Source organism: Paramesorhizobium endophyticum (assembly GCF_014640615.1).
In the GTDB taxonomy this organism is placed as follows: domain Bacteria; phylum Pseudomonadota; class Alphaproteobacteria; order Rhizobiales; family Rhizobiaceae; genus Paramesorhizobium; species Paramesorhizobium endophyticum.
The window spans coordinates 171,960-219,690 of record NZ_BMHH01000008.1 but is presented as its reverse complement, the minus strand read 5'-3'; the positions used below and the strand labels follow the sequence as shown (position 1 = coordinate 219,690).

The 47,731-nt window shown below is 61.2% G+C and carries 45 protein-coding genes and 1 pseudogene (1 of these 46 running past the window's edge); 31 read left to right on the top strand and 15 right to left on the bottom strand.

Translation table 11 applies throughout. The features are described from left to right. Window positions 1-142: 142 nt before the first annotated feature. From IEX53_RS12235 to IEX53_RS12215, 5 genes are all read right to left on the bottom strand, one after another. A complete protein-coding gene (locus tag IEX53_RS12235) occupies window positions 143-1,522 on the bottom strand; it encodes a flagellar biosynthesis protein FlgA (protein ID WP_188824432.1) in 1,380 nt (459 codons plus the stop codon). A gap of 40 nt (window positions 1,523-1,562) precedes the next feature. Beyond that, a complete protein-coding gene (locus IEX53_RS12230; RefSeq protein WP_188824431.1) occupies window positions 1,563-3,086 on the bottom strand; it encodes a tripartite tricarboxylate transporter permease in 1,524 nt (507 codons plus the stop codon). A gap of 82 nt (window positions 3,087-3,168) precedes the next feature. Continuing rightward, window positions 3,169-3,669 (bottom strand): tripartite tricarboxylate transporter TctB family protein, encoded by a 501-nt coding sequence (locus tag IEX53_RS12225; RefSeq protein ID WP_188824430.1) that lies wholly within the window; start codon window positions 3,667-3,669, stop codon window positions 3,169-3,171. A 71-nt stretch (window positions 3,670-3,740) separates the two neighbouring features. Then, complete coding sequence (locus tag IEX53_RS12220) at window positions 3,741-4,724, bottom strand: tripartite tricarboxylate transporter substrate binding protein (RefSeq protein ID WP_188824429.1); 984 nt, start codon at window positions 4,722-4,724, stop codon at window positions 3,741-3,743. 126 nt (window positions 4,725-4,850) lie between these two features. Then, entirely contained in the window at window positions 4,851-5,903 is a 1,053-nt protein-coding gene (locus tag IEX53_RS12215) for a 4-hydroxythreonine-4-phosphate dehydrogenase PdxA (protein WP_188824428.1), read from the bottom strand. A 181-nt stretch (window positions 5,904-6,084) separates the two neighbouring features. On the opposite strand from IEX53_RS12215, the gene IEX53_RS12210 reads away from it, so the two are divergent. Continuing rightward, window positions 6,085-6,768, top strand: a complete 684-nt coding sequence (locus IEX53_RS12210; protein WP_188824427.1) for a GntR family transcriptional regulator — start codon at window positions 6,085-6,087, stop codon at window positions 6,766-6,768. A 34-nt stretch (window positions 6,769-6,802) separates the two neighbouring features. Here IEX53_RS12210 and otnC read toward each other — a convergent pair whose 3' ends face one another. The 3 genes from otnC to IEX53_RS12195 are packed head-to-tail and all read right to left on the bottom strand — an operon-like array spanning window position 6,803 to window position 9,738. Further along, window positions 6,803-7,438: a 3-oxo-tetronate 4-phosphate decarboxylase gene (gene otnC / locus IEX53_RS12205; RefSeq protein WP_188824426.1), complete on the bottom strand. Its 636-nt coding sequence runs from the start codon at window positions 7,436-7,438 to the stop codon at window positions 6,803-6,805. After that, window positions 7,435-8,700: a 3-oxo-tetronate kinase gene (gene otnK, locus IEX53_RS12200; RefSeq protein WP_188824425.1), complete on the bottom strand. Its 1,266-nt coding sequence runs from the start codon at window positions 8,698-8,700 to the stop codon at window positions 7,435-7,437. The genes otnC and otnK overlap by 4 nt, the downstream gene beginning before the upstream one ends. A 27-nt stretch (window positions 8,701-8,727) precedes the next feature. Then, complete coding sequence (locus IEX53_RS12195; RefSeq protein WP_444542149.1) at window positions 8,728-9,738, bottom strand: LacI family DNA-binding transcriptional regulator; 1,011 nt, start codon at window positions 9,736-9,738, stop codon at window positions 8,728-8,730. 190 nt (window positions 9,739-9,928) lie between these two features. On the opposite strand from IEX53_RS12195, the gene otnI reads away from it, so the two are divergent. The 3 genes and pseudogenes from otnI to IEX53_RS12180 form a co-directional block, all read left to right on the top strand. Next, window positions 9,929-10,726 (top strand): 2-oxo-tetronate isomerase, encoded by a 798-nt coding sequence (gene otnI, locus IEX53_RS12190; protein WP_188824423.1) that lies wholly within the window; start codon window positions 9,929-9,931, stop codon window positions 10,724-10,726. 1 nt (window position 10,727) lies between these two features. Further along, on the top strand, window positions 10,728-11,504 hold the full coding sequence (locus IEX53_RS12185) for an SDR family oxidoreductase (protein WP_188824422.1): 777 nt from the start codon (window positions 10,728-10,730) through the stop codon (window positions 11,502-11,504). A gap of 28 nt (window positions 11,505-11,532) precedes the next feature. Further along, window positions 11,533-11,877 (top strand): annotated as a pseudogene (locus IEX53_RS12180) (FAD-dependent oxidoreductase); the annotation flags it as partial. Here the strand turns inward: IEX53_RS12180 and IEX53_RS12175 are convergent. Further along, window positions 11,814-12,281, bottom strand: coding sequence for an Lrp/AsnC family transcriptional regulator (locus IEX53_RS12175; RefSeq protein WP_188824421.1), 468 nt, complete (start codon window positions 12,279-12,281; stop codon window positions 11,814-11,816). The pseudogene IEX53_RS12180 and the gene IEX53_RS12175 overlap by 64 nt on opposite strands. A gap of 121 nt (window positions 12,282-12,402) precedes the next feature. On the opposite strand from IEX53_RS12175, the gene IEX53_RS12170 reads away from it, so the two are divergent. The 19 genes from IEX53_RS12170 to IEX53_RS12080 all read left to right on the top strand — a co-directional run bounded on the left by IEX53_RS12170 (window position 12,403) and on the right by IEX53_RS12080 (window position 30,770). Beyond that, window positions 12,403-13,881 carry an NAD-dependent succinate-semialdehyde dehydrogenase gene (locus IEX53_RS12170; protein WP_188824420.1) on the top strand — a complete coding sequence of 493 codons (1,479 nt, stop codon included), beginning with the start codon at window positions 12,403-12,405 and terminating at the stop codon, window positions 13,879-13,881. Between the two features lie 14 nt (window positions 13,882-13,895). After that, window positions 13,896-15,299: an aspartate aminotransferase family protein gene (locus IEX53_RS12165; RefSeq protein ID WP_188824419.1), complete on the top strand. Its 1,404-nt coding sequence runs from the start codon at window positions 13,896-13,898 to the stop codon at window positions 15,297-15,299. A 176-nt stretch (window positions 15,300-15,475) separates the two neighbouring features. Continuing rightward, entirely contained in the window at window positions 15,476-16,924 is a 1,449-nt protein-coding gene (ehuR, locus tag IEX53_RS12160) for a MocR-like ectoine utilization transcription factor EhuR (RefSeq protein ID WP_188824418.1), read from the top strand. A 68-nt stretch (window positions 16,925-16,992) separates the two neighbouring features. Beyond that, window positions 16,993-18,012 (top strand): hydroxyectoine utilization dehydratase EutB, encoded by a 1,020-nt coding sequence (gene eutB / locus IEX53_RS12155; protein WP_188824417.1) that lies wholly within the window; start codon window positions 16,993-16,995, stop codon window positions 18,010-18,012. Further along, complete coding sequence (gene eutC, locus IEX53_RS12150) at window positions 18,009-19,022, top strand: ectoine utilization protein EutC (protein ID WP_188824416.1); 1,014 nt, start codon at window positions 18,009-18,011, stop codon at window positions 19,020-19,022. Before eutB ends, eutC begins: the two co-directional genes overlap by 4 nt. Next, window positions 19,019-20,197, top strand: coding sequence for an ectoine hydrolase DoeA (doeA, locus tag IEX53_RS12145; protein ID WP_188824415.1), 1,179 nt, complete (start codon window positions 19,019-19,021; stop codon window positions 20,195-20,197). The genes eutC and doeA overlap by 4 nt, the downstream gene beginning before the upstream one ends. A 4-nt stretch (window positions 20,198-20,201) precedes the next feature. Continuing rightward, on the top strand, window positions 20,202-21,221 hold the full coding sequence (gene doeB / locus IEX53_RS12140; protein ID WP_188824414.1) for a N(2)-acetyl-L-2,4-diaminobutanoate deacetylase DoeB: 1,020 nt from the start codon (window positions 20,202-20,204) through the stop codon (window positions 21,219-21,221). A gap of 112 nt (window positions 21,222-21,333) precedes the next feature. Continuing rightward, window positions 21,334-22,185 carry an ectoine/hydroxyectoine ABC transporter substrate-binding protein EhuB gene (gene ehuB / locus IEX53_RS12135; RefSeq protein WP_188824413.1) on the top strand — a complete coding sequence of 284 codons (852 nt, stop codon included), beginning with the start codon at window positions 21,334-21,336 and terminating at the stop codon, window positions 22,183-22,185. Window positions 22,186-22,245: 60 nt separating this feature from the next. Beyond that, entirely contained in the window at window positions 22,246-22,911 is a 666-nt protein-coding gene (gene ehuC, locus IEX53_RS12130) for an ectoine/hydroxyectoine ABC transporter permease subunit EhuC (RefSeq protein ID WP_188824412.1), read from the top strand. A gap of 13 nt (window positions 22,912-22,924) precedes the next feature. Beyond that, entirely contained in the window at window positions 22,925-23,617 is a 693-nt protein-coding gene (gene ehuD / locus IEX53_RS12125; protein WP_188824411.1) for an ectoine/hydroxyectoine ABC transporter permease subunit EhuD, read from the top strand. Further along, a complete protein-coding gene (ehuA, locus tag IEX53_RS12120; protein ID WP_188824410.1) occupies window positions 23,614-24,393 on the top strand; it encodes an ectoine/hydroxyectoine ABC transporter ATP-binding protein EhuA in 780 nt (259 codons plus the stop codon). The genes ehuD and ehuA overlap by 4 nt, the downstream gene beginning before the upstream one ends. Window positions 24,394-24,747: 354 nt before the next feature. After that, window positions 24,748-25,782 carry a LacI family DNA-binding transcriptional regulator gene (locus tag IEX53_RS12115; protein WP_188824409.1) on the top strand — a complete coding sequence of 345 codons (1,035 nt, stop codon included), beginning with the start codon at window positions 24,748-24,750 and terminating at the stop codon, window positions 25,780-25,782. A 104-nt stretch (window positions 25,783-25,886) separates the two neighbouring features. Continuing rightward, window positions 25,887-26,555, top strand: coding sequence for an amino acid ABC transporter permease (locus IEX53_RS12110; protein ID WP_188824408.1), 669 nt, complete (start codon window positions 25,887-25,889; stop codon window positions 26,553-26,555). Window positions 26,556-26,564: 9 nt separating this feature from the next. Further along, a complete protein-coding gene (locus tag IEX53_RS12105; protein WP_188824407.1) occupies window positions 26,565-27,221 on the top strand; it encodes an amino acid ABC transporter permease in 657 nt (218 codons plus the stop codon). A gap of 106 nt (window positions 27,222-27,327) precedes the next feature. Then, the gene (locus IEX53_RS12100; protein WP_188824406.1) at window positions 27,328-28,128 is read left to right on the top strand and encodes a transporter substrate-binding domain-containing protein; all 801 of its coding nucleotides are present in this window, start codon (window positions 27,328-27,330) and stop codon (window positions 28,126-28,128) included. A 26-nt stretch (window positions 28,129-28,154) separates the two neighbouring features. Next, window positions 28,155-28,934 carry an amino acid ABC transporter ATP-binding protein gene (locus tag IEX53_RS12095; RefSeq protein ID WP_188824405.1) on the top strand — a complete coding sequence of 260 codons (780 nt, stop codon included), beginning with the start codon at window positions 28,155-28,157 and terminating at the stop codon, window positions 28,932-28,934. A gap of 31 nt (window positions 28,935-28,965) precedes the next feature. Continuing rightward, on the top strand, window positions 28,966-29,904 hold the full coding sequence (locus tag IEX53_RS12090) for a 2-hydroxyacid dehydrogenase (protein ID WP_373288634.1): 939 nt from the start codon (window positions 28,966-28,968) through the stop codon (window positions 29,902-29,904). A gap of 14 nt (window positions 29,905-29,918) precedes the next feature. Next, entirely contained in the window at window positions 29,919-30,242 is a 324-nt protein-coding gene (locus tag IEX53_RS12085; protein WP_188824403.1) for a hypothetical protein, read from the top strand. A gap of 117 nt (window positions 30,243-30,359) precedes the next feature. Continuing rightward, window positions 30,360-30,770, top strand: coding sequence for a hypothetical protein (locus IEX53_RS12080; RefSeq protein WP_188824402.1), 411 nt, complete (start codon window positions 30,360-30,362; stop codon window positions 30,768-30,770). On the opposite strand, the gene rtcR is transcribed toward IEX53_RS12080, so the two are convergent. Then, window positions 30,753-32,396: an RNA repair transcriptional activator RtcR gene (rtcR, locus tag IEX53_RS12075; RefSeq protein WP_188824401.1), complete on the bottom strand. Its 1,644-nt coding sequence runs from the start codon at window positions 32,394-32,396 to the stop codon at window positions 30,753-30,755. The genes IEX53_RS12080 and rtcR overlap by 18 nt on opposite strands. Before the next feature lie 208 nt (window positions 32,397-32,604). Between rtcR and IEX53_RS12070 the strand changes: the two genes are divergently transcribed. Together IEX53_RS12070 and IEX53_RS12065 are read left to right on the top strand one after the other, a co-directional pair. Further along, window positions 32,605-34,158: an RNA-binding protein gene (locus IEX53_RS12070; protein WP_188824400.1), complete on the top strand. Its 1,554-nt coding sequence runs from the start codon at window positions 32,605-32,607 to the stop codon at window positions 34,156-34,158. A gap of 543 nt (window positions 34,159-34,701) precedes the next feature. Continuing rightward, window positions 34,702-36,138, top strand: a complete 1,437-nt coding sequence (locus IEX53_RS12065; RefSeq protein WP_188824399.1) for an RtcB family protein — start codon at window positions 34,702-34,704, stop codon at window positions 36,136-36,138. A gap of 161 nt (window positions 36,139-36,299) precedes the next feature. Here IEX53_RS12065 and IEX53_RS12060 read toward each other — a convergent pair whose 3' ends face one another. The 4 genes from IEX53_RS12060 to IEX53_RS12045 form a co-directional block, all read right to left on the bottom strand. Then, entirely contained in the window at window positions 36,300-37,274 is a 975-nt protein-coding gene (locus tag IEX53_RS12060) for an aliphatic sulfonate ABC transporter substrate-binding protein (RefSeq protein WP_373288636.1), read from the bottom strand. 40 nt (window positions 37,275-37,314) lie between these two features. Further along, window positions 37,315-38,082 carry an ABC transporter ATP-binding protein gene (locus IEX53_RS12055; RefSeq protein WP_188824397.1) on the bottom strand — a complete coding sequence of 256 codons (768 nt, stop codon included), beginning with the start codon at window positions 38,080-38,082 and terminating at the stop codon, window positions 37,315-37,317. Beyond that, complete coding sequence (locus tag IEX53_RS12050) at window positions 38,079-38,819, bottom strand: ABC transporter permease (RefSeq protein WP_236016173.1); 741 nt, start codon at window positions 38,817-38,819, stop codon at window positions 38,079-38,081. The genes IEX53_RS12055 and IEX53_RS12050 overlap by 4 nt, the downstream gene beginning before the upstream one ends. 110 nt (window positions 38,820-38,929) lie before the next feature. Continuing rightward, entirely contained in the window at window positions 38,930-40,366 is a 1,437-nt protein-coding gene (locus IEX53_RS12045) for a sulfatase family protein (RefSeq protein WP_188824395.1), read from the bottom strand. 214 nt (window positions 40,367-40,580) lie between these two features. Here IEX53_RS12045 and IEX53_RS12040 point away from each other — a divergent pair, with 214 nt between their 5' ends. Next, on the top strand, window positions 40,581-41,612 hold the full coding sequence (locus tag IEX53_RS12040; RefSeq protein WP_236016169.1) for a LacI family DNA-binding transcriptional regulator: 1,032 nt from the start codon (window positions 40,581-40,583) through the stop codon (window positions 41,610-41,612). 159 nt (window positions 41,613-41,771) lie between these two features. Next, entirely contained in the window at window positions 41,772-43,562 is a 1,791-nt protein-coding gene (locus IEX53_RS12035) for a chloride channel protein (protein WP_188824394.1), read from the top strand. A 10-nt stretch (window positions 43,563-43,572) separates the two neighbouring features. On the opposite strand, the gene IEX53_RS12030 is transcribed toward IEX53_RS12035, so the two are convergent. Next, window positions 43,573-44,475 carry a LysR family transcriptional regulator gene (locus IEX53_RS12030; RefSeq protein WP_188824393.1) on the bottom strand — a complete coding sequence of 301 codons (903 nt, stop codon included), beginning with the start codon at window positions 44,473-44,475 and terminating at the stop codon, window positions 43,573-43,575. Window positions 44,476-44,583: 108 nt separating this feature from the next. On the opposite strand from IEX53_RS12030, the gene IEX53_RS12025 reads away from it, so the two are divergent. From IEX53_RS12025 to IEX53_RS12010, 4 genes are all read left to right on the top strand, one after another. Further along, complete coding sequence (locus IEX53_RS12025; protein ID WP_188824392.1) at window positions 44,584-45,666, top strand: 4-oxalomesaconate tautomerase; 1,083 nt, start codon at window positions 44,584-44,586, stop codon at window positions 45,664-45,666. 67 nt (window positions 45,667-45,733) lie between these two features. Next, on the top strand, window positions 45,734-46,735 hold the full coding sequence (locus IEX53_RS12020) for an ABC transporter substrate-binding protein (protein ID WP_188824391.1): 1,002 nt from the start codon (window positions 45,734-45,736) through the stop codon (window positions 46,733-46,735). A gap of 11 nt (window positions 46,736-46,746) precedes the next feature. Beyond that, window positions 46,747-47,580 carry an ABC transporter ATP-binding protein gene (locus tag IEX53_RS12015; protein ID WP_188824390.1) on the top strand — a complete coding sequence of 278 codons (834 nt, stop codon included), beginning with the start codon at window positions 46,747-46,749 and terminating at the stop codon, window positions 47,578-47,580. Next, window positions 47,564-47,731, top strand: the beginning of a protein-coding gene (locus tag IEX53_RS12010) for an ABC transporter permease (RefSeq protein ID WP_188824389.1). 606 nt of this gene lie beyond the right edge of the window; 168 of the gene's 774 nt are visible here — the first part of the coding sequence; it begins with the start codon at window positions 47,564-47,566; its stop codon lies beyond the right edge, outside the window. Before IEX53_RS12015 ends, IEX53_RS12010 begins: the two co-directional genes overlap by 17 nt.

Below are 47,731 nucleotides of genomic sequence, written 5' to 3'. Positions count from 1 at the left end.
GCGCGCGCCGAAAGTGGCCGACTTTTGCTCCGCCCCGTGGCCGGTTTTTACTCCGCCGTTGACACAATGTCGCCGCAAACGGCCCGTGACAAATAGACTTATTCGATGCTGCCATCGCAAAATAAGATGGCAGCCTGCGCGTTCATCGTTCGAAGAAGAAAGCGTCCTGCTGCTGGCGCAAATCCAGAAGGCGTGAGCCCTCCACGGCGATATCACCGAGGCGGATCGCATTGCCAGCCTTGACCGGGCGGATCAGCTTGCGGTTGGCGGCGAGATAGAAGGGCGCCGGTCGCTCCTCCTGGACCGGGCTCGCCGGAACCAGCGCCGCTGAAACATTCTCAATGGCGTGGTGATGGCCGCCGGCTGCCAGCAATGTTCCCGCTTCGAGGTCTGCCTCGGCGACGGCGATCAGATCGAAGCGCGGGCGGGGATGCCGCGAGCCGCTGGAAAGCCCTTTCAGTCCGGCTTCCAGCACGCTGGTAGCCGCCTCAAGGCCAAGAAGATGGCGCGGCAGATAGACCATGGCCGTCGCGCCGTCGCGGCTCAAGATATGCCCCTTTCCGGCAAGCAGTTCCCAACTGGCCGCGTCGCGGCAGCGGATGACGACGAATACCCCGCCCGCGAAGCTAATTTCGCCGGGAAGCCGCAGGCAATGAAAGACATCCATCCGCCGCTCGCCCTCAAGAAGCCCGCCATCTTCCCGCGTTGAAAAGAAGGTGGGCACCTCCGATATCCGTGCGATGGGACAATGAAGCTCGGGCCTGTCAGGCGCGAGATCCACAGAATGGGAAACGACGGCAAGTTCGCAGAGGTCAGGCACGGCGCGCTGCGGCAGCTTCCTCGCCGCTCTCGCCCGCGCTGCCGCCACTTCCACGGCGCCGCGCTCGCCAAGGTCGAGCAGATCGCTAAAATCCGCGGCATCGATGGTGACGCCGTTGCTGGTCAGCGTCCGGGTCTCGGGATCGAAGACGAAATCATATTCGCTCGACTTGCCAGCGCAGACGATCTCGAAGCCGAGTACTTCCGCCCAGGTGACGAGGCCGATCAGCAGGCTCGGCTGGTCGCCATCGACAGGCGTGACCACCTTGCCCGATCTCGCGGCACGCGTGGCAAGGCCGGGGCCGACGACGCTATCAACCTCCTTGGAAACCAGCGCGACATGCTTGCCCGCCTCGATCGCCAGTTCCGCATGGCGTGCGCCGGCTTCGGGATGGCCAGTCGCCTCGACCAGCACGTCGAACGGCAAATGGACGACATGCGCGAGATTACCCGCTGCGATGGCGGCGCCTTCGGCCCAGGCGCGGCTCGCATCCTCTGGGCTGTGGCATTGGGCAACCCTGCCGGCGCCCACGGATTCCAGGGCCGCCGCGGCGCTGGCGCTGTCGACATCGACCGCGATGCGCACATTCATCTGGGGAACGCGCCGGCCCTGCGCCAGGAAGCTGCGGCCGAACCCGCCCGTGCCGACGATGCAGGCTTCGACAGGCCGCGTCGCGCCGGCGAAATAATCGTGGAAGTTCATACGGAAACGTCCTTTTCACACGAAGGCAATGAGGGAGGCGTCACACCTTGGCGGGATGCTTTGCCGCCCGGCGTCGCAAGCCGGGAAGCCCTGCCGCCCTGGCGATCAGTGGCCAGAAAAGCATCAACAGACCAAGGGCCATGATCGTAGAGACAAGCGGGTTCGACCAGAAGATCGTCAGCGACCCGTTCGACATCAGCATGGACTGGCGGAAGGCGTCCTCCGCCTTGTCGCCAAGCACCATGGCCAGCACCAGCGGCGCGATGGGATAGTCCAGCTTCTTGAAGAGATAGCCGAGAAGGCCGAAGCCGAGCACCAGCCACATATCGAAAGTCGAATTGGCCACCTGATAGGCGCCGGAGAAGATGATGGCGACAATCACCGGCCCGACGATCGCAAAAGGCACGCGCAGGATCGAGGCGTAGAGCGGTACCGTGGTGAGCACCAGCAGAACCGCGACGACATTTCCCAGATACATCGAGGCGATGAGCCCCCAGACGAAATCCGGCCTGTCGATGAAAAGCATCGGTCCCGGCGTCAGCCCCCAGATCATCAGTCCGCCCATCATTACCGCCGCTGTCGCCGAGCCGGGAACGCCAAGCGCCAGCATCGGCAGAAGGGCCGACGTGCCCGCCGAATGGTCGGCTGTCTCCGGCGATACGATGCCGCGCGGATCACCCTCGCCGAACTGCGACTTGTCCCTGGCGAAGCGCCGGGCGAGGCCGTAGCTCATGAAGGAGGCTGCGGTGGGGCCAGCGGGCGTGATGCCCATCCAGATGCCGATGACCGTTGAACGCAGGATCGACCAGCCATAGCGCGGCATCTCCTTCAGCGCTTTCAGCACATCGATGGCCCTGACGCGCGCCTTGATGCCGTCGAAGCGCAATCCCTCCTCCGTCGTCAGCAGCAATTCGCCGATGCCGAACAGGCCCATGACCGCGACGAGGAAGGAAACGCCCTTGATGAGTTCAGGAATGCCGAAGGTGAGGCGCAGGCCTCCCGAGATCGTATCCATGCCGACGGTCGCGAAGGCGAAGCCCAGCATCATCGTCACCAGTGTCTTGGCGGGCGCATTGGCGCTCATCCCTATGAAACTGGCGAAAGCGAGGAAATAGACGGCGAAGAATTCGGGCGAAGAGAACTGCAGGGCAAAACGCGCCACCCAGCCGGAAAGCAGCGTAATCATGACGACGCCGGCAAGCGCCCCGATGCCGGCCGACATGAAGGCGAGTGTCAAAGCCCGCGTCGCCTGGCCGTTCTTCGCCATGGGATAGCCGTCGAAGGTCGTCGCCACCGAAGAAGGCTCGCCGGGAATGTTGAAGAGGATCGAGGTGGTCGATCCGCCGAAGAGCGCGCCCCAATACATGCAGGACAGAAGAATGATGGCCGAGATCGGGTCCATCGTGAAGGTGAGCGGCAGGAGGAGCGAGACGCCGTTTGGCGCGCCGAGCCCGGGCAGCACGCCAACCAGAATGCCGAGCATGACCCCGATCACCATGATCATGAGGTGGTGTGCGGTGATGATGGTGGCGAAACCGTCCATCAGATAGCCAAAATTGCCCATCGCCTGTTTCCTCCCAAAAGCAAGTCCAGGAAAAGCGGGGACCGGTTTCCGTCAGGGCTTGCGTAAAACTGAAGAAGCCGGATCAGTAGATGCCGAGCCAGTTCTCGATCGGTCCTTTCAGCAGCGGGACCTGGAAGCCGATCTCGAAGACGAGGTAGAAGAGACCGGTAACGGCCACCGCCGCGAGCGCGCTAACCCACCAGCGATAGCCGCCCTGCCACATCATCGCGCCGCAGATATAAAGCGCCGTGCCGACATAAAGGCCGAGCAGCAGCGATACGACCATGAAGGCGACGAGTGGCAGCAGGAAACCGAGAACCGGGCGGGCCTTCTCCATGGTCAGGAAGATCTCACCCTCGCGCCGGTAGAAGAACACCGTCCGCAACAGCGTCACGAGACTGCCGAGGATAATCAGGTTGCCGACATAGAACGGGAAATAACCCGCTTCCGGCCCGGTCTCGGCCCAGCCGATGCCGCTCTGCCACGCTCCGCAGCAGATGGCGAGACCCACCCCGCCGGTCAGGAGCGCTGTGACGATTTCCATCGTCTTGCGTGATACGGATGTCTTTTCGGTTTGAGCCATTCCTGCCTCCCCAGGCTTTGCCGGATCGGGGACGCCCTCCGGAACGTCCCCGAATTCGCTCGTCTACCGGCTCACTTGACCAGCCAGCCCTCGCGCTCCAGCACCTTGACCACATTGTCCCGGTCTTTCGCCTGGTAGGCCTTGAATTCGTCGCCGGCCATGAACTGTGAGGTTTGCGAGGTCTTGTCGATATATTCCTGCCATTCCGGCGTCTCGGAGACCTTCTTCAGGACATCGCGATAGAAGGCGACCACATCCTCGCCGACGCCTGCCGGCAGCCAGACAGTGCGCGGCATGCGGTAGCTCTCGATCGCAAGGCCCGCTTCGGCGCAGGTGGGAATGTCGTGCCATCCCTTGCCGTCATGCACGGGGGCGCTCTGCGGGAAGCGGTCCGGGCGGAAAACGCAAAGCGGCTTCACCATCCCCGCCTGCCATTGGCCGCGGTTCTCGTTGGGATTGTTCACATTGGCACCAATATGGCCGCCCGCCAGCTGGACGCCCGCCTCGCCGCCGCTCTTGAACGGAATATAGCGGAATTCCGCACCCGTCACCTCGGCAATGGTCGAGACGAGAATATGGTCGGTATCCTTGGACTGGCTGCCGCCGAACGTAATCGCTCCCGGCTTGGCTTTCGCCGCCTCGATGAAGGATTTGACGTCGTTGAAATCAGAGTTTCCATTGACCCAGATCAGGAATTCGTCGAGCGCAAGGCTGGCGACCGGCGTCAGGTCTTCCGGCTTGTAAGGGATAGCGGCCACGCTTGGCAGGAGATATTCATTGTTGGTGCCGAAGGTCAGCTTGTAAGGGTCCGCCTTGTAGCCGGCGGCGTAAACGAAGCCCTCCGCGCCGCTGCCGCCGCCTTTGTTGGTGACGACGATGGGCGCCTTCATCAGCTTGTGCTTGCCGATGATGGCTTGCACGGTGCGGGCGAAATTGTCGGTGCCGCCGCCCGGCCCCGATGTCACCACGAATTCCACGGGCCGCGCCGGCTCAAAGGCAAGCGCCGGAGCGGCAGCCGTCAGGGCGAGCAGCGCAACGGTAATCTGTTTCAGCATTGTCGGTTCCTCCCAGGTTTCGGGACCGCACCGCCACAAGCTCCCACCCGGCGGTTCGGCCTCTTGTTAGCCGCATGATCTTGCCCAAAAAGTCTGCAACTTTGCGATCATGTTCCGGCAATCCGTCTATTCGGCGGCCTCTTTCAGAGCGGCCTGCCGCTTCGCCATTTTTGCCGCCAGCAGCACAGCCTCGCGCGATGCTCCCATATCCGCGATGCCGCGGCCGGCGATGTCATAGGCAGTGCCGTGAGCCGGTGTGCAAAGCGGAAAGGGCAGCCCGCCCATCATCGTCACGCCCTTGTCGAAGCCCATCATCTTCATCGCGATCTGGCCCTGGTCGTGATACATGGTCAGGACGGCATGAAAACCTTCTTTCAGCGCGCGCAGAAAGACTGTGTCAGCCGGGAAAGGTCCCTCCACCGCGTAGCCTGCCGCCTTGGCCCGTTCCACCGCTGGCTCGATGATCTCGATCTCCTCCATCCCGAAGCTGCCGCCATCGCCCGCATGCGGATTGAACCCCGCCACGGCGATCCGTGGCTGTTCTATCCCCGCAAGCCGCAGGCACGCGGCTGTCAGATCGATCTCGGCCAGTATCGCCTCCTCGCTGAGATGGCTCGATACGGCCGACAGCGGGATATGTGAAGTCACCCGCGCATTCCAGACTTTCTCCAGCACATTGAACTCGCGCATCCGGCCCTTGAAGGCAAGCACATCGGAAACGAAGCGGATTTCGTCATCATAGCCCGGATAGGCATAGCGCATCGCCTTCTTGTTGAAAGGCGTAAAGCAGACGCCATCGACGCGGCCCTGATCTGCGAGATGAAGCGCGAAGCGGAAATTTTCGGTCGCGAATCGTCCGCCCGCGAGCGTCGCCTCGCCGCGTGTGACATCGGCTGGGTCGAGATGGCCCAGATCGATGAAGACAGGCCTGGCGGTCGCCTCGGTGGAAAATTCGGACGGCGAGCGATAATCGATATCGAGCGTGACCCCGGCGATTGCAGCGCCTTCCTCCAGAATGCGGCCGTCGCCGATGACCGCCAGATGCGCCGCGTTGCGCAATTCCGGGAGGGTGAGTATCCGCGCGGTCAGTTCCGGGCTGATGCCCGCGGGATCGCCCATGGCCAGCGCCAGCACGGGGCGGTCCGTCCGCGTTTCGATACCCATACCATCTGTGGCCATGAAAGTTCCTCCCTCTTCGATGACGCCCTGACCGTACACGTCCGTTTTTCCCTGTGCAAGTATTTTGTATACAGTATATTGCATAATGAATGAAGGCAGTACCATTTTCCCGTCACCGATGCGAAAATGGCATGAAAGCCTCGGCTCGCTACGAGTCGACAGTGCAAATGGAGATGATGAAATGGCCTCTGACGGGATCGAACAGGGCGGACGGCGTGCGGTCACGGCGATTTCCCGTCAGTCGCTGCATGGCGAGATCGTCAACCGGCTGCGCGACATGATCATCGAGGGCGATCTACAGCCGGGGCAGCGCATCTACGAGCATCAGCTGGGCGAGGAAATGGGCGTTTCCCGCACCCCGCTGCGCGAGGCGCTGAAATTCCTGGCCAGCGAAGGGCTTGTCGAGCTGGTGCCGAGCCGGGGCGCCATGGTCAAGCGCTTCTCGGCGAAGGATGTCGAGGACATGCTGGTCACCATTCGCTCGATGGAGATGCTGGCGGCGCGTCTCGCCTGCGCCAAGGCGAGCGACGAGGGAATAGCGCGGCTGCGTGCCCTGCACGACGCCATGGTGCGCCATTACAAGGCCGGTGAGCGGCTCGAATATTACAAGCTCAACCAGCAGATCCATACCGGCATTGTCGCCCTTGCGGACAATGCCCCGCTGGCGGAGGTGCACGGCCTGTTGCAGTCGCGCGTCAAGCGCATCCGTTTCGTCGGTCATGAAGGACCGGAGCGCTGGGCCTCCGCCGTCGCCGAGCACGAGCGGATCATTACGGCGCTGGAATCCCGCGATGCCGAAACGCTCGCTCGCGAACTGGACATTCACCTCGCCAATGGCTGGGAACGGGTAAAATCCACTCTTTGATCCGTTTTCGTTTCAAGGCCATGAGACCGGGATTTCACCCGAGCGCCCGGCTCTGCTCCAGTGTCAGCGGCTTGATCCGGTGTCCCTGCAGGAGGAGATGGAGCTTTGCCGTCTCCTCCAGCTCTTCCGTCGCATATTGCGCGTCGAGAAGCGTCTTGCCAGCGACGACGGGACCGTGATTGGCAAGGAGCACCGCATGGCTTTTTTCCGCCCTTGCCGCCATGGCCTCGGCCAGCGCCTGATCCCCCGGCGGAAAATAGGGAACGAGCGGCAGCGAGCCGACGCGCATGACGTAATAGGCAGTCAGGGGCGGCAGCACGTCTTCCGGGTCGATGTCGGCCAGCAGGCTCACCGCCACCGCATGGGTCGAATGCAGATGCACGACCGCGCCGCTCTGCGGGCGCTTGCAATACATGCACTGATGGAGAAACGCTTCCTTCGTCGGCTTGTCGCCGTCGATATGCACCCCTTCGGCGGAAAAGCGGGACAGGCGCTCCGGGTCGAGGCTGCCGAGCGAGGCATTGGTCGGCGTCATCAGGATTTCCCCGTTGGACAGCCGGACGCTGATATTGCCGGTAGAACCCGATGTCAGCCCGCGGTCGAAGAGCGATTTGCCGACGCGCGCGATCTCATCGCGCGCCTTGGTTGCTTCGGAGAGGATGGCGCTCATTGCAGCAGATCCCATGCCCTAAGAAAGAAATCGTCCGCGCCGAAATTGCCGGATTTGAGGGCGAGCGCCATGGGCTTCTCCCTGTCGAGGCTCAGCGTCCAGGGAACGCCGGGATCGATCTCCGGCCCGATCCGCAGCGCCGCGATACCGAGCCCGCCGACCACCGCGCCCGATGTCTCGCCTCCGGCGACGATGAGGCGGGTGAAGCCATTGTTCCGCAGCCTTGTGGCAATTTCTGCCAGGAGATGCTCGACCAGCGCCCCGGCCCGCTCGCGCCCAAGCTCTTCCTGCGCAACGCGTACTTCGTCCGGGTCCGCGCTCGAATAGGCAAGCGGATTGGAGTGACCTACAGGTGCGAACCAATCGGCAACGCTGGCGGCGGTGATTTCTCCCCTGGCGATGGCGAGCGGATCGATCTTCAGCGCGGGGAAACCGGCGGCGATTGCATTCTCGATCTGCCGCCGCGTCGCCGCCGAGCAGGAGCCGGCAAGGATGGCGGCTCGCCCGGCAGGGGCGGTGAAAGCCCTATCGGCCCCTTTGGGAGCGAGCTTGCCCGCCCGGCGGAAATTCTCCGGCAGGCCGAGCGCGACGCCCGATCCCCCCGTAATGAGCTTCATATCCGCTGCCGCCCTTCCGATGGTGCGCAAATGCCCGTCCGTGACCGCGTCGACGATGACGAACCGTTCACCCCTTGCCGTCGCCTCAGTGAAAGCGGCGGCAAGCGCCTCGCTGCCCCGGTCGACAGCAGCGAAGGGGACGAGGCCGACGCGCCGCTTCGTCTGCTCTTGCAGCACCCGGACGAGATTGGCGTCCTGCATCGGCGTCAGCGGATGATCCTTCATCGGGCTTTCGGAGAGCAGCGCCGGGCCGACGAAAAGATGGCCCTGATAGACGGTGCGGCCATTAGCGGGAAAAGCCGGGCAGGCAATCGCCAGCGGTGCGTCCATGAGATCGGCAAGGGCTTCCGCGACCGGGCCGATATTGCCATGAGGCGTGGAATCGAAGGTCGAGCAATATTTGAAGAAGATTTGCCCTGAACCGGCTGCCAGAAGCGCACGGGCGGCGTCAAGCGACTGGGCGACCGCCTCCGCCGCCGGGATCGTCCGCGATTTCAGCGCCACGACCACGGCCTCGGCATCGCCGAAATCGAAGCCGGCAGGCGGTACGCCCACCACCTGCACAACGCGCATTCCTTCCCGTGAAAGCGTCAGCGCGAGATCCGTCGCGCCGGTCAGATCGTCAGCAATCGCACCCAGAAGCATGTCACTCAACTCCTCCCTGTTATGTCGTTACGCCGTTGCGCCTGTTATGATTTCGTAGCCGGTATCGACGATCTTCTTTTCAGGCGGCCGCTCGCTCGTCTCCAGAAGCGTCTCCACCGCGATCCTGCCGATGTCGAAGCGGTGCGAGCGGATGGTCGAAAGCGGCAAGGGAAGCACCTGGCCGATATCGAGGCCGTTGAAGCCGAAAAGGCCGAGTTCCTTGCCGACGCTTATGTTCGCGCTCAGGCAATGGAAGAAGCCGCCCACGGCCATGTCATCGTTCGAGAACACCACGACATCGAGATCGGGCTTTCGGGACAGGAGAACGGCGAGCGTCTCGCGCCCGGCCATGGTCGAACTCGGACCGTCGACCCGCTCCTCTGCGGCGAGGCTCAAACCGGCTTCTGCGAGCGCGGTCCGCAGGCCCTTGTAGCGCAGGTATGCACGGCGGTCCGCGTTCCAGTCATGGCCGACATAGCCGAAGCGCCGGTAGCCGCGCTGAACCAGATGCCTGCCGGTTTCGTAGCCCGCCCCCTGCTGCGACAGGCCGACCGCAATGTCGATCGGCTCGGCGTCGATGTCCATCAATTCCGCGACACGAATCTTGCTGTCGGTGAGCATCAGCCAGGTGGATTCGGTATGCTCGAAACCCGTGGTGATGATGGCGGCGGGCTGCCATGCCAGAAGCGAGGAGACGAGATGCTGCTCCTTCAGCGGATCGTAATCCGTGACGCCGACCAGCGGCTGGTAGCCGGTCGAGACAAGGGCGGTGTGGATGCCGCGCAGCACCTCCGGGAAAACGATGTTGGAGAGCGATGGCAGGAGCACGCCGATCAAAGGGGAGCCAGCCGACGCCAATGCCCCCGCCGCGCGGTTGGGCACATAGCCCAGCAGGCGAATGGCTTCCACCACGCGGGCGCGCGTCGCCTCGGCAATAGGGCCCTTGTTGCGGACGACACGCGAGACGGTGATCTCGCTCACCTCGGCGAGCCTCGCCACGTCGGCCAATGTCGGCGCACCCTGCCGCATCAGGCAAATCCCTTCCCTGTTGAAGTCACTGACAGCGCTACCATCCCCTCTTGCCTCATCCAAGGCTCCGTGTCTATAACTGATGTTAGCGCTGTCATAAGTCAATAATACGGCAGCCGGGAGGAGATTATGGAACAGCGGCACATCGCCGTCATGGCACTGGGATTGGTGGGCCTCTTCACGGAAAGAAAGGTCTGACATGCCCCGCTTCGCCGCCAATCTGACCATGATGTTCAACGAGCATCCTTTCCCCGACCGGTTCGGGGCCGCCGCTGCCGCCGGCTTCACTGCCGTCGAATATCTCTTCCCCTATGACTATCCAGCCGAATTCATCGCGAAAAAACTGTCGGAAGCCGGGCTGAGACAGGCTTTGTTTAACCTGCCGCCGGGCGATTGGCCGAAAGGCGAAAGAGGGCTCGCCGCCCTGCCCGAGCGCAGGGACGAGTTCCGCAAATCCGTGAAGAAGGCGGTCGATTATGGCCAGGTGATTGGAACGCCGCTCCTGCATATGATGGCGGGGATCGCCTCGCCTGACGATCCAGCCGCGCAGTCCGCCTATCGCGATGCGGTGGCCTTTGCCGCAGATAGCGCGGGGGCTGAGGGGATCGGCCTGGTGATCGAGCCGATCAATGGGCGCGACATGCCAGGCTATTTCCTCGACGATTTCGACCGCGCGGTGGAAATCATCACCGGCCTCGGCCATCCCAACCTCAAGCTGCAATTCGATATCTACCACCGGCAGGTGATGCGCGGGGACGTGCTGACGGCGCTGCGGGAGATGATGCCGCTGATCGGCCATGTCCAGATCGCCTCCGTGCCTGACCGTAACGAGCCCGGCACCGGCGAGCTCGATGACTTCAAGGTTTTGTCGGAACTAGACCGGCTGGGATATAAGGGGTACGTCGGGTGCGAATATCGTCCGGCGGACGGCACGGTAGCCGGGCTCGGCTGGCTGCAGCGGCGCGATATGAACGACGAATTGGGAGGAAAGGTTTAACATGGCATTGGCGGCAAAATCGGGAGAAGGAACGATCGCGCTTGTGACCGGAGGCGGCACCGGCGTTGGCCGCGCCATCGCCGAGGCGCTGAGCGCGGAGGGCTATACTGTGGTCATCAGTGGGCGGCGGGCTGACGTGCTCGATAATGCCGCGCGCGAGATGGCAGCGAAGACCGGCGGCACGGTAAAGCCGGTTATTGCCGATGTTGGCGATCCCAAAGCGGTCAGGGCGCTTTTCGATGAGATCGAAAGCAGCTTCGGGCGGCTCGATCTCCTCGTCAACAATGCAGGCATCAATTTGCCCGCCGTGCCGATGGAGGAAATCACTTTCGAGCAGTGGAGCGCCATCCTCGCCGCCAACCTGACCGGCGCGTTCCTCTGCACGCAGCAGGCCATGCGGCTGATGAAGACGCAGACGCCGCACGGCGGACGCATCATCAACAACGGCTCTATCTCCGCGCAAACGCCGCGTCCGCATTCGGCGGCCTATACAACGACGAAGCACGCCATATCAGGGCTGACGAAATCGACCGCGCTCGACGGGAGGCCTTTCGATATTGCCTGCGGCCAGATCAATATAGGCAATGCGTCAACCGACATGACATCAAGAATGAGCAGCGGTGTCATGCAGGCCAATGGTGAGATTGCCAGCGAGCCGACGATACCGGTCGAACATATCGCCAACGCGATCATCTACATGGCGAGCCTGCCGCTCGATGCGAACGTGCTTGATATGACGGTGATGGCGACGAAGATGCCGCTTGTCGGGCGCGGATAGGGATTTTGTTCGGGTTATGTCGCAGTAGATCGGTGGCACCGTGCCCCAGAATTGCGCCGCGCGCGGCATCGAACTGAGCGCCGGTCGGGTAAGCGGTGTGGTCACGGAAGCCGGCACCATACGGACGAAGACAGTGGTCATGGCGGGAGGCGCATGGGCATCCTCCTTCTGCAATCAGCTCGGCATTCGTTTCCCGCAAGCCTCTGTCCGCTCTTCCATCGCTGTCGCACGGTGGAAACCCCATCTGATGCACCGCGCGGAAGCAGGCGCACTTGCCAAAACCCGCCGCCATGGGGCGTTTTGTGGGACTCAGTCCCCTATCGGAAAAGCAAACCCAGCTTTCACTCGATCCATGACAACCATGGTTTTGAAACCCTTGATGTCGTGGTTCTCGTAGAAGAACCGACGGGTGAAGGCTTCGTAGTCTTCCATGTCCCTTGCCGTAATCACGAGGATGAAATCGGCATCGCCCGTCACGTAATAGCCGATCATCACCTCTTTAGTCGCGCGGATCGCTGCTTTGAAGCGATCGACGATATCCGCCCGTTCCCGCTCCAGCGAGACGAGAACGATCATGGTAATGCCGCGTCCTGCCGCCTTGGGCGAGACGATCGAGACGTCTGCCTCGATCACGCCTTCTTCGCGCAATCGCTTCAGCCTTCGCTGGCACGCGGTCGGTGAAAGATTCGCGATCTGCGCAAGCTCCTCCGACGTCAGGCGATTGTTTTTCTGAACGGCTTCAAGCAACGCCCGGTCGGCTCTATCCAACGTATTCATGTCGAAATCCTGCGTTTGACGATCGAAGGAAGCATAATTCCTGCGTGGGGCATCGTGTCAATGCAGCCATATGATCATGGCACTTCGCTAGTCTTCTCACCGAACACAATTGGAGCCCGCCATGAAAGGCATCGCCGCCGCTGCCCTGAAGAATTTAAAGCGACCCGATTTGATCGAGCATCGTGCCTTTCTGGCTGGTAACTGGGCAACGCGCAACGAAACGTCCGGCGTCATTGACCCGGCTGCGGGGGAACATCTTATCGACGTTGCGGCCTGCTCGCTCGAAGACGCCGATGCTGCAGTCAGCGCCGCGAAGCATGCCTTTCTCGGTTGGCGCGACAAGCCGCCGGTCGAACGCGGACGGATCCTTCGCAACTGGGGCGAGCTGATGCGCGACAACGCACAGGACCTTGCCGTCATCATAACGGCTGAACAGGGCAAGCCACTGGCAGAGTCGCTCGGCGAAATTTCCTATGCCGCAAATTTCCTCGACTGGTTTGCCGCCGAAGGGGAGCGCGCCTATGGCGAGACGATTCCGAGCCACCTGCCCGGCAGTCGCCTTGCGGTCCAGATGCAGCCGCTGGGCGTCACCGTCGCCATCACGCCATGGAATTTTCCCTCAGCCATGATCACCCGCAAGGCTGGCGCAGCCCTCGCCGCCGGCTGCACCATGATAGTCAAGCCGGCGCCGGAAACACCGCTTTCTGCGCTGGCGCTTGCCAAGCTCGCCCAGGAGGCGGGGATGCCCGCTGGCGTATTTCAGGTGATCACCGGAGATGCCGCACCACTTGCTCGCCGCCTGCTTGAACACACGGATGTCCGCGCATTCTCCTTTACCGGCTCGACCGAAGTGGGCCGGATATTGCTCACGCAGTCGGCTGCGACGGTCAAGAAAGCTTCGCTGGAACTAGGCGGCCATGCGCCGTTCATCCTGTTTGACGACGCCGAACTTTCCAAAGCGGTAAAGGGCTGCATTGGTGCGAAATTCGCGACATCCGGCCAGGATTGCCTTGCCGCCAACCGCATCTATGTCCAGCGCGGCGTTTTCGATCGCTTCGTCGATCAGTTCGCCGAGGCAACCGCCAAACTCAAGGTCGGCCATGGCCTCGAGCCGGGCATCGATATCGGCCCGATGACGCGCCCTTCGGTTGCCGAAAAATGCCGCCAGCAGATTGCGCAGGCGCTCTCTGCCGGTGCCCGCCTCGTCTATGGAGGGCAGGACAGTCCGCTCGGCGGCAATTTCGTCATGCCGACCGTGCTGGCCTACGTTACCGACGACATGTTGATAGCCCGTGAGGAAACCTTCGGGCCGGTCGCCGCAATCCTTCCCTTTGAAGACGAACGCGACGTCCTTATCCGCGCCAACGCCACCGAAATGGGGTTGGCAGCTTATGTTTACACCAATGATCTCAGTCGCGCGATGCGCCTGACCGACCGGCTCGAATACGGCATGATCGCCGTTAACACGCCGAAATTCACCGGCGCGCCGATTCCATTCGGCGGCTGGAAGCAATCGGGCCTTGGCCGCGAAGGCTCGCGCCACGGCCTCCTGGAATATCTCGAAGCAAAATATGTCTGCTTCGGCGATCTCGCTGCTTGAAAGGATCCTCCGTCATGACCATCAACCTCAACCAGATTGCCGAGATGGACCGTATCTCGGTCCTTCACCCCTTCACACAGCTCAAGGATTTCGCGTCCGGCAAGATGGGCGATCCGACGATCGTCGAAACCGGCAAGGGTATCCGCATTCAGGATGCACATGGCAGGCAGTGGATCGACGGTTTTGCCGGTCTCTACTGCGTCAATGTCGGCTATGGCCGCACGGAGGTGGCTGAGGCCATTTCACGACAGGCCTATCGCCTCGCCTATTATCACTCCTACGCCGCGCACACGACGGACGAGCTCGCCATCCTCTCCGATCGCCTGGTGAAAATGGCCCCGGGCAAGATGAGCAAGGTTTTCTATGGCATGTCAGGTTCCGATGCCAACGAGACGCAGATCAAACTTGTCTGGTATTACAACAACCTCCGCGGAAAGCCGAATAAGAAGAAGATCATTTCCCGTGAACGCGGTTATCATGGTTGCACCATCGTGTCCGGTTCCATGACCGGCATGAGCTTCTATCACGACCACATGGACCTGCCGCGCGCCGGCATTCTTCATACTGGCGCACCGCATCACTACTGGGGAGCGAATGCAGGCGAAACAGAGATCGAATTTTCCAAGCGGCGTGCAGACGAGCTGGAAGCTCTGATTTTGCGCGAGGATCCGGACACGATCGGCGCTTTCATCGCCGAGCCGGTGCTCGGAACGGGGGGCATCACTCCGCCACCTCACGGTTATTGGGAGGAAATTCAGAAAGTCCTAAAAAAATACGACATTCTGCTCATTGCCGACGAGGTCATCACCGGTTTCGGGCGTACTGGCTCAATGTTCGGATCGCAGCATTATAATATCGAGCCCGATCTTATCACCATCGCGAAAGGCCTGACCTCCGCCTATTTTCCACTGTCGGGCGCAATCGTCGGAGAAAAGGTCTACAAAGTGCTGGAAGACGGGGCCGATCGTGTCGGCGCTTTCTCGCACGGTTATACTTATTCAGGCCATCCGATCGGTGCTGCGGCGGCCAACGCCGTCCTCGACATCGTCGAGAAAGAGGACCTGCCAGGCAATGCGCGTGCAGTCGGCAGTTATTTTCAGGAGCAGTTGAAGGCGAAGTTCGCTCAACTTCCCATCGTCGGAGAGGTCCGTGGCGTCGGTCTGATGGGCGCCATCGAGTTCGTCGCCGATCGCGAAAAGAAGACACGCTTCGCGCCCGGTCTCTCCGTTGGCGCGCGCGTTTCCAAAGCTGCGCGCAATCTCGGCCTCATCGCACGCGCCATGCCCCATGGCGATATTCTCGGCTTTGCGCCGCCGCTCGTCACAACGAAGGAGGAAATTGACGAAATCGTCGCCATCGCCGAACGCGCCGTCCGCTCGGTTATGGACGAATTGGTTCAAGCAGGCGAAAAGATCTGATGCATTGCGACCGAGCGAGGTGAGTTCGCTTGGTCAATGCCTCCTTCCTGAGCAAGAACGCGGCGATTGCGCTTATTACCGGTGCAATCGCCCTTGGGCGATGCATAATGCTTCATCTTTTCAACGAAGCGTGCATAATGTCATGAGATATCGCCGTCATAAAACGGGACAATTTCATGCGCCGTCAAGCCAATCCGCTCGCCCCCCGTCCACTCTCGGCGATGAAGCCGGTGGCCTGGCTCCCGAGGCTTGCCAAGCAGAAAGGGGAGACGAAGCATGCCGCGCTCACAGAATGCATCATCGCCGATATCGACGCCGGGGTACTCAAGCCGATGGATCGCATGCCCACGCATCGCGATCTGGCACGCGAACTCGGCATTTCCGTTCAGACCGTCAGCCTGTCCTACAAGGAGGCCGAACGGCTTGGATATCTGAGTGGTGAGATCGGTCGCGGTACTTTCGTCAAGGCACGTGTAACGGACCGTGCCGGCCGGATGATGCTTGATCACAGCACCAGCGAAGTGCTCGATCTTTCCATCATTCGCGGCGTCTATCTCGATGCGCATGACGATGCGTCACGGGAAATCTTCCGCGAAATGGCCGATGGCAGCGTGGCGGAATTCATGCGTCCCTGCCGACCGGTCGCGGGCCTGGATCGCCATCGCGAGACCGCACGCATCTGGTTGAGCACGCTCGGCGTCAATGCCGGGGCAGAGCGCATTCTCATCACCAATGGGGCGGCCCATGGTATTTTTCTGGCGCTGGCCTGCATCATCCGCTCTGGCGACGTCGTGTTGACTGAAAATCTTACCGATCACGGCATTATCGGACTTTCCAACATCCTCGGCTTCAGCCTGAAGGGCCTGCCTACGGATGAGCAGGGCATTTTGCCCGACGCGCTGGAAGCCGCCTGCGCCGCCGGTGGTGTCCGGGCGCTGGCATGCATTCCCACGCTCAACAATCCGACCAGTCATGTCGCGAGCGCCGAGCGCAGACGCGAGATTGCCGCGATTGCAAAGCGTTATGGTGTTTTCATCATCGAAGATGAGGTTTATCGTCCGATGATTGAGGATGATCTGCCTTCGATCACCGAGATGCTCCCCGATCTAGGCTTCTTCGTCACAAGTTTCACCAAGACGGTGCTGACCGGCTTGCGTGTCGGATATCTCGTCGTTCCGCCAGCATATGCCATTCGGGCGGCATCCATCTTGCGCGTATCCAGTTGGAGCGGCACTTACCTGAGCGGCGAGATCGCTACGCGCTGGGTCGAGAACGGGACGGCGCTACGACTGCTCGAGATCCAGCGTGACGAGGCTCGTGCCCGGCAGAAGATCGCGACGGACGTTCTTGGCACGCATATCGCATCCAGCCATCCGCTCTCGCTCTGCGCCTGGCTGAAGGTTCCGCCACACTGGACCGAGGATGGTCTGGTTCGCGCGCTCGCTAATCAGAATGTCGCCGTCACGCCGTCCGAACCGTTTATTGCCGGAGCTCATCATGGCGGCGGCATCCGTATCTGTTTGGGCGGCCGCATGAGCCACGCGACGTTGACCAAAGCGTTGACGACCGTGCGCCTAACTTTTGAGCAATTGCCTCCTGTTTATGACATCGGTTCGATCGGTTAGCGCCCTTTCACCGTGATTATTGAATCATTACAATATAATAATTGACATGCTTTTGCTTCGCTCTCAACATGACAATTATGAAGAGCGAAACCGTGTCCAAATTACCCGAACAAAGGATACTGCCGGTCACGCTGGCGGATATTGAGCGGGCTGCTGCACGCATCGTCGGCCATGCAGCCCGCACTCCGCTCATTCGCTCGAACACGCTGTCCGACCGCACTGGCCTACCGGTCTATCTCAAGCTCGAAACGCGTCAGCCCATCGGCGCTTTCAAACTGCGTGGCGCGATGAACGCAATTCTGTCGCTCGACGCTGCGGCGCGCAGGCGCGGTCTTGTCACCGCCTCGACAGGCAACCACGGTCGCGCCGTCGCCTATGCCGCTCGCGAACTGGGGGTGCCGGCCACGATTTGCATGTCTTCGCTCGTTCCAGCCAACAAGGTCGAAGCGATCCGTGCGCTCGATGCCGAGATCCGTATCGTCGGCACGTCCCAAGATGACGCGCAAGAAGAGGTCGAGCGCTTGGTCACGAGCCGTGGAATGACCCCAATCCCGCCCTTCGACAATGCGGAAGTCGTGGCCGGTCAAGGCACGATAGGCCTCGAAATCATCGAGGATTTGCCTGATCTTGCAACCGTGCTTGTTCCCCTCTCCGGCGGCGGTCTGGCGGGCGGCATCGCCGTTGCCGTCAAGGCGTTGAAGCCACGGGTGCGGGTCATCGGCATTTCGATGGAGCGCGGAGCGGCCATGCATGCGGCGATTGCTGCCGGCAGGCCCGTTCCGGTCCGCGAAGAGGAAACACTGGCGGATTCGCTCGGCGGCGGTATCGGTCTTGCAAACCGCGTCACCTTTAGGCTGTGCAACGCTCTCCTCGATGAGATTGTGCTCCTTACCGAAACCGAGATCGCTGCCGGCATCCGCCATGCTGCCCGCGAAGAAGGCGAAGTTGTAGAGGGCGCGGGAGCGGTTGGCCTTGCGGCCATTCTTGCAGGCAAGGTCGAACTTTCAGGGCCGACAGCCATCATCGTGTCGGGTGGCAATATCGATGAAAAAGTCCACCAGAGAATTGTCGAAGGGGCCACCGTATGAGCCGCATCAGCATCCTGACGGAAAGAGATCTTCGTGCCATCATCAAGCTTGACCTTGCGGCGATCGATTGCGTCGAGCAGGCCTTTGCCGCGCTTGCTACGAAATCGGTTGCAATGCCGCCGATCCTGCGCCTTGATATACCGGAATTTCGGGGCGAAGTGGACGTGAAGACGGCCTATGTGCCGGGCTTCGAAGGTTTTGCGATCAAAGTCAGCCCCGGCTTTTTCGACAATCCCAAGCTCGGTCTGCCGAGCCTCAATGGGCTGATGGTCCTGTTCAGCGCGAAGACCGGACTGGTCGAAGCCCTTCTTCTCGACAATGGTTACCTGACGGATGTGCGAACGGCAGCGGCTGGTGCGGTTGCTGCGAGACATCTGTCGCGTGAAGACGCCTCTGTCGCCGCAATCTTTGGCTCTGGAATGCAGGCGCGTTTGCAACTCGCGGCGTTGATGCTGGTGCGTCCGATCAGATCGGCCCGCATCTGGGGGCGCGATTACACCAAGGCGCAGAGACTTGCCGATGATTTCACCCGCGACTATGAGTTGGAAGTCACCGCTGTGGCCGACCCGAGCGAGGCCATGCGCGGCGCCGATATCGTGGTCACCACGACGCCGGCGGAAAGGCCGATCCTCATGGCCGACTGGCTGGAACCCGGCCAGCATCTGACCGCGATGGGATCGGATGCGGAGCACAAGAACGAGATCGATCCGGCCGTCTTCACCCGGGCGACATATTTTCCCGACCGCATCACCCAGACCCGTATTCTCGGTGAGTTGCATCATGCCATCAAGGCAGGCACGGCGGATTCCGACCAGCAATTCGCCGAGCTGGGTGCCGTCATCGCCGGCAATTCGAAAGGCCGGGCAAGCGCACAAGAAATCACCTTCGCCGACCTCACCGGGACCGGCGTACAGGATACTGCCATCGCCAATCTGGCCTTCACCCGCGCAAGAGACGCGGGCAGCGGCCATACCATCAAGAACGACATCAAAGTGGGAGATGCTGCGTGAGCGTGACGCTGAACTTTACGCGCGAGGAATATGCCGAGCGGCTATCCAAGACCCGTCATGCCATGGAAAAGGCCGGGATCGATCTTTTGATCGTTACCGATCCTTCCAACATGCATTGGCTCACCGGTTATGATGGCTGGTCCTTCTATGTGCACCAATGCGTGCTGGTGCCGCCGAACGGCGAGCCGATCTGGTACGGTCGCAAGCAGGATTCCAACGGCGCCAAGCGCACTGCCTATCTCGACCAAGCCAATATCATAGGCTATCCAGACCACTATGTGCAGTCGACCGAACGGCACCCGATGGATCTGCTGTCACAGATCATCGACGAACGTAAATGGTCGAGCCTCACGATTGGCGTCGAAATGGACAATTACTATTTCTCGGCCGCCGCCTTTGCTTCGCTGCAAAAACATTTGCCGAACGCTCGATTCAAGGATGCAGCCGGTCTGGTGAACTGGCAGCGCGCGGTCAAGAGCCCCACCGAACTTGGGTTTATGCGCAAGGCGGGCAAAATCGTCGAGCTAATGCACAAGCGCATCGTCGATGTCGTCGAACCAGGCATGCGCAAATGCGACCTCGTTGCCGAAATCTACGATGCCGGCATTCGCGGTACATCTGAATTCGGCGGCGACTATCCGGCGATCGTCCCGCTTCTGCCATCGGGGGTGGATGCTTCCGCGCCGCACCTGACATGGGATGACAAGCCGATGCGTGCGGGTGAAGGCACGTTTTTCGAGATCGCCGGCGCCTATAAGCGCTATCACTGCCCGCTTTCGCGCACCGTATTTCTCGGCAAGCCGACGCAGGCATTTCTCGATGCAGAGAAGGCAACACTCGAAGGCATGGAAGCCGGACTTTCCGCCGCCAAGCCGGGCAATAGCTGTGAGGACATCGCCAACGCGTTCTTCGCCGTGCTGAAAAAGTACGGCATCATCAAGGACAATCGCACCGGTTATCCAATCGGTCTTTCCTATCCGCCGGATTGGGGCGAGCGCACCATGAGCCTGCGGCCAGGCGACCGCACGGAGCTTAAGCCTGGCATGACTTTCCATTTCATGACCGGCCTCTGGCTGGAAGACATGGGCCTCGAAATCACCGAAAGCATTGCGATCACGCAAACGGGCGTCGAATGCCTGGCGAACGTGCCTCGTCAGCTTTTCGTTAAAGGTTGATGCGATGCTGACCAGCTTGCCCCGCCCCTCGCCGATCACGCCCTCCGTTGATTTCGACGCCAAAGGCGTCCAACACGGGCACCTGCGCCTCCCCTATAGCCGGGATGACAGCGCCTGGGGTTCGGTGATGATCCCGGTCTGCATTATTGCCAATGGCGAAGGTCCAACGGCCCTGCTAACCGGTGCCAATCACGGCGATGAGTATGAAGGTCCCGCTGCCCTCTTTGAACTGGCGCAGACGCTTGATCCGTCGCAGGTGAGCGGACGCATCATCATCGTGCCGGCGCTCAACTACCCGGCATTTCGAGCCGGCACGCGTACCTCGCCGATCGACAGAGGAAATTTGAACCGCAGCTTTCCGGGACGCCCGGACGGCACGGTGACCGAGAAGATCGCCGATTACGTCACCCGCCATCTGATACCGCTGGCTGACATCGTGCTCGACTTCCATTCGGGCGGCAAGACGCTGGATTTCCTGCCCTATGCCGCAGCGCATGAACTGCCCGATAAGGATCAGGAAAAGCGTTGCTTCGATGCTGTTGCGGCTTTCGCGGCGCCCTATTCGATGAAGATGCTGGAGATCGACGCGGTCGGCATGTTGGATACGACCGTCGAGGATATGGGCAAGGTATTCGTCACCACCGAGCTTGGCGGGGCCGGAACAGCAAGCGCCCGTTCCATCGACATCGCGCGCAGAGGCTGCCTCAATCTCCTGCGCCATGCCGGAATTTTAAAGGGCGCGCCGGACATTCGGCCGACGCGCTGGTTGGACATGCCATCGAGCGACTGCTTCACTTTTGCGCAGGATGACGGACTCGTCGCTTTTGCCCGCGATCTCGGCGAACCGGTCAAGACGAACGACATCATTGCCCGGGTCTATCCTGTCGGCAAGACCGGCATCGCGCCCGTCGATTACCGCGCCGCCATGGATGGCGTGCTTGCTGCGCGCCACGTTCCCGGCCTCATCAAAGCCGGAGATTGCCTTTCCGTCATCGCGACGATTGCGGAAAAACCCTTGTTTTAGCTGCATGATCTTATCCGAAAAGTCTGCAACTTTTCGGGATCATGCTCTAGCGAGAAGAACAGCGTGAGACTCGAAAACGGGCCACGATCCACCAACCAGAGGAGAACTAGACATGCGCATCACGAAAATCACGGGACTTTCTGTGCTCGCTCTTGCTATTGGCATCGCGTCTGCCAGCGCACTTACAGTGGAAGAGGTCAAGGAGCAGGGTTTTATCCGCGCCGCGACGGCCAATGAGGTCCCCTATTCCTATATGCAACCCGACGGCACTTCCGCCGGGATCGGTCCTGACGTCGCCAATGCCGTGCTCAAATCCATGGGCATCAACGACGTCAACTGGACGGTAACGCCGTTTGGCACGCTCATCCCCGGCCTGAAGGCGCGCCGCTTTGACTTTGCTGCCGCTGAACAGAATATCTCGCCGGAACGCTGCAAGCAGGTGGCCTTTACCGAACCGAACTCGTCCTATGGCGAGGGGCTTCTGGTGAAGAAGGGCAACCCGAAGGGTCTGAAGACCTATGCCGACATCGCCAAGGATCCGTCGTTGAAAGTGGCCGTTGTCTCAGGCGCGAACAATGTCGACTTCCTGCGTGCGGTCGGCGTCAAGGATGAACAAATCGTCTTTATCCCGGCCAATGCAGATGCGATCCCGACCGTTCAGAGCCGGACCGATGCCTATGCGGCTACCGAGCTGACCGTCTCCGCACTCGCCAAAGGTCAGGCCCAGGTCGAACAGGTAGCGCCGTTCGAGGACCCGATCGTTAAAGGGGCGCCCGTTCGCAATTATGGCGGCTTCGCCTTCCGCCCGGAAGACAAGGAACTGCGCGACGCCTTCAACGCAGCCCTGGTCGAATTCCGCAAGACGGACGAGTACAAAGCGATCCTCACCAAGTACGGCCTTTCCGAACAGAGCATTGCCGCGGCTGCCGAAAAGAAGGTCGCGGACCTCTGCGCAGGCAAGTAACGGCTGACGGCGCTCGATCCGGATCGAGCGCCGTTCGAACGAAACTTGGGAGTCTTCCAGATGGACTGGACAGCCTATTTTCCAATGCTCTGGCAAGGTGCGGTCGTCACCATGACGATAACGCTCGCGTCGATCGCCATCGGCGCGGTGCTAGCCTTCTTTTTCGGCATTCTGCGTGTCGAGGGCGGGCCGATCCTGTCGACCGGCGCGCTTTGTTACACGGAGGTGTTTCGTGGCACCTCGCTGTTCGTCCAACTTTTCTGGTTTTACTATGCGTTGCCTCTGGTCGGTCTGAGCTTTGAGCCCATGACGACCGGCATTCTGGTTCTGGCCGCCCATGCCGGTGGCTATGGAGCGGAGATCGTGCGCGGCGCGCTCTCGTCTGTATCCGCACAGCAGCTGGAGGCCGCTCGTGCCTTGAATTTCGGCCGCTTTCAGACGCTGTTTCGCATTTCGCTGCCGCAGGCAATCGTCGAGATGATGCCCGCTTTCGGCAACCTTGCGATCGAGACGCTGAAGCTCTCCTCGCTGGTGTCGCTGATTTCCATCGCCGATCTCACTTTCGCGGCGCAGTCGATCCGCAACATCACGCTCGACAGCGCAAGCATCTACTCGATCACGCTCCTTTGCTACTTCGCCATGGCGCTCGTGCTGATGGTCGCGATCCGGATGATCGAGCGTTTCGTGCGCCGCGGCAGCGTGTTTCCGCGCGCAGGTCATTTGTGAGGACGTTGCCTTTATGATGTACGGTTACGAATGGGACACGACGACCTGGCTCACCTACACGATCTCGATCCTGCCCATCATCCTGATCGGCTTGACAGTCACGTTGAAGGCAGCCGCCGCCGGCTTTGCCATCGCGCTGGTGCTTGGTCTCGTCTTCGCTCTGCTGCGCCGCAGCCAGGTCAAGGCGGTTTCCTGGACGACCGCTTTGATCGTAGAGTTCCTGCGCGACACGCCTTTGCTGGTGCAGCTATTCTTCCTTTATTACGTGCTGCCCGATTTCGGCATCGTGCTTCCGGCGTTCCTCACCGGCGCGCTGGCGCTCGGTCTGCAATATGCGGCCTACACATCGGAAGTCTATCGTGGCGGCATCGAAGCCGTGCATCGTGGACAATGGGAAGCAGCAACTGCGCTCAATCTGACGCGGATGCAGACCTATCGCGACATCATCATTCCACAAGCCATTCCGCGCATCGTGCCGGCCATGGGCAACTATCTCGTCGCCATGATCAAGGAAACGCCGGTTCTCTCCGTGGTCACCGTACTTGAGATGATGGGGCTAGCCAACATGATTGGCGAACGCACCTTCGAATATCTCGTGCCGCTGACGCTTGTCGGTCTGATCTTCCTTCTCCTGACGCTGATCTGCTCAGCAGGCCTCCACCGATTGCAGAAAGCTCTTCCAAAAGCAGGAATACCCTTGCGATGACCACCGACATCAATCAGCCCCTCATCAAATTCTCCGATGTGACGAAGCGCTTCGGTCTTCTGACAGTGCTGGACAATTTCAATTTCAGCGTCGCGAAGGGTGAAAAGGTTACGCTGATCGGGCCGTCCGGCTCCGGGAAATCGACCGTCCTGCGCATCCTGATGACGCTCGAGCCTTTTCAGGAAGGCAGGCTCACGCTTGACGGTACATCCTATCACGAGCCGGGCGGCAAGGGGCGGTTCCTGGCTTCCGAGAAACATTTGCGCCAGATCCGCAATCACGTGGGCATGGTATTCCAGAGCTTCAATCTCTTTCCCCATATGACAGTGCTTCGCAACGTTGTCGAAGCGCCGATCCGGGTCTTGGGGATGAAGCGTCCAGAAGCCGAGGCACGGGCGATCGAACTGCTCCAGATGGTGGGGCTGGCGGACAAAAAGGATCACTACCCGGCGCAACTTTCCGGCGGACAGCAGCAGCGCGTGGCGATCGCCCGCGCGCTTGCTATGCGCCCTCGGGTTCTGCTTTTCGATGAGCCGACTTCGGCGCTTGATCCCCAACTTGTAGGCGAAGTACTTTCTGTCATTCGTGGATTGGCGCATGAGCACGATCTGACGATGCTGCTCGTCACTCACGAGATGCGTTTTGCCCGTGAAATCTCCGACCGCGTCTGCTTTTTCGATAAGGGCCGTATCTGCGAAGAGGGTAAACCGAATGAAATATTCGGCGCGCCACAGCAGGAACGGACGCGGGAATTTCTATCTTCAGTTCTACAGTGACGCCGAACTCGACGAGGCCGTCAAAGGCGCATTGGATCAGAACATTGCACAGATGGAAGGGATATAGGAAGCAGCCACCATAAATCGCGATCGGCAGTTTAGCGGCCGTTGGTCTGGGTCGGGTCCCCGGTGTCTTCGGCAAGTGCCTCCTGCACGGCCTGCTGGGTGTCGAGCTTGTTTTCAGCGCAAGCACGCCCTTCAGGAGGGAACGGCGGCAGCGAGCAGCCGCACCGGGACCAATTGTTCTTCATAATGAGTACAACCTGTTCGATGCCGCTATCGCGAAATGAGGTACCACTTCCCAGTCATCAGCGCGGAGTTGCGCCCCGGTTTGATCTGACATAAGCCAAGCGCATGGCCTCAGAAGATTCAAAGAAAAGCCGCGCGACGCTGCTCGACGTGGCGCAGCGGGCGAATGTTTCCCGCGCGACGGCTTCGCTCGTCATCCGCAACAGTCCGCTGGTCGGCGAGGCGACGCGGCTGCGTGTTCAGGCCGCCATCAAGGAACTGGGCTATGTCTACAATCTCGGCGCGGCGCGTTTGCGGGCGGAGCGCAGCCACACCGTTGGGGTGATTGTGCCTAACCTGACCAACCCGTTTTTTGCCGAATTGCTGGCCGGTATAGAGAGCGTGATTGATGTCGCGGGCATGGTGGTTTTGCTCGCCAATAGCGCCGATCTCCCGGACCGGCAGGATATGGTCATCCAGCGGATGCGCGAACATGGAGTGGACGGGCTCATTCTTTGCCCCGCCGCGGGGACCGAACCGGATCTGTTCAGGCGCCTTGCCGATTGGCGCCTGCCGCTGGTGCAGGTTCTGCGCCGTTTTTCTCACCATGTGGATTATGCCGGCGTCGATTATGCGGGCGGAATGCGGCAGGCAGTCGAATATCTCTCGTCGTTGGGGCATGAAAAAATCGCGTTTGCCGTGCATGGCCTCATCCACCCGGCTTATCAGGAGCGGGTAGACGGGTTCCGCGAGGCCATGTCCGCGCATGGCTTCGATGCCAGCATGATCATCCGCGTTCCCGACCAGCTCGTCCGGATCGCGGCGGCCGCGCATCTTCTTTTCGAGGAGCAGACCCAACCCACGGCGGTCATCTGCTTCAATGACGTCATTGCCCTTGGGCTTGCCGCCGGACTCTATGACCGGGGCATTGCCATAGGGCGCGACCTGTCGCTCGTTGGCTTCGACGACGTCACCGACGCCGAGGCCGTTCGCCCCCGGCTGACCTCGGTCGCGACCATGCCGGCTGAAATCGGCAAGAATGCAGCCCGGCTGCTGCTCGACCGGCTCAAGGAGCCAGCCCTGCCGCCACGCAGCATGGTCAGGCCGGCGGTTTTCCATGTGCGCCAATCCTGCGGACCGGCTGCTGCTTTGACCGCCTGATCCAGGGAAGATTAACGGTTGACGGCGGCGCCATTAACTTTTAGATCGATCTAAATGACCGATGTCTCGAAGGAGAGCGAGATGTTGGACAGGGAGGGCTCTTCATGCATGAATTCAATTTCGCGCCGGTGCTTGCCTCGTTCGACCAGCTTCTGCTGGGAGCCTGGTACACCATCGAGCTCTCCTGTGGGGCAATGCTGCTCGGTCTCCTCGTTTCGATCGTCTGCGCCTGGGGCAAAACCTCCGGCCCGGCGCCGCTGCGCTGGCTGATCGACGCCTATATCGAGATCATCCGCAACACGCCCTTCCTGGTGCAGATATTCTTCATTTTCTTCGGCCTGCCTTCGGTAGGGCTGCGCCTGTCCCCCAACGGTGCAGCGGTGCTGGCGCTGGTGATTAATTTCGGGGCATATGGCACCGAGATCATCCGCGCCGGAATCGAGTCGATCCAAAAGGGTCAGATGGAAGCGGGCACCGCGCTCGGCCTGTCAAAGCTGCAGGTCTTCCGCTACATCGTCATGAAACCGGCGCTGCGCACGGTCTATCCGTCGCTCACCAGCCAGTTCATCTATCTGATGCTCACGTCCAGCGTTGTCTCGGCGATATCGGCCACCGATCTTGCCGCCGCCGGCAACGATCTGCAATCCTCCACCTTTGCCAGCTTCGAGGTCTATATCGTCATCACGCTGATGTATCTGGCGATGTCGCTGGGCTTCTCCGCCATCTTCTCCCTCATCGGGAAGATGGCCTTCAAATACCCGCTGAGCCGATAGGAGCCGGGCATGATCAGACCTTTCGGCTGGAACGAGTTCCTTATCATCGTCATGGCGGCGCAGTGGACCATTGCGCTTTCGGCCATCGCCTTTGCCGGCGGCGGCATCGGAGGTCTGCTGATCGCGCTCATCCGCGTCTCGAATGCACGAGTCCCGCGGCTTCTCGCCACCGGCTTCATCCGGCTGTTCCAGGGAACGCCGCTGCTGATGCAGCTCTTCCTGGTTTTCTTCGGCATGAATATTTTCGGGTTCCCCATCAATCCCTGGCTTGCGGCGGCCGTGGCTCTGACGCTCCATGCCAGCGCGTATCTCGGCGAAATCTGGCGCGGCTGCATCGAGGCGGTGCCGTCAGGCCAGCGGGAGGCGGCGACGGCGCTGGGACTGCGCTACTTCAACCGCATGCGCTACATTATCCTGCCGCAGGCCGCACGTATTGCCGTGGCCCCGACGGTCGGCTTTCTGGTTCAGCTCATCAAGGGTACGTCGCTTGCCTCGATCATCGGGTTCACCGAGCTTACCCGGCAGGGACAGATCATCAACAATGCGACATTCAGCCCGTTTCTGGTGTTCGGTACGGTGGCGGCGGTTTATTTCGTGCTGTGCTGGCCGCTCGCTCTCATTGCGCGGCGCATGGAGCATAAATTTTCCCGCGCAACGGCACGTTAGAGCATGATCTCGATAGAGTTGCAGGCTTTCGGACAAGATCATGCGGCTGAACAAGAGAACCCCTGCCGGGGGGAGGACCGGCGCTTAACCAGGCAAGGACAGGGAAATGAACATTACAAGACGCATCGCAATGGCAGTGATTGCCGCCGGTTTGATGGCGGGCGCAGTGGCAACGAGCGCCTCGGCCCAGACCGTCGAAGGCATCAAGGCCGCGGGCGCGGTGAAGATCGGCATGCTGGTCGATTTTCCGCCCTTCGGCATCATGAATGAGAAGAATGAGCCCGATGGCTATGACGCCGATGTAGCCAAGCTGCTCGCCAAGGCGCTCGGCGTGAAGGCGACGATCGTGCCGGTCACCGGGCCGAACCGCATTCCATACCTCCAGAGCGGCCAGGTCGACGTGCTTGTCGCCTCGCTCGGCGTTACGCCGGAGCGGGCGAAGAATGTCGACTTCTCCAAGCCTTATGCGGGCATCTCCATCGGCATTTTCGGCGCCAAGGACGTGGCGGTGTCCAAGCCCGAGGATCTGGTGGGCAAGACCATCGGCGTCGCCCGCGCCAGTACGCAGGACATGGCCGTAACCAAGGTTGCGCCGGAAGGGGCGAAGATCCAGCGCTTCGATGACGACGCCAGCGCGGTGCAGGCGCTGCTCTCCGGCCAGGTGGATCTGATCGGCGTTTCCAATGTGGTGGCGGCGCAGATCGAGAAGGCCGCTCCCGGGCGCTTCGACCAGAAGCTCCAGCTGAGCCGTCAGGTGCAGGGCATCGCGGTGCGCAAAGGTTCCACCGAGCTTCTGAACTTCGTCAATCAGTTCATCGACAAGGCGAAAGCGGACGGCGAATTGAACAAAATTCATGAGAAGTGGCTCGGCTCGCCGCTGCCCGACTTCGTCTCAGACGCCAAGTAAACAGCCAAAGAAGAGGAGTTCCCCGTATGACACAGGTGACGGCCAGCCCATCGCAAGGTGACGTGCGGGGAGCGCCCGATATCGCCGTCCTGATGGAAGGCGTTGAAAAATGGTATGGTACTTTCCAGGTGCTGAAGGGCATCCACCTCTCGGTGCGCCGGGGTGAGCGGATCGTGATCTGCGGCCCCTCCGGCTCCGGAAAGTCCACGCTGATCCGCTGCATCAACCAGCTGGAGACCATCCAGAAGGGCCGTATCGTTGTCGATGGCCACGGCTTGACCGCGGGCGGCAAGAATGTCGAGCGCGTGCGGCAGGAAACCGGCATGGTCTTCCAGCAGTTCAATCTTTTTCCGCATATGACGGTGCTGGAGAACTGCACCCTTGCTCCGATGAAGGTGCGCGGCGTCTCCAAGCCAGAGGCAGAAAAGACGGCGCGCAAATTCCTGGAGCGGGTGCGCATTCCAGAACAGGCGGAGAAATATCCGGCGCAGCTTTCCGGCGGACAGCAGCAGCGGGTTGCCATTGCGCGGGCGCTGTGCATGAACCCGAAGATCATGCTTTTCGACGAGCCGACCTCGGCACTCGACCCGGAAATGGTCAAGGAAGTGCTCGACACGATGATCGACCTTGCTCGCGAAGGCATGACCATGCTGTGCGTGACGCATGAAATGGGCTTCGCCCGCAGCGTCGCCGACCGCGTTATCTTCATGGACCGCGGCGAAATCCTGGAACAGGGCTCGCCGGACGAGTTCTTCGGCAATCCGAAGCATGAGCGCACGAGGAATTTTCTCGGTCAGATCGCCTGACCCAACCCCATTCCCTAAAAGGACGAACAGCGTGAAGGAAAATATCCTCCTCGTCGAGCCGATGATGAATGCTATCGAGGAACGGCTCGACGCGGCCTATACCGTGCACCGGCTATACGATCCGTCGGAAGCCGGGACCATCGAAGCCGCGCTTCCTGCGATCCGGGTAGTTGTTACGGGTGGCGGTTCGGGCCTTTCCAATGACTGGATCGAGCGTCTTCCCAGCCTGGGCATCATTGCCATCAACGGCGTCGGCACGGACAAGGTGGACCTTCCCTTCGCCCGCAGCCGGGGCATTCACGTCACCACCACGCCGGGCGTGTTGACCGACGATGTGGCCGATATGGGCATGGCGCTCATGCTGGCGGTCATGCGCCGCATTCCGCAAGGCGACCGGATGGTGCGCGAGGGCCGCTGGGCGCAAGGTGAGCCGTTCCCGCTTGGCATGAGCCCGAGGGGCAAGCGTATCGGAATTTTGGGTCTGGGCCAGATCGGCCGCGCGTTGGCCAAGCGGGCCGAGGCGTTCGGCATGGCTGTACGCTACTGGAACCGCTCGCCTGTCGCCGATGCCGGATGGATGCGTCACGAGACACCGGTGGACCTCGCGCGCGATAGCGACGTGCTGGCCGTCTGCATCGCCGCCAGCCCGGCGACGGAGCGGATCGTCGATGCGGGCGTCCTGTCGGCGCTCGGCCCCGATGGCATCCTCATCAACGTCGCGCGCGGCAGCGTGGTGGACGAGGACGCGCTTCTGGCTTTCCTCAATGCGGACGGCATCGCAGGCGCGGGCCTCGACGTGTTCGCGGGCGAGCCGAAAATCCGCGAGGCCTTCTTTACCGCTCGCAACACGGTGCTCATGCCGCACCAAGGCAGCGCAACGGTGGAAACCCGCATCGCCATGGGTGAGCTGGTGCTCGCCAATGTAGCGGCCTATTTCGAGGACCGCACGCCGCCCACCGTTGTCAATTGACCGGAATCCAGACCATGATTATCCGCCAGGCTTTCTTCGAAGGCAGCATTCACCCCGGACGCGAGGAGGCCTTCAAGGCTTACGTCACGGAAAAACTGCTGCCCATGTGGCGTCAATTTCCGGGCGTGAAGGAAGTGCGCGTACTCTACAATATCGAGCGCGATGCAGGCGCTCCATCCTACCCGATGGTGCTTTCCACCATGTTCGATGGCCGCGAAACGCTCGCCGCCGTGCTCGAATCTCCCGTGCGTTACGAAAGCCGGGAGATGACAAAGGGCCTCCTCGAAATGTTCGACGGCCATATCCATCATCATGTCTTCGACATGGCGCATGGGTGAAGCGCAAAGATAAAATTGGCCATCGTAACGGCCAGATAACCGATCAGGATGGCTTTACCGCTCTGATGACATATAGCGGTGCTGTACGGTCCGGGGGAGGCCCTTCCAGAAACTCATATGCCGGGCTTGGGCGCGATGAATCTTGCGCATGTCAGTGTCGATGGTTACGTCTCGAAAGCCTGCCTTGCGGAGCAAGGCCGCAACCGTTTCCGCTTGCACCACCGGAAAAATGCGCCCGGGAAAGAATGCTGCGATGGTTCCCATTTGCTCTCGCGGCAATTGCGCCTGCTCGATTTGCTTAAAGCCCAGACGCTGTGCCAGATTGACGAGTTTCTGAATAAGCCGTTCGAACGGCGTCTGGTTGACGAAATCGCCATCGATTCAGCGAATGCCGCTTCGGGGTTCGCGATGACTGCCGGCGTCGGGGTGAGAACCACTCAATACCTGCGGTGGTTCGCATGTTTCGCCGCGCAATGCGTCCCAAATAGAACCATGGACGCCGCGCACAAATCACGCTGCGGACCATGAGCCTTTGCCCGCCCCGCGTTCTTTTACGTCTTCGAAGTTCAGCCCAAAGCGTGCTAGATATTTGCCGAGGCGGTCGGCATCGTTGGCGCTTTTCTTTTCCAACCGGGACCTTGCGAAAAGCACTCGCCCGGCGGCGCTGAGAGAGGCGCTTTCGCGGCAGACTTTCAGGACGGTTTCAAGCTGGCAGCGATCGAACAGGTCGAGCCGCTCCGCCTCCGCGCCCAGCACCTCATCGATAAGGCCCGTCTCCGCGCCGCCGGGCTCACCGATACGCCACAGGGATTTGAGCCGAGCGATCTCGTCCTCGACGTCATCGACCGTGATGCGCCCCTGCGGCGCCAAGGTCGCCATGCGCGTGATGGACGCGGAGAGGTCACGAAAATTGGCGTTCCACCGCCCTTCCGCGCTGATGGCGAAATCGAGATAAAGCTGGCGGGCTTCCTTGTTGAAGGTGACATTCTGCCCCTCGCGCTCCAGATAGCGTTTCAGCTCGAACTCGACATTCGGCTCGATATCCTCCGGCCGCTCCCGCAGGGCGGGCAGGCGGAAGGTCCACAGATTGAGCCGGGCATAAAGGTCTTCTCGGAAGCGCCCTGCCCGCACGTCGTCGCCGAGGTCGCGGTTGGTTCCGGCGATCAGCTGGAAATCCGCCGACACCTCCCTGTCCGATCCCACCGGGAGGAAGCGTTTGTCTTCGATGGCGCGCAAGCACATCGCCTGCTCGTCGAACCCGAGGTCGCCGATTTCGTCGAGGAACAGCACCCCCTTGTCAGCCGATTTGAGCAGCCCAGGCCGCTCGCCCACCGCACCGGTAAAGGCGCCTTTGACATGGCCGAACAGGGTCGCCATCGCGTGGTCGCCGCGCAGGGTCGCGCAATTGATCTCCACGAACGGCCCTGTCACCTTGTGCTGCGCCTTCTTAAGATCATAGATGCGGCGCGCCAGCTGCGACTTGCCCGCCCCTGTCGGCCCTGTCAGCAGGACCGGCGCGGTGGACCGGATGACGACACGCTCGATCCGGTCGATCATCCGGTTGAAGGCGGCATTGCGCGTCGATATGCCGGATTTGAGGAAGGCGGCGGCATCTTCCCGCTCGGACGCGAAGCGCTTGGCGATCTCGTCATAACGGGAAAGGTCGAGATCGATGATGCTGTGCGTGCCGGCGAAGCTGAGCTCCCCCTCCAGGTCTAGATCCCTATGTCGCGACGGGGACAATTGCAGCAGCCGCGCCGGGATGATGCGCGCCTCCGTTAGCAGGAACCAGCAGATCTGCGCCACATGCGTGCCGGTGGTGATGTTGACGAGATAATCCTCCGCGTCCGGATCGAACGGATAGGCGCGGGCGAAATCGCGCAGCGTCGTATAGACCTCCGAGAAATCCCAGGGATTGGCGAATTTCACCACATTGCGGCGCACCTGCGTGGCGGGCGACACCATCTCGATATCGCCGACGATCCGGCTCGCCAAGCTCTCCGAATGATTGTCGTGCAGCAATTCCAGCCGGTCGATGAACAGGCCCGGCTGCTGGCACAGCGCTACATTCGGCCGCCAGCGGCTCCAGCGCTTGTCCAGCTTGCCCACATCGAGCGTCGTACCGAGGATGCTGATGGCGACCCGCTTTTTCATCTTATCCAATTATATAAAGTTATATCCATATTTATAAGATACCGAAGCGAGCTTGAACCGGCAACGGCAGGCCAGAAAATTTCTCTAAATTTTATTTCTTATATTTTCCAATAGCTTATAAATTTTCTTCCGCCCAATCAGCGCTTCGGAAGGCAATTGGCACGCTTCTTGGTATGTATCGGGCAAGAGAACATTCAGAGGTGATGCCATGGTGAACAAGGCAATCTTCAAGACCTATCTGGGCAAGCTGCTTCCGGCGCCGAACGCGGTGAACGAGGCCGGCGCGCCCGCCTATAGCCTGACGCCGAAGGAGGCGCTGGCACAGCTCGCCGTGACGGGAACCTTCAACGGCACCTTCTATGCCGATGGCGAAGCGCAGCTTCAGGCCGTGCGGGAGCTGGCCGCGCAGGTGGAGCCGGAATTCCTGGCCAAGGTCGCGGTCTATGCCGCCGAGAAGGGCCTGATGAAGGACATGCCGGTGGCGCTGCTCGCCATGCTGTCGACGCTGCAGAGCGACGCCTTCGCCCGTGCCTTTCCGCGCGTGGTGAAGAGCGGCAAGGTGCTGCGCGGCTTCGTGCAGATCATGCGCTCGGGCACGATGGGGCGCAAGTCGCTGGGCACGCGCCCGAAGAGGATGGTGCAGGCCTGGCTGGAGACGGCCACGACCCGCCAGCTCCTGAACGCCATGGTCGGCAGCGATCCGTCGCTGGCGGATGTCGTCAAGATGGTTCACCCGAAACCGTCGGGCGAGGAGCGCAAGGCGCTTTACGCCTGGATGATCGGCAAGCCCCATGACTATGCCGCCCTGCCGGAGGAGGTGAAGGCGCTGGAAGCGTTCCGCCGCGACCTGTCGCAGCCGGTGCCGGACGTGCCGTTCCAGTTGCTCACCTCGTTGCCGCTGAAGCGGGAGCATTGGGTGGAGATTGCGCGGAACGGCAGTTGGCAGATGGTGCGCCAGAACCTTAACACCTTTGCGCGCAACGGCGTGTTCGAGGTCGAGGGCGTCGCGCGGGACATAGCGGGGCGGCTCGCCGACCCGGCAGCGGTGCGCAAGGCCCGGGTCTTCCCCTATCAGCTCATGGCGACGTGGAAAGCGGCGTCCGCAGCTGTGCCGGAAATGGTGCGCGACGCGCTGCAGGCGGCGATGGACGCGGCGATTGCCAATGTGCCGTCGCTTGGCGGCCATGTGGTTCTGTGCCCCGACGTATCGGGCTCGATGAGTTCGTCGGTGACCGGCTATCGCCCGGGGGCGACCTCGGTCGTCCGCTGCATCGATGTTGCCGGCCTGATGACCGCGGCGTTCCTGCAGCGCAACCCGCATGCCCGCGTGCTGCCGTTCGAGCAGGATGTCGTCGATATCCGCCTTAACAGACGCGACTCGGTGATGACCAATGCCGAGAAGCTGTCGCGCATCGGTGGCGGCGGAACCAATTGCTCCGCGCCGCTGGCGAAGCTCGCCAAGGAGCGTGCGAAGGTCGATCTGGTCGTGTTCATCTCGGACAATGAGTCCTGGGTGGATGCGCGTCCGAACGGGCGGGGCACGGCGACCATGCAGGAATGGGCGCGGATCAAGCGGCGCAACCCGGCTGCAAAGCTGGTTTGCCTCGATATCCAGCCCTACCGGACGACGCAGGCGCCGACGCGCGGCGACATCCTCAATGTCGGCGGATTTTCCGACGCCGTCTTCGAGGTCATCGCGGCCTTTGCCGAAGGCAAGGGCTCCGACGCATGGACGAAGAAAATCGAAGCCATAACGCTTTGAGACAAAGAATACCCCGCGCCGCCTCGTGAACGGCGCGGGAGGCCGCAACGAATGCCGGTTGAAACTACAGATCGTTACTCTCCAGGTCGCGGGTTCGAATCCCGCCGGGTTCTCCACTTTCTGTGAACCCGTAGCTCAGCGGTAGAGCGGGCGTTTCAACCAATTCTTGTCGTTGCGGCTACAACATGATCCCCGGAAGTCGCAGACTTTTCGGAAGATCATGCGCGAATAAAGATATCCGGCGAATGCCTGAGGAACTACATCGGTAAGCCGCGAGGCGAACGGGTTCGAGGCCCGCCTTCCCGCGAGGGAAGATGTTTCTCAAACATTTGTCGCCGGACGAAGACGGGCAGCGGCGAATGCCGAGTGGAACTACAGCGCACTCCCATGGGTGGTCTGGCAGGTTCGACTCCTCCTTGCGATACGCTCTCTGGCATGGGCGGGACCACCCGGGTTTCACTCTCCCTTGTCGCCGCCGCCCGTCTTCAACTTGCCAATAAAGAACCAAACCGAACCAGAAGGACTGCGAACGCAGGGAAGAAAATGATTGAGACACTCAGCGGTCAGGATTTGATCGACGCAGGTTTGTTGCAGGGTAAATGGTTCCGCGACGCGCTTGACGCGGGCAATGCCGTGCTGCGCAGCGGCGGTTCGCGCGAAGCCGCGCTTGCGGCGGCGCTGGAATACCAGCCCGCCCCCACTCTGCCGCTGAAGGGAGCCGGGGATATCGACATTCACGTAAATATCCGCGCCGAAAACGCAGCGGAGCTGGCGAATGTCGAGAGCGTGCGCGCCACCATGCGCGAATTGGCGCGCACGCCGGTCGTCCGCGCCGCGGCGATCATGCCCGATGCCTGCCCATCCGGGCCCATCGGCACGATTCCCGTGGGCGGCGTGGTTGCCTCGGAAGCGATCCATCCCGGCATGCATTCGGCGGACATCTGCTGCTCCATGGCGATTTCGGTCCTGCCGGGCGTCAGCCCGCGTGACCTGCTCGATGCCGTTCATGCCGTGACGCATTTCGGCCCCGGCGGGCGTCCGCGCGGCGCGCAGATCAAGCCGTCCGAGGCAACCCTCGCCGCCTTCGACGGCAATCATTATCTGAACCAGATCACCAGCGCGGCGATCGAGCATTTCGCGACGCAGGGCGACGGCAACCATTTCGCCTATGTCGGGCAGATGAAATCATCAGGCGAGACGGCGCTCGTTACCCATCACGGTTCGCGCGGCCCCGGCGCCCGGCTCTATGAGCGCGGCATGAGGGTCGCCAACCGGTTCCGCGAAATGCTGTCGCCGGGAACGCTGACCCACAATGCCTGGATTCCGGCGGAAAGCGAGGAAGGCGAAACCTATTGGGACGCGCTGCAGATCGTGCGGCAATGGACGAAGGAGAACCATTTCGCCATCCACGACATGGCGGTGGCAAAGCTCGGCGCCAGGGTGGCGGACCGCTTCTGGAACGAGCATAATTTCGTCTTCCGCAAATCCGACGGCCTGTTCTACCACGGCAAGGGCGCTACGCCCGCTTTCGACGGCTGGGCGCCGGACGCGACCGATCTCACCATCATTCCGCTCAACATGGCGGAAGCGATCCTGATCGTGCGCGGCTCCAATGCCGCCCATGGTCTCGGCTTCTCGCCGCATGGGGCGGGGCGCAATTTCTCGCGCTCGGCGCATCTGCGTCAGTTGGCGGTTGAATATGGCGCGGACTCCCGTGGCTTGAGCCCGAACAACATCGCCGACATCATGGCGAAGGAGACCGCAGGGCTCGACGTGCGCTTCTTCAGCGGCATACCCGACGTTTCCGAACTGCCGGGCGCCTACAAGAACGCCGCGCAGGTTAAAGCGCAGATCGGTGAATATGGCCTGGCCGAGATCGTCGACGAGGTTATCCCCTACGGGTCGATCATGGCCGGCGACTGGCAGAAGAACGCGCCCTGGCGTAATAAAAAGAAGAAACGCGCCCAGAACGCGCAGTGAGTCGAACGGCCCGAACGCATGTTTCGGGCCGCTTTCAATTCGCAATGAAATGTCCACGCGAAACCCTCAAGGTATTCCCGCCGCGGCGCGACGAAACCTGTGGGACGGATGGGGCTTTTCAGCTTAGCGAACAATAGGGAACCGACCGGCTACGGCTACAGTCAGGCATTCACAAAGAGATCGCTTGTGTAGAACTGTTCCGGCGGCAGCGGGGCTTTTACAGTTCCGAATTCCACGAACATCTTATTGAAATCGGTCAGCCATTTGTTGACGGTGCCGTCCTTGGTGAAGGCGTCGAGTTCTTGCGACGTCAGCATCTTCCGGCTGCGGGCGACCTTCTCCGTCGCGCCGGCGGGCGCGTTGAGGAAGGCGGTGGTGATCGCTATGGACCGGTCGAGATTGGCGACGCGGTAATCCATCGCCTTCTTCATGACACGCAGGAATGCCTTCACCAGTTCCGGGTTTTCGGCCACGATCTCGTTTCGGGCGACGAAGGTGTTGATGAACGAGGTCTGCGGATAGAAATCCTCATTGGTGGCGATTTCCTTCATGTCGGGAACGCGCGGCTTGATCGCGTCGATCAGCGGATACCAGATGCCCGCGGCGTCGATCTGCTTCGACGTGAAGGCGGAAACCACGGTGGACGGATCCATCGGCACCATCTGGATATCGCCCACCGCCAATCCGGCCTTGGTCAGCGCCAGCCGGAGGATCATGTCGCCAGACGTGCCCTGTGGTACGCCCACCTTCTTGCCCTTCAAGTCTGCGACAGAGCCGATATTGCCCTGCGCGATCACGCGGTCGGAGAAGCCGATATCGTTGACGCCGATCACCTTGGCACGACCGCTTGCCGGTAGCCAAAGCGCGCCCGGCCCGATGGTTCCGAAATTAAGGCTGCCCGCGCCCATCGCCTGGATCTGGATCGGCCCATTGGTGAAGACCTTCACCGATGGCGTGATGCCCTCGGCTTCCCAGAGCTTCTGGTCCTCGGCAATCGCCAGCACGCTGGCATTGGGGAAATCGGCGATATAGCCGATGGTCATGTCGGCGGATTGGGCCCGTGCCTTGCCGCCGATGGCGAATTGGCTGATGGCAGCGGTGGCCACCGTGGCTTTTATCAAATTGCGTCTCGTCAGCAAGTTTCATTCCTCCCCTTTGATTTATCGATCATGGAGATCAGGCCGCCCTATGATAGACGGACCGCCAGACCTCATTGCGCAATGCGGCGAATTCCGGCGAAAGGCGCATCTCCTCGGTGCGCGGATAGGGCAGATCGACCGGAATGATCTTGTGGAGCCGGCCCGGCCGGGCGGCCATGACGACGACACGGCTCGCCAGATAGACCGCTTCGTCGACATCGTGGGTAATGAACATGACAGTGCGCCGCTCCGCCTCCCAGGTGGCGAGCAGTTGATCCTGAAGCTGGACGCGGGTCAAAGCATCGAGTGCTCCGAACGGCTCGTCCATGAGCAAAATCTTCGGGTTGACCGCATAGGCCCGCGCGATGGCGCAGCGCTGCTTCATGCCGCCCGACAGCGTCTTGGGCAGCGCATCGGCGAAATCGGTAAGGCCGACGAGACCGATGAAATGATCGGCGATCTTTCGGCGCTCCGCCTTCGCATGCCCTGATATCTGAAGGCCGAATTCGACATTCTCGCGCACCGTCAGCCAGGGGAAGAGCGCATATTGCTGGAAGATCACCCCGCGCTCCGGCCCCGGTCCTTTTACTGGAACATTGTCGACCATCACCTGCCCCGACGACGGCGTAGTCAGCCCGGCAGCGATGTTCATCGCCGTCGACTTGCCGCAGCCGGATGGACCGACCACGGTGATGAATTCGCCATCGGCGATATCGAGGTTGAGTCCCTCAAGCGCGTTGAAGGACGCCTGCCCGGCGAACAGATAAGTCTTGGTGACGTTCTGGAACGAGATCTTGGTGCTCATAGCTTTTCCTGCCAGGCGGTCATCCAGCTATCCAGGCTCATGACGATCCGGTCCATGATGAGGCCGAGCACGCCGATGGCGATGAGGCTGACGAAAATCGTGGGCAAATCGTAGTAGAGCTGAGCCTGCTGCATGCGAAAGCCGAGGCCCGACTGCGCGGCGATCAGCTCCGCCGCCACCACGGTGGCCCAGGAGGAGCCGAGCCCGATGCGCACGCCGACCATGATATAGGGTAGAGAGGCCGGTACGATGACCCGCCGGAAGATGGTGAAATCCCTGGCGCCCAGAACCCGCGCGGCGTTGATCAGCGTCTTGTCGACATTGACGACGCCCTGATAAGTGGCGATCACGCTCGACAGGAACGACGCCAGGAAGATGACGAATATTTTCGGGGTTTCGTCGATCCCCATGGTGACGATGGCGAGCGGAATGATGGCGAGCGGCGGGATGGTCCGGACGAACTGGACATAGGGCTCGATGATCCCCCGGGCGATACGGTACCAGCCCATGAGAAAGCCGACCGGAATGGCGACGGCGATCCCCAGCGCAAACCCTGAGAACACCCGCCCGAGGCTTGCGATCGCATCGGACCAGAGCAGCCCGCTCTCAGCCTGCGCCACGGCCTGATGCGCCACCGCGAGCGGCGTCGGCAGGCCCACCACGCCATGCGCGGTGACGGCGGCCCACAGGATAAGGCCTGCGATGATGGCGGCGGCGTTGATCATAAGCACGCCCATCGGCCGTGACAGGAGAGACGGCTTCTGCGCCTTCCCGGAATTCTCCTCAAGCATGGCCGCCGACATGGGTCTCCCTCCCTGCGCAAGCGTTGCGTTTCTTACGACTCAGCTCATCGTGCATCCATCATGAGATCGCGCGTGCGGAAGTTCGACTCGATCAGCCAGTCGCGCATCACGTCGAGAAGCTCGCGCTTCCGTTCGGCATAGGCGGGGTCGTTCCAGAGGTTTTTCACCTCCTTCGGATCGTTTTCGAGATCGAACAATTGCCCATCGTCAGAGCCCTTGAAGTGGACAAGCTTCCAGCACTCGCTGCGAATCCCGGTCATGAATTCCACGCCGCCCGCCATCGCGACATCGCCGATCTGCTCGCAGAACACATGCGCGCGGGGCTGCCACCCCTCCCCCTCCAGCGCTGGCTTTAGACTCCGCGCCTCGAAGCTATCAGGCGGCGTGATGCCGGCATATTCGAGGATGGTGGGACCTAAATCGAACAGCTGGCACAGCCCATCGATCGCCCGCCCCCCCTCGAACCGGTTCGCCGTGGACCAGATGATGGCGGGAACGCGGGTGACGGCGTCATACATCGACCATTTCTGGATCAGGCCATGCTCGCCCAGACACTCGCCATGGTCAGAGGTGAAGATGACGATAGCGTCTTCCAGATAGCCCCTCGCTTTCAAGGCCTCGAGCAATTCGCCGATCTTCTCGTCGATCAGCGTGACATTGCCCAGATAATGCGCCCACAGCCGCTGCATTTGGTCGGGTGCCGGGTCGAGGCTCCAGACGACGGAATCATGATCGACCTCGACGTCGTGCCGGCGCTTGTCTTTCAGTTCCTGATGCAGCGAGTCCAGTTCTTCCTTTGTCGGCTGTGGAACCGGAAGGTCGTTCCGTTTCAGGTAAGGCTCGGAAAACCGCGCCGGCGGGTCGAAAGGCGGATGCGGGCCGGGAAAGCCGACTTGCAGGAACAAGGGCTCGCTCAACGGGTAGGTGTTCACCCACCATTTCGCCATGTGGCCGACGAAGGCGTCCGCATGCAAATCCTCCGGCAACTCCCAGTCGAAACAGCCGAGCCGCTCGCGATAATCCTCGCGCTCCCGATAGGTCTCGCGCTGCTGCTTGACGAGGCCGTGAGCGGCGAGCGCCTTGTCCCATTCGTCGAAATACCAGCGTCCCTCCAGATAGCGGTCCTTGTTCTCCACGACATAGCGCTCGTGGAAGCCGGAGTCCGCATTATACGGAATGGTGTGCATCTTGCCGATATTGACGCAGCGATAACCCGCCTCGCGCAATTGCTCCACCCATGTCCGCTGCCATTTCTGGCCGTTGGCGAGGACGCCCGTCGTGTGCGGATAATAGCCGGTGAACAGGCTGGCGCGCGACGGCACGCAGCTCGGCGCGGTGATGTGGCAATTGCTGAACGCCACCCCCTTTTCAACCAGCGCGTCGAGATTGGGCGTCACGGCATAGGGAAAGCCCAGCGCGGCAATCGAATCATAGCGCTGCTGATCCGTCATGATCAGGATGATGTTCGGCTTCTCGGCCATGCGCGCCTTCCTCCATGGCGCCGGTCTTCGCCGGCTCGCTTCTTTCTAGCCGCATGATCGTATTATCCGAAAAGTCTGCAACGTTTCGGGATCATGCTCCAAGCGAAAGAACGGGCTGTTGCCTCTATTCCGCTTGCCTCTCCATCAAAAGGATGGCACAAAGTTATCGATAACGCAACGATCACTTTTTTCAAATTTGCGGTCTGAAATAAAAATGGAAACCACCGACAAGGAGGCGCGGACGGCTCCAACGCTCGCCTCGATAGCCGAGCGGGTGGGCGTTTCGGTCAACACTGTGTCCCGCGCGCTACGCGCTCCCAACACGGTGCGGGCCGAATTGCGCCACCGCATCAACGCTGCGATGGAGGAACTCAACTATGTGCCGAACCGGCTCGCAGGCGGACTTTCCGGCACGCGGTCGGACATCGTCGGCGTCGTGGTCACCTCGCTCTACTATTCCGAATTCGCCAGCATCATCGATACGCTGCAATCGGCGCTTCTGGAGCACGATCTCCAGGTCATGCTCGCCAATACGAGGTACAATGAGACCCAGGAATTGCGGCTCGTCCGCTCGATTCTCAGCTGGCGTCCGGCGGCGGTCGCCATCATCGGCGTCGATCATCCGCCAAAAGTGGTCGAGCTTCTCAAGATGTCTGCCATCCCTGTCATCGAGATGTGGGATATCGGCGGCGACGTGATCGACACGGCCGTGGGCTTCGATCACGCACGCGTCGGCGCAGCCCAGGCCGAACATCTGATCGCCCAGGGCTACCAGCGGCTCGCCTTTCTCGGCAGCGTGCGCGACAATGATAAGCGCGCCCAGAAGCGCCTCAATGGGCTGGAGACCGCAGCGGCGGCGGCAGGGCTGCCGCCCATCATCAGGCACACGGTTGCAGAAGGCGGCAGTCCGGAACTAGGGGAACGGCTGGCTATCGAACTCTTGCAGCAACATCCCAAAATCGATGCCATCGCCTGCAACAGCGACGCCGTCGCATTCGGCGTGCTCCGCGCGCTGCGCAACCGGGGCCGGCGCGTGCCTGACGATATCGGCGTGATCGGCTTCGGCGACAGCGAAGCCGCCAGCTGCGTCACCCCGTCGCTCACCACGATCCGCCCGGACCGCGAACGCATCGGCCGGCTGACGGCGGATGCCATTATCCGACGAATAAACGGCGCAGAGCCGCAGACTACCGTCGTGGACTGGAAGCTGGTGATGAGGAAAAGCACGCGCCGTCAAATGCCTTGATCTGACAGCGGCGATAACTTGCGGAAATCATCGTCGGCTTCGAAACTATTATGCATGAGCGCGTCTGGCGCTTACCAGATCCTCCCAAATCCCGTCGCTAACCCACGCAACGTGACAGCCGCCTTCCGTGGCCGTTTCCAAATTCAGTAGCTAGAAAACATGCGATCCGCTGCCATCCCAGACCTGTTACACGCGGCCAAGGTGCGGCTGAAGCTCTTTAAAAAGAAAGCTTTTGCCAGAGGAAGTGAGATCGGGCTGATCGTTTGCGGCGCCCTGGCCGGCATTGCGGCAGGTTGCGCCGTCAGCGGCATGAGCTGGATATCCCGATCGCTGCACAGCCTGATCTTCGGCATTTCCTATGAAGAATGGTTGAGCGCCTCGGTCATCGAGGACAAGCTTCTTCTCCTGGGCGCGCCAGTCGCCGGCGGCATCGTGATGGGCGTCCTCCATCTGGCCCTTCGGAAACGCCGGAACCGGCCGATCGTCGACCCGATCGAGGCCAATGCGCTTTACGGTGGACGCATCTCGCTGACGGACAGCATCATCGTCGCGGTTCAGAACCTGATCTCCAACGGCTTTGGCGCTTCCGTCGGTCTGGAGGCGGGCTATACGCAGCTTTCCTCCGGCATCGCATCCAAGCTGGGGACGAAGCTGAACTTCAGGCGCGAAGATCTACGCATCCTGGTGGGCTGCGGCGCAGCGGGCGCCATCGCCGCCGCCTTCAACGCGCCCCTGACCGGCGCCTTCTACGCCCTGGAACTGATCATCGGAACCTATAGCGCCGCGGCGCTCGTTCCCGTCGTCGCTGCGGCGATCCTCGCGACTTTCGTCGCTCGGACGCTGTCCGGCAATGCCTTCCTGATCGAGGTTGGCGATATCGGCGCCATCGCGCCAGGCGATTACCTGCCGGCGATTGTGCTTGGAACCATCTGCGCGGCGCTGGGCATCGTCATCATGATGGGCGTCGCATTCACCGAGCAACTGGCTCGCAAGAGCGCGATCCATGCGGCGCTCCGGCCCGCTCTGGGCGGCCTCGTCGTAGGATTGCTGGCCATGATCACGCCACAGGTGCTTTCCGCCGGTCACGGAGCGCTGCACCTGAACTTCGAGACGGATAGCAGCCTGACGACGCTTGCGCTTCTGTTTCTGCTGAAGGCGACAGCTTCGGCCATTTCCATAGGCTCAGGGTTTCGCGGCGGACTTTTCTTCGCATCGCTCCTGATGGGCTCTCTGCTCGGCAAGATTTTCGCCTTTCCCGCAGACCTCTTCATGACAGGCTCGCTGACGCCGACGGTCTATGCCGTTGTCGGCATGAGTTCGCTGGCTGTCGCCCTCATCGGGGGACCGCTTACGATGACTTTCCTGGCGCTGGAAATCACCGGAGATTTCCCTATTACGACGCTGGTGCTGGCGGCGGTCATCAGTTCGTCGGTCGTCGTCAGGACGACATTCGGCTATTCCTTCGCCACCTGGCGCTTCCACCTGCGGGGCGAAAGCATTCGCAGCGCTCATGACATTGGCTGGATCCGCAACCTGACGGTCGAAAAGCTGATGCGTCCGGACGTGAAGAAAGCCAACGTAAATCTCTCGCTTAAAGAATTCCGGGAAACCTTCCCGCTCGGCTCCGCTCAACGGGCCATTCTAGTGGACGACAACGATCGCTATGTCGGCATCATTCATATACCGGAGGTCTATGCGCAGGAGCCGACGGATAACGATAAGGCAACGCTGGAGCCGCTCATCCGCTATCGCAATGAATTTCTCCATCCGCAGATGAACGCAAAGCAGGCCGCCGCCATTTTCGACAAGTCAAAAAGCGAAGCGCTGGCCGTGGTGAACAATTTGATCGAACGGCGCGTGATCGGGCAACTCAGCGAAGCCCATACGCTACGCCGCTATAGCGAGGAACTCGACCGCAGGCGGCGGGAGGCGGTCGGCGAAACAATCTGATTGCATGGGTTCACTCCGGTCCCAGCCAGACACCGAGCAGCATGCTGCGGAAACGCTCCGCCGCTGGCGAAAGAACGCCTCCGCGCCGGCGAACCACGCCGATGGTGCGCGATATCTCGGGATTGCGGATGGGCCGGGTGACGAGGAACGGATGGTCGTTTTGGGGCGTCGCCATCTTCGGCAGCACGGATATGCCGAGTCCCGCTTCGACAAGACCCAGCGATGTCGATAGATGCGTTACCTCATAGAACCAGCGCAGCTTGATGTTGGAGCGGGCCAACGCCGCGTCCAGCAGGGTGCGGTTGCCGCTGGAGCGATGGACCGTGATCAGGCGATAGGGTTCCAGATCGTGCCAGCCGACCTCCGCCTTTTCGGCGAGTGGATGGTCGCGCCGGGCGGCCAGCACGAACGGGTCCTCCGCCAGCTTGTCGAAAACGAGGTCGGGGTCCGAATTGCCCATGATATTGATGCCGAACTCCACCTCCCCGCGCGCCACCGCCTGCAAGCCTTCTGTGGCCGTCAAATCAAGGATACGAAACCGGATGTTCGGATAATCCTCGCTGAACTGGCGGATGACGGTGGGCAGGAAATAGAACGCGGCGGTCGGGATGCAGGCAATCGTGACAAGCCCGCCGCGATTGGGTCCCAGATCCCGCATTGAAAACAGAGAACCGTCGAATTCCTCCAGCATGCGCTGGACCAGCGGCACGAGTTCGCTGCCAAGCGCGGTTGGCGCCACATGGCGCGTCGTGCGTTCAAGCAGCGGCGCGCCGATAGCCTGCTCCAGTTTCTGGATTCGGCGGCTCAACGCTGGCTGCGAGACGTTGAGCTGGTCTGCGGCGCGGTGAAAGCTTTGTAGATCCACCACCGCGAGGAAGGCCCGCAGGTCGAGAATTTCACAATTGATGCTCATGGCGCATTAATATCTCCGATCTTGGCATTTCACATATCAATCATTGTTCCGATAATGGCAACGAAGAACGCGATTGATCCGACAATCGCAACGATGTGGAACGGGACGATGAATGATCTACTACGCATCCCTTGCGTGCTGATGCGGGGCGGTACGTCGAAGGGGCCGTTTTTTCTGGCGAGCGACCTGCCTGCCGATGCGGGTGAACGGGACCGGATCCTGCTTTCGGTGATGGGCTCTGGCCATCCATTGCAGATTGACGGTATCGGCGGCGGCAATCCGGTGACGAGCAAGGTCGCCATCGTCGGATCCGGCTCCGTGGCGGGCGCGGATGTGGATTACCTCTTTGCGCAGGTTCGGGTCGATCAGCAGATCGTCGACACCTCGCCCAATTGCGGCAACATGCTCGCTGCCGTGGGGCCCTTCGCCATCGAGGCCGGTGTAGTGCCTGTGAGCGGCGAAACCACGATGGTCCGCATCTTTAACGTCAACACCGGCAAGATGATCGAAGCGGAGGTTCCCACGCCTGACGGCAAGGTCGCCTATCTTGGCAACGCAGCCATCGATGGCGTTCCGGGCCGGGGCGCGCCGATTGCACTCACTTTCATGGATGCGGCGGGTGCGCGCACCGGGCAGCTTTTCCCCACGGGCCGCTCCATTGAGATGATAGACGACGTGGCTGTCACCTGCATCGACTGCGCCATGCCGATGATCCTGCTCGATGCCGCCTCCCTTGGGGTGACGGGCTATGAAAGCGCGACGGAATTGAACGGCGACGCGGCGCTGCTCGCACGGCTGGAAAATCTCCGGTTGCAGGCGGGCAGACGGATGGGAATGGGCGACGTGCGCAACCAGGTCACGCCCAAGCCCGTGCTGATCTCACCGGCAAGGTCCGGCGGCGCGCTGAATGTGCGCTATTTCATGCCGCATCAGTGTCACCCATCGCTTGCCACGACGGGCGCGGTTGGCATCGCCACCGCCTGTATCTCAGAAGGTACGATCGCCTCGCGGCTTATCGGCCGGCAAATCCCGCCGGTGGTCCTTTCGATCGAGCACCCCAGCGGCCATCTCGATGTCAAGCTTCAGGAAAGGGACGGCAAGATCGTCGCCGGCATCCTGCGTACCGCCCGCCGCTTGTTCGAGGGCCATGTCTTTGCCAAACCCGCCCATGCCATGGTGCGTGCCGCATAAAGCGCGCGTTTGGCCGCATAAATGTCAACCAGCGACGCCGGGAGAGCGTCCAGATGGAGGAATTGAAATGAAAAAATTCATGCTCGCGCTTGCCGCGACCGTGGCGCTGGCGGGAACCGCCTGGGCGGAACCGGTGCGCATCAGTGTCGGATCCTACAATCTCAACAACCTGCCGTTTCCTGTCGCCCAGGGACTTGGTCTTTATGAAAAGGAAGGACTGGAGGTGACCGTCGAAAATTTCGCCTCCGGCGGATCGAAGACCTTGCAGGCGCTGGTGGCGGGTTCGACAGACATCGCAGTCGGCTTCTACGACCACACGATCCAGATGCAGTCACAGAACAAGCACGTCGTCGCCTTCGTGACCCTTGCCCGCAATTCCGGCCTCGTGCTCGCGGGCACGAAGGGCACCAAGTTCGATCCCGCCAGGCCGGAGACGATCAAGGGCGCAAAGATCGGCATCACCGCGCCGGGATCGTCATCCGACTTCTTCGTGCGCTATTATCTGAAGCGGCATGACCTTTCGCCGGACGATGTCTCTCTCATCGGCGTCGGCTCGGGCTCTTCCGCCGTTGCCGCGCTTCAGCAGGGCAAGATCGACCTGCTCGTGAACTACGATCCGGCGGCGACCTTCGTCACCGAAAAGGGCGTCGGCAAGATCCTGATCGATGCGCGCAACGATGAGGGCGCCAAGGAGATCTATGGCGGCATTTATCCGACCTCCGTGCTCTACGCGACGCAGGACTACATCTCCGAGCATGCCGAAACGATCCAGAAAGTGACGAATGCGACGGTGAAGGCGCTTGAATGGATGAAGGCCCACAGCGCGGCGGAAATTGTCGAGAAGCTGCCGCCGGAATTCATCACCGGCGACAAGGAAACCTACATCAAGGCGGTTGAGAACGCGCGGGCCATCTTCTCCACCGATGGCCTGATGAACGAGGCGGACGTGAAGACCCCGCTCGATGTGCTCAAATCCTTCAACGAGAAGGTTGCGGCAACCAAGATCGATCTGTCCAAGACCTACACCAATGAATTCGTGAACAAGGTGCCGAAAGCGGCATCGAATTAAGGGAGGACGAAATGGCAGTAGCAGTCTTGAAGCCTGCAATGGCAGCAGTCCCGGCGGCGGCGCCGGCAAAGGCGATGGTGTCCATCGACGCCGTCACCATGGCCTTCGGATCGTTCGTCGCGGTCCAGGATGTGAACCTGACGGTCGCCGATGGCGAGTTCGTCGCCATCGTCGGCCCGACCGGATGCGGCAAGAGCACGATCCTCAACGCGATTGCCGGTCTCTTGAAACCGGCGAAAGGGACGGTCTCCATCGACGGCGCGCCGGTGACGGGCGTGCAGAACGAGATCGGCTATCTCTTCCAGCAGGACGCGCTCCTGCCATGGAAGACGGCACTCGAAAATGTGGAACTGGGGCCGATGTTCCAGGGCGTTCCGGCGGTGGAGCGGCGGGAGAAGGCGCTGAAATGGCTGGTCAAGGTCGGGCTCAAGGGGTTCGAGCAACGCTATCCGCACCAGCTTTCGGGGGGCCAGCGCAAACGTGTCCAGATGGCACAGGCGCTCATCACCGGGCCGAAGGTGATCCTGATGGATGAGCCGTTCTCGGCACTGGATATCCATACCCGCCATCTGATGCAGAACGAGCTTCTGCGCCTGTGGCAGGAGGAACGGCGCGCCGTCGTGCTAATCACGCATGATCTGGAGGAAGCCGTCGCGCTTGGCGACCGTGTCGTCGTGCTTGCTGCCGGCCCGCGATCGCGCGTGATCGATAGCTTCCCCGTCGATCTCGAACGCCCGCGCGACGTGGCCGAAATCAAGCTCGATCCGCGCTTCACCGATCTTTATCGCAATATCTGGGCCTCGCTGCGTGGCGAAGTGGAGAAAAGCTATGCGCACAACGACTGAACGTTTCATTCAACTCGGCCTGCTGGCCCTTACCCTTGGCGGCTGGCAGCTTGGGGTGAGCGCGGGCGTCATCGACGTCTTCTTCTTCCCGTCCCCGATCGACATCTTCCGTCAGGTGATTTCCTGGGTCGTCGATCCCGGCTTCTACAGG

Excerpts from the sequence above, each read along its gene's own strand:
- IEX53_RS12235 (WP_188824432.1), bottom strand. The coding sequence starts at position 1,522 with ATGAACTTCCACGATTATTTCGCCGGCGCGACGCGGCCTGTCGAAGCC.
- IEX53_RS12230 (WP_188824431.1), bottom strand. The coding sequence starts at position 3,086 with ATGGGCAATTTTGGCTATCTGATGGACGGTTTCGCCACCATCATCACC.
- IEX53_RS12225 (WP_188824430.1), bottom strand. The coding sequence starts at position 3,669 with ATGGCTCAAACCGAAAAGACATCCGTATCACGCAAGACGATGGAAATC.
- IEX53_RS12220 (WP_188824429.1), bottom strand. The coding sequence starts at position 4,724 with ATGCTGAAACAGATTACCGTTGCGCTGCTCGCCCTGACGGCTGCCGCT.
- IEX53_RS12215 (WP_188824428.1), bottom strand. The coding sequence starts at position 5,903 with ATGGCCACAGATGGTATGGGTATCGAAACGCGGACGGACCGCCCCGTG.
- IEX53_RS12210 (WP_188824427.1), top strand. The coding sequence starts at position 6,085 with ATGGCCTCTGACGGGATCGAACAGGGCGGACGGCGTGCGGTCACGGCG.
- otnC (WP_188824426.1), bottom strand. The coding sequence starts at position 7,438 with ATGAGCGCCATCCTCTCCGAAGCAACCAAGGCGCGCGATGAGATCGCG.
- otnK (WP_188824425.1), bottom strand. The coding sequence starts at position 8,700 with ATGCTTCTGGGTGCGATTGCTGACGATCTGACCGGCGCGACGGATCTC.
- otnI (WP_188824423.1), top strand. The coding sequence starts at position 9,929 with ATGCCCCGCTTCGCCGCCAATCTGACCATGATGTTCAACGAGCATCCT.
- IEX53_RS12185 (WP_188824422.1), top strand. The coding sequence starts at position 10,728 with ATGGCATTGGCGGCAAAATCGGGAGAAGGAACGATCGCGCTTGTGACC.
- IEX53_RS12175 (WP_188824421.1), bottom strand. The coding sequence starts at position 12,281 with ATGAATACGTTGGATAGAGCCGACCGGGCGTTGCTTGAAGCCGTTCAG.
- IEX53_RS12170 (WP_188824420.1), top strand. The coding sequence starts at position 12,403 with ATGAAAGGCATCGCCGCCGCTGCCCTGAAGAATTTAAAGCGACCCGAT.
- IEX53_RS12165 (WP_188824419.1), top strand. The coding sequence starts at position 13,896 with ATGACCATCAACCTCAACCAGATTGCCGAGATGGACCGTATCTCGGTC.
- ehuR (WP_188824418.1), top strand. The coding sequence starts at position 15,476 with ATGCGCCGTCAAGCCAATCCGCTCGCCCCCCGTCCACTCTCGGCGATG.
- eutB (WP_188824417.1), top strand. The coding sequence starts at position 16,993 with ATGACAATTATGAAGAGCGAAACCGTGTCCAAATTACCCGAACAAAGG.
- eutC (WP_188824416.1), top strand. The coding sequence starts at position 18,009 with ATGAGCCGCATCAGCATCCTGACGGAAAGAGATCTTCGTGCCATCATC.
- doeB (WP_188824414.1), top strand. The coding sequence starts at position 20,202 with ATGCTGACCAGCTTGCCCCGCCCCTCGCCGATCACGCCCTCCGTTGAT.
- ehuB (WP_188824413.1), top strand. The coding sequence starts at position 21,334 with ATGCGCATCACGAAAATCACGGGACTTTCTGTGCTCGCTCTTGCTATT.
- ehuC (WP_188824412.1), top strand. The coding sequence starts at position 22,246 with ATGGACTGGACAGCCTATTTTCCAATGCTCTGGCAAGGTGCGGTCGTC.
- ehuD (WP_188824411.1), top strand. The coding sequence starts at position 22,925 with ATGATGTACGGTTACGAATGGGACACGACGACCTGGCTCACCTACACG.
- ehuA (WP_188824410.1), top strand. The coding sequence starts at position 23,614 with ATGACCACCGACATCAATCAGCCCCTCATCAAATTCTCCGATGTGACG.
- IEX53_RS12115 (WP_188824409.1), top strand. The coding sequence starts at position 24,748 with ATGGCCTCAGAAGATTCAAAGAAAAGCCGCGCGACGCTGCTCGACGTG.
- IEX53_RS12110 (WP_188824408.1), top strand. The coding sequence starts at position 25,887 with ATGCATGAATTCAATTTCGCGCCGGTGCTTGCCTCGTTCGACCAGCTT.
- IEX53_RS12105 (WP_188824407.1), top strand. The coding sequence starts at position 26,565 with ATGATCAGACCTTTCGGCTGGAACGAGTTCCTTATCATCGTCATGGCG.
- IEX53_RS12100 (WP_188824406.1), top strand. The coding sequence starts at position 27,328 with ATGAACATTACAAGACGCATCGCAATGGCAGTGATTGCCGCCGGTTTG.
- IEX53_RS12095 (WP_188824405.1), top strand. The coding sequence starts at position 28,155 with ATGACACAGGTGACGGCCAGCCCATCGCAAGGTGACGTGCGGGGAGCG.
- IEX53_RS12085 (WP_188824403.1), top strand. The coding sequence starts at position 29,919 with ATGATTATCCGCCAGGCTTTCTTCGAAGGCAGCATTCACCCCGGACGC.
- IEX53_RS12080 (WP_188824402.1), top strand. The coding sequence starts at position 30,360 with ATGCCGGGCTTGGGCGCGATGAATCTTGCGCATGTCAGTGTCGATGGT.
- rtcR (WP_188824401.1), bottom strand. The coding sequence starts at position 32,396 with ATGAAAAAGCGGGTCGCCATCAGCATCCTCGGTACGACGCTCGATGTG.
- IEX53_RS12070 (WP_188824400.1), top strand. The coding sequence starts at position 32,605 with ATGGTGAACAAGGCAATCTTCAAGACCTATCTGGGCAAGCTGCTTCCG.
- IEX53_RS12065 (WP_188824399.1), top strand. The coding sequence starts at position 34,702 with ATGATTGAGACACTCAGCGGTCAGGATTTGATCGACGCAGGTTTGTTG.
- IEX53_RS12055 (WP_188824397.1), bottom strand. The coding sequence starts at position 38,082 with ATGAGCACCAAGATCTCGTTCCAGAACGTCACCAAGACTTATCTGTTC.
- IEX53_RS12050 (WP_236016173.1), bottom strand. The coding sequence starts at position 38,819 with ATGGGCGTGCTTATGATCAACGCCGCCGCCATCATCGCAGGCCTTATC.
- IEX53_RS12045 (WP_188824395.1), bottom strand. The coding sequence starts at position 40,366 with ATGGCCGAGAAGCCGAACATCATCCTGATCATGACGGATCAGCAGCGC.
- IEX53_RS12040 (WP_236016169.1), top strand. The coding sequence starts at position 40,581 with ATGGAAACCACCGACAAGGAGGCGCGGACGGCTCCAACGCTCGCCTCG.
- IEX53_RS12035 (WP_188824394.1), top strand. The coding sequence starts at position 41,772 with ATGCGATCCGCTGCCATCCCAGACCTGTTACACGCGGCCAAGGTGCGG.
- IEX53_RS12030 (WP_188824393.1), bottom strand. The coding sequence starts at position 44,475 with ATGAGCATCAATTGTGAAATTCTCGACCTGCGGGCCTTCCTCGCGGTG.
- IEX53_RS12025 (WP_188824392.1), top strand. The coding sequence starts at position 44,584 with ATGAATGATCTACTACGCATCCCTTGCGTGCTGATGCGGGGCGGTACG.
- IEX53_RS12020 (WP_188824391.1), top strand. The coding sequence starts at position 45,734 with ATGAAAAAATTCATGCTCGCGCTTGCCGCGACCGTGGCGCTGGCGGGA.
- IEX53_RS12015 (WP_188824390.1), top strand. The coding sequence starts at position 46,747 with ATGGCAGTAGCAGTCTTGAAGCCTGCAATGGCAGCAGTCCCGGCGGCG.